The sequence below is a fragment of the Enterobacter cloacae complex sp. S1 genome, assembly GCF_014930525.1.
Taxonomy (GTDB): Bacteria; Pseudomonadota; Gammaproteobacteria; order Enterobacterales; family Enterobacteriaceae; genus Enterobacter; species Enterobacter hormaechei_C.
Window position 1 is genome coordinate 1 of sequence record NZ_JADBRE010000006.1, and the last position, 57,671, is coordinate 57,671.

The 57,671-nt window shown below is 55.1% G+C and carries 46 protein-coding genes, 1 tRNA gene and 1 pseudogene (1 of these 48 running past the window's edge); 24 read left to right on the forward strand and 24 right to left on the reverse strand.

Features of this window, described 5'->3' with window-relative positions; translation table 11 throughout:
* Positions 1 to 180: 180 nt before the first annotated feature.
* The 7 genes from dptH to rraB form a co-directional block, all read right to left on the reverse strand.
* Positions 181 to 5,280 (reverse strand): DNA phosphorothioation-dependent restriction protein DptH, encoded by a 5,100-nt coding sequence (dptH, locus tag IM290_RS06590; protein ID WP_193042688.1) that lies wholly within the window; start codon positions 5,278 to 5,280, stop codon positions 181 to 183.
* On the reverse strand, positions 5,261 to 6,580 hold the full coding sequence (gene dptG / locus IM290_RS06595; protein WP_134691031.1) for a DNA phosphorothioation-dependent restriction protein DptG: 1,320 nt from the start codon (positions 6,578 to 6,580) through the stop codon (positions 5,261 to 5,263). The genes dptH and dptG overlap by 20 nt, the downstream gene beginning before the upstream one ends.
* A 4-nt stretch (positions 6,581 to 6,584) precedes the next feature.
* Entirely contained in the window at positions 6,585 to 8,234 is a 1,650-nt protein-coding gene (dptF, locus tag IM290_RS06600) for a DNA phosphorothioation-dependent restriction protein DptF (RefSeq protein WP_193354475.1), read from the reverse strand.
* 550 nt (positions 8,235 to 8,784) lie between these two features.
* Positions 8,785 to 8,869 (reverse strand) — tRNA-Leu (locus IM290_RS06605).
* Between the two features lie 105 nt (positions 8,870 to 8,974).
* A complete protein-coding gene (locus IM290_RS06610; protein WP_126543202.1) occupies positions 8,975 to 9,697 on the reverse strand; it encodes a topoisomerase II in 723 nt (240 codons plus the stop codon).
* Between the two features lie 30 nt (positions 9,698 to 9,727).
* Complete coding sequence (gene miaE / locus IM290_RS06615) at positions 9,728 to 10,486, reverse strand: tRNA isopentenyl-2-thiomethyl-A-37 hydroxylase MiaE (RefSeq protein WP_193042279.1); 759 nt, start codon at positions 10,484 to 10,486, stop codon at positions 9,728 to 9,730.
* Between the two features lie 47 nt (positions 10,487 to 10,533).
* Positions 10,534 to 10,959, reverse strand: coding sequence for a ribonuclease E inhibitor RraB (rraB, locus tag IM290_RS06620; RefSeq protein WP_119935749.1), 426 nt, complete (start codon positions 10,957 to 10,959; stop codon positions 10,534 to 10,536).
* 99 nt (positions 10,960 to 11,058) lie between these two features.
* On the opposite strand from rraB, the gene IM290_RS21585 reads away from it, so the two are divergent.
* The 5 genes from IM290_RS21585 (at position 11,059) to xynR (ending at position 14,146) form a co-directional block, all read left to right on the forward strand.
* Positions 11,059 to 11,154 (forward strand): hypothetical protein, encoded by a 96-nt coding sequence (locus IM290_RS21585; RefSeq protein WP_213083700.1) that lies wholly within the window; start codon positions 11,059 to 11,061, stop codon positions 11,152 to 11,154.
* Positions 11,124 to 12,128 carry an ornithine carbamoyltransferase gene (gene argF / locus IM290_RS06625; protein WP_193042278.1) on the forward strand — a complete coding sequence of 335 codons (1,005 nt, stop codon included), beginning with the start codon at positions 11,124 to 11,126 and terminating at the stop codon, positions 12,126 to 12,128. Before IM290_RS21585 ends, argF (IM290_RS06625) begins: the two co-directional genes overlap by 31 nt.
* A gap of 277 nt (positions 12,129 to 12,405) precedes the next feature.
* On the forward strand, positions 12,406 to 12,768 hold the full coding sequence (locus IM290_RS06630) for a hypothetical protein (protein ID WP_017383896.1): 363 nt from the start codon (positions 12,406 to 12,408) through the stop codon (positions 12,766 to 12,768).
* 1 nt (position 12,769) lies between these two features.
* Positions 12,770 to 13,204, forward strand: a complete 435-nt coding sequence (locus IM290_RS06635; RefSeq protein WP_023334327.1) for a DUF3828 domain-containing protein — start codon at positions 12,770 to 12,772, stop codon at positions 13,202 to 13,204.
* Positions 13,205 to 13,387: 183 nt separating this feature from the next.
* Entirely contained in the window at positions 13,388 to 14,146 is a 759-nt protein-coding gene (xynR, locus tag IM290_RS06640; RefSeq protein WP_032670692.1) for a DNA-binding transcriptional repressor XynR, read from the forward strand.
* Between the two features lie 4 nt (positions 14,147 to 14,150).
* Here xynR and IM290_RS06645 read toward each other — a convergent pair whose 3' ends face one another.
* From IM290_RS06645 to IM290_RS06665, 5 genes are all read right to left on the reverse strand, one after another.
* Positions 14,151 to 15,761, reverse strand: a complete 1,611-nt coding sequence (locus IM290_RS06645; protein ID WP_193042277.1) for a glycoside hydrolase family 43 protein — start codon at positions 15,759 to 15,761, stop codon at positions 14,151 to 14,153.
* An 11-nt stretch (positions 15,762 to 15,772) separates the two neighbouring features.
* On the reverse strand, positions 15,773 to 17,155 hold the full coding sequence (locus IM290_RS06650; protein WP_193042276.1) for an MFS transporter: 1,383 nt from the start codon (positions 17,153 to 17,155) through the stop codon (positions 15,773 to 15,775).
* A gap of 227 nt (positions 17,156 to 17,382) precedes the next feature.
* Positions 17,383 to 19,350: a xylonate dehydratase YagF gene (gene yagF, locus IM290_RS06655; protein WP_193042275.1), complete on the reverse strand. Its 1,968-nt coding sequence runs from the start codon at positions 19,348 to 19,350 to the stop codon at positions 17,383 to 17,385.
* Between the two features lie 14 nt (positions 19,351 to 19,364).
* On the reverse strand, positions 19,365 to 20,273 hold the full coding sequence (gene yagE, locus IM290_RS06660) for a 2-keto-3-deoxygluconate aldolase (protein ID WP_017694631.1): 909 nt from the start codon (positions 20,271 to 20,273) through the stop codon (positions 19,365 to 19,367).
* Between the two features lie 236 nt (positions 20,274 to 20,509).
* The gene (locus tag IM290_RS06665; RefSeq protein WP_077580394.1) at positions 20,510 to 20,962 is read right to left on the reverse strand and encodes a YhcH/YjgK/YiaL family protein; all 453 of its coding nucleotides are present in this window, start codon (positions 20,960 to 20,962) and stop codon (positions 20,510 to 20,512) included.
* A gap of 675 nt (positions 20,963 to 21,637) precedes the next feature.
* On the opposite strand from IM290_RS06665, the gene arcA reads away from it, so the two are divergent.
* From arcA to IM290_RS06690, 5 genes are all read left to right on the forward strand, one after another.
* A complete protein-coding gene (gene arcA, locus IM290_RS06670) occupies positions 21,638 to 22,858 on the forward strand; it encodes an arginine deiminase (RefSeq protein ID WP_193042274.1) in 1,221 nt (406 codons plus the stop codon).
* Between the two features lie 10 nt (positions 22,859 to 22,868).
* The gene (gene arcC / locus IM290_RS06675; protein WP_045348354.1) at positions 22,869 to 23,780 is read left to right on the forward strand and encodes a carbamate kinase; all 912 of its coding nucleotides are present in this window, start codon (positions 22,869 to 22,871) and stop codon (positions 23,778 to 23,780) included.
* A gap of 119 nt (positions 23,781 to 23,899) precedes the next feature.
* A complete protein-coding gene (gene argF / locus IM290_RS06680) occupies positions 23,900 to 24,904 on the forward strand; it encodes an ornithine carbamoyltransferase (RefSeq protein ID WP_003863360.1) in 1,005 nt (334 codons plus the stop codon).
* Positions 24,905 to 24,950: 46 nt separating this feature from the next.
* Positions 24,951 to 26,354 (forward strand): YfcC family protein, encoded by a 1,404-nt coding sequence (locus tag IM290_RS06685; RefSeq protein WP_062938329.1) that lies wholly within the window; start codon positions 24,951 to 24,953, stop codon positions 26,352 to 26,354.
* A gap of 80 nt (positions 26,355 to 26,434) precedes the next feature.
* Positions 26,435 to 26,914, forward strand: coding sequence for an arginine repressor (locus IM290_RS06690; RefSeq protein WP_003863366.1), 480 nt, complete (start codon positions 26,435 to 26,437; stop codon positions 26,912 to 26,914).
* Positions 26,915 to 26,917: 3 nt separating this feature from the next.
* Here the strand turns inward: IM290_RS06690 and IM290_RS06695 are convergent.
* A pseudogene (locus tag IM290_RS06695) lies at positions 26,918 to 27,035 on the reverse strand (hypothetical protein).
* Between IM290_RS06695 and IM290_RS06700 the strand changes: the two are divergent.
* From IM290_RS06700 to gbpA, 5 genes are all read left to right on the forward strand, one after another.
* Positions 27,015 to 27,119: a pyrBI operon leader peptide gene (locus tag IM290_RS06700; protein ID WP_071524139.1), complete on the forward strand. Its 105-nt coding sequence runs from the start codon at positions 27,015 to 27,017 to the stop codon at positions 27,117 to 27,119. The pseudogene IM290_RS06695 and the gene IM290_RS06700 sit on opposite strands and share 21 nt — an antisense overlap.
* A gap of 34 nt (positions 27,120 to 27,153) precedes the next feature.
* Positions 27,154 to 28,086 carry an aspartate carbamoyltransferase gene (pyrB, locus tag IM290_RS06705; RefSeq protein ID WP_033487898.1) on the forward strand — a complete coding sequence of 311 codons (933 nt, stop codon included), beginning with the start codon at positions 27,154 to 27,156 and terminating at the stop codon, positions 28,084 to 28,086.
* 12 nt (positions 28,087 to 28,098) lie between these two features.
* On the forward strand, positions 28,099 to 28,560 hold the full coding sequence (gene pyrI, locus IM290_RS06710) for an aspartate carbamoyltransferase regulatory subunit (RefSeq protein ID WP_003863370.1): 462 nt from the start codon (positions 28,099 to 28,101) through the stop codon (positions 28,558 to 28,560).
* A 73-nt stretch (positions 28,561 to 28,633) separates the two neighbouring features.
* The gene (gene ridA, locus IM290_RS06715) at positions 28,634 to 29,020 is read left to right on the forward strand and encodes a 2-iminobutanoate/2-iminopropanoate deaminase (RefSeq protein WP_003863373.1); all 387 of its coding nucleotides are present in this window, start codon (positions 28,634 to 28,636) and stop codon (positions 29,018 to 29,020) included.
* A gap of 137 nt (positions 29,021 to 29,157) precedes the next feature.
* A complete protein-coding gene (gene gbpA / locus IM290_RS06720; RefSeq protein WP_193042273.1) occupies positions 29,158 to 30,606 on the forward strand; it encodes an N-acetylglucosamine-binding protein GbpA in 1,449 nt (482 codons plus the stop codon).
* 109 nt (positions 30,607 to 30,715) lie between these two features.
* Here the strand turns inward: gbpA and IM290_RS06725 are convergent, their stop codons facing one another.
* Together IM290_RS06725 and mgtA are read right to left on the reverse strand one after the other, a co-directional pair.
* The gene (locus IM290_RS06725) at positions 30,716 to 33,100 is read right to left on the reverse strand and encodes a beta-N-acetylhexosaminidase (RefSeq protein WP_193042272.1); all 2,385 of its coding nucleotides are present in this window, start codon (positions 33,098 to 33,100) and stop codon (positions 30,716 to 30,718) included.
* Between the two features lie 200 nt (positions 33,101 to 33,300).
* The gene (gene mgtA / locus IM290_RS06730) at positions 33,301 to 36,009 is read right to left on the reverse strand and encodes a magnesium-translocating P-type ATPase (RefSeq protein WP_193042271.1); all 2,709 of its coding nucleotides are present in this window, start codon (positions 36,007 to 36,009) and stop codon (positions 33,301 to 33,303) included.
* 386 nt (positions 36,010 to 36,395) lie between these two features.
* On the opposite strand from mgtA, the gene treR reads away from it, so the two are divergent.
* The 4 genes from treR to IM290_RS06750 all read left to right on the forward strand — a co-directional run bounded on the left by treR (position 36,396) and on the right by IM290_RS06750 (position 41,477).
* A complete protein-coding gene (gene treR / locus IM290_RS06735) occupies positions 36,396 to 37,343 on the forward strand; it encodes a trehalose operon repressor TreR (RefSeq protein WP_017383908.1) in 948 nt (315 codons plus the stop codon).
* A 127-nt stretch (positions 37,344 to 37,470) separates the two neighbouring features.
* Positions 37,471 to 38,889 (forward strand): PTS trehalose transporter subunit IIBC, encoded by a 1,419-nt coding sequence (gene treB, locus IM290_RS06740; protein ID WP_020480548.1) that lies wholly within the window; start codon positions 37,471 to 37,473, stop codon positions 38,887 to 38,889.
* Between the two features lie 51 nt (positions 38,890 to 38,940).
* A complete protein-coding gene (treC, locus tag IM290_RS06745) occupies positions 38,941 to 40,596 on the forward strand; it encodes an alpha,alpha-phosphotrehalase (protein WP_033487893.1) in 1,656 nt (551 codons plus the stop codon).
* A 134-nt stretch (positions 40,597 to 40,730) separates the two neighbouring features.
* Positions 40,731 to 41,477 carry an oligogalacturonate-specific porin KdgM family protein gene (locus tag IM290_RS06750; RefSeq protein WP_017694639.1) on the forward strand — a complete coding sequence of 249 codons (747 nt, stop codon included), beginning with the start codon at positions 40,731 to 40,733 and terminating at the stop codon, positions 41,475 to 41,477.
* An 8-nt stretch (positions 41,478 to 41,485) separates the two neighbouring features.
* Here IM290_RS06750 and IM290_RS06755 read toward each other — a convergent pair whose 3' ends face one another.
* A complete protein-coding gene (locus IM290_RS06755; protein WP_015572516.1) occupies positions 41,486 to 42,145 on the reverse strand; it encodes a MurR/RpiR family transcriptional regulator in 660 nt (219 codons plus the stop codon).
* A 179-nt stretch (positions 42,146 to 42,324) separates the two neighbouring features.
* On the opposite strand from IM290_RS06755, the gene IM290_RS06760 reads away from it, so the two are divergent.
* From IM290_RS06760 to nrdG, 5 genes are all read left to right on the forward strand, one after another.
* Positions 42,325 to 43,722 carry a PTS fructose transporter subunit IIC gene (locus tag IM290_RS06760; RefSeq protein ID WP_071842881.1) on the forward strand — a complete coding sequence of 466 codons (1,398 nt, stop codon included), beginning with the start codon at positions 42,325 to 42,327 and terminating at the stop codon, positions 43,720 to 43,722.
* A gap of 10 nt (positions 43,723 to 43,732) precedes the next feature.
* Positions 43,733 to 46,330 carry a glycoside hydrolase family 38 C-terminal domain-containing protein gene (locus IM290_RS06765; protein WP_193042270.1) on the forward strand — a complete coding sequence of 866 codons (2,598 nt, stop codon included), beginning with the start codon at positions 43,733 to 43,735 and terminating at the stop codon, positions 46,328 to 46,330.
* Between the two features lies 1 nt (position 46,331).
* A complete protein-coding gene (locus tag IM290_RS06770) occupies positions 46,332 to 46,904 on the forward strand; it encodes a PTS sugar transporter subunit IIA (protein WP_063931661.1) in 573 nt (190 codons plus the stop codon).
* A gap of 368 nt (positions 46,905 to 47,272) precedes the next feature.
* Entirely contained in the window at positions 47,273 to 49,411 is a 2,139-nt protein-coding gene (gene nrdD / locus IM290_RS06775; RefSeq protein ID WP_015572514.1) for an anaerobic ribonucleoside-triphosphate reductase, read from the forward strand.
* A 105-nt stretch (positions 49,412 to 49,516) separates the two neighbouring features.
* The gene (gene nrdG / locus IM290_RS06780) at positions 49,517 to 49,981 is read left to right on the forward strand and encodes an anaerobic ribonucleoside-triphosphate reductase-activating protein (RefSeq protein WP_045344392.1); all 465 of its coding nucleotides are present in this window, start codon (positions 49,517 to 49,519) and stop codon (positions 49,979 to 49,981) included.
* A 32-nt stretch (positions 49,982 to 50,013) separates the two neighbouring features.
* Here the strand turns inward: nrdG and IM290_RS06785 are convergent, their stop codons facing one another.
* From IM290_RS06785 to IM290_RS06820, 8 genes are all read right to left on the reverse strand, one after another.
* On the reverse strand, positions 50,014 to 51,924 hold the full coding sequence (locus IM290_RS06785) for a transcription antiterminator (protein ID WP_017383912.1): 1,911 nt from the start codon (positions 51,922 to 51,924) through the stop codon (positions 50,014 to 50,016).
* 19 nt (positions 51,925 to 51,943) lie between these two features.
* Positions 51,944 to 53,080, reverse strand: coding sequence for a lactonase family protein (locus IM290_RS06790; RefSeq protein ID WP_193042269.1), 1,137 nt, complete (start codon positions 53,078 to 53,080; stop codon positions 51,944 to 51,946).
* Positions 53,081 to 53,195: 115 nt separating this feature from the next.
* Complete coding sequence (locus tag IM290_RS06795; RefSeq protein ID WP_040117131.1) at positions 53,196 to 53,936, reverse strand: KDGP aldolase family protein; 741 nt, start codon at positions 53,934 to 53,936, stop codon at positions 53,196 to 53,198.
* On the reverse strand, positions 53,933 to 55,051 hold the full coding sequence (locus IM290_RS06800) for a DgaE family pyridoxal phosphate-dependent ammonia lyase (protein ID WP_047052598.1): 1,119 nt from the start codon (positions 55,049 to 55,051) through the stop codon (positions 53,933 to 53,935). The genes IM290_RS06795 and IM290_RS06800 overlap by 4 nt, the downstream gene beginning before the upstream one ends.
* A complete protein-coding gene (locus IM290_RS06805; protein ID WP_193042268.1) occupies positions 55,035 to 56,168 on the reverse strand; it encodes an amidohydrolase/deacetylase family metallohydrolase in 1,134 nt (377 codons plus the stop codon). Before IM290_RS06805 ends, IM290_RS06800 begins: the two co-directional genes overlap by 17 nt.
* A gap of 42 nt (positions 56,169 to 56,210) precedes the next feature.
* The gene (locus IM290_RS06810) at positions 56,211 to 56,852 is read right to left on the reverse strand and encodes a DUF4310 family protein (RefSeq protein WP_015572508.1); all 642 of its coding nucleotides are present in this window, start codon (positions 56,850 to 56,852) and stop codon (positions 56,211 to 56,213) included.
* A gap of 13 nt (positions 56,853 to 56,865) precedes the next feature.
* Complete coding sequence (locus IM290_RS06815; RefSeq protein ID WP_006810337.1) at positions 56,866 to 57,642, reverse strand: DUF4311 domain-containing protein; 777 nt, start codon at positions 57,640 to 57,642, stop codon at positions 56,866 to 56,868.
* Positions 57,643 to 57,664: 22 nt separating this feature from the next.
* Positions 57,665 to 57,671, reverse strand: the final stretch of a protein-coding gene (locus IM290_RS06820) for a DUF4312 family protein (RefSeq protein WP_006810338.1). Its footprint extends 293 nt past the window's final position; 7 of the gene's 300 nt are visible here — the last part of the coding sequence; its start codon lies off the right edge, out of view — the gene reads right to left on this strand; its stop codon occupies positions 57,665 to 57,667.

The window sequence follows — 57,671 nt, forward strand, 5'->3', positions numbered from 1 at the left end:
CGTAATCACCATCAATATCACAGACATTTTCTAAGATATAGAAATAGAAACCAAATCTTTTCTTATCCAATTCTGTAAGCGAACAGGAACTATCGAACCCCGTAATATCACAAAGCAATTTAAAATGCTTTTCAAGTTTCTTGTTTAAAATAATAAAGTCTGTAACAGTAGCCATCTTAATTATTCCTTAACGATTGTAGTCTGTAATTCCCAAAACGCCCGATCACGCATCTTTGCTACCTGCTTTTTACCATCGACATACAGGCTGTAGTGCTTCTCAAGCTGACGAATCTGCCCCATCAAAGACTCTTGTTCATTCTTATCATCGATGTTAAAAACTGCTTTAATATCAGCATTTTTTATCTCAGATACGCGGTGTATCACCCATGTGAGAATATATGAAGCGTAATTATTCTCACCAGTTTTGAAGTGAGTTATTTCTTGGGTGGACAAGATTGCGCCAACCCCATACTCACGTCCTTCTTTCAGAATCTTACGTAAGCTTGAAAAATCCTGACGCATAAAGTTATCGGCTTCGTCCACGAGAATCATCTTGGTGAGCTGACGATAGTCGCCTCTTACAACCGGTTTACCACGCTTTTGCATCTGAGCATAAAATAGGTCCAATGTCAGCGCGACTACCAGGTTTTGAACTTCCGGCGGATAGCCAGCCAATTCAATTACAGTGACTCCATCAATCAATTCGTAGAGACTTGTCATATGTTCAGGAACAGTTTCGAATATCTTGTAACGAGCCAGTTTGGACAATGCTGCGTATAATGAATCCTCTTCAACTTTCTCCTGATCGAGGAACCGTTGCCACACATCTTCAATCGTTGGCGCGGTTCTTGACCATGTAGAAGGATCTTCTGGTGAAATACCCGCTGCGTCATAACATTCAAGAATGAGATTTTCTAACTTAAGCTGCTGTTTATGGCCCAAACCATAAGCTTTAGCCATCGTTTCGGACAACCCGCCTGCAGTATGGATCGGCAACATTGGAGTGTCACCAAACAATGACAAGGGATTGTAGGGAAGCTTGAACAACTTGTATTTTCTAGCATTTGTTGCATGGAGGAAAGCTTCATCCACGTAGTCTGATTTATAATCGAAAATAAGTAAGCCAATGGGTTTACCATCAACGTTACAAGTCTGATTACGCATAAGCTGAGTAACTAATGACTTAGTAAACTGGGTTTTACCAGTTCCCATTGTGCCAATAATCCCCGTATTGGTATTCATAAACTTCGCTGTATTAGTTGGCTCCCAGTATAGTGGATATTGATGTACGGCATCATGGCCGAATAATACCTGTAATGGTTTATCATTCCTTACATAAGTTATCGATGTCTCTTCAGGCTTGGATGTTTCTTCTAATTCATTTGTTATTTCATGAACCACTGATGCTGTATGTGTAATTATCTTATCTGAATTTTCCACAATGCTATCACATGCCGGTTTAAGAATATATTTCTCAGGCACACGATAGCGTTCCGCTAATGATTCTTGACCGCCTTGCGAAGTAATCAATGATGACAACAGCGAATAAGGAATTTCAATCTGTAAAATATTATCTGCCGTCTCTTTATAAGATAGATCAAAGCAGGTTCCACTATCTACATGTGCGACAATAAAGCCTTCCGCATAGTTATTCAGTTCACCTAAATGATAATCACCCGTTAGCCACCATTCGCGTCGATTAAGTAATGGCGAGAGTTTAGAGTTATCTAAAACACCATAGAGACGCAATTTTTCTACCTGCATAAGTACCTGGCGAATGAAAAGCGCTCGATATAGCTGTGAAGCCAAGGTTTTAGGCTCCAGGATATCTTGCTCCAGGTAACGTTTTAGTTCGCGTGCCTGCTGACCTGCGTAATTGTAGTCAGGGCGTGCACCCGTTTTAACTTCAAGTGGTAATAAATAAAGATTATCCTCTTTAAAACCAACAAAAAGGACATCGTCTGAGATAGCTCCTTTGCGATATCCCTGAAGATTTCGTGATAAATCGCTTTCTTTCATTTTCAGCCCGACATTACCTGACACTCGAATCATTTCTGCAACCGAAAGAGGAATCCAGCAAATATCGGATTTGCTCAACATTGATTGCACAAATTTATACGCACCAATGATGCCGTGCTTCTCCTTACGTTCTTTATCGCTAGAGCGCAACATTTTCAATAACCACTCGCCGTTAAAGGCATTGAACTCCGCAAGCAAATGTTGACTGTCCACTGCACGCTGATCAGATTGATTCTCTGTCTTAAGCAGACGAAGAAATAAGTCAACTTGTTTAGTCACTGTAACGGCATCATAACCTGCACAACTAGTGTATTGATCAGAATAGTGAATGAGCACGACATCTTTCTGATTTGTGAAAAAATCAAGCGTTACTTTAGGATCTATAATAGTCGTCCAAAGTGCACTATTATAAGAATAGTTAAGAAGTTGTTTAAAACTACCGCTGACAGCCAAGCCAATTCCCTGTCCGTGATACTGACTATTACTCTGTCGTGCAGGCTGCCACAGGCAACCAATTAAATGAGCCAATCGTAAAGCGATATAAGGTGCAGTATCAACGCCACGTAAGCCAAATGCAGTAAAGTAAGCATCTCCTTGCGTTTCCGCGCCTTCTCCCGCAATTAGTCCATGGCAAAGAACCCCGCTCGAAGCATCTTCAATGCGAATTTGCCGGCAATCCACCGGGGCCGTATTGGTGAAAAAAGCTAAATGGGCATACGCAAGATTTTCACTTTCAGACGGCAACACGAATTTGCTAAATGTTAACCGGCTGCGCAAAAGATCAATCAGCATATCAGCTTCAGCACGCCATGATCCGCTATTAAGATCCAGGTCATTTTTAAGCTGATCATAGCTACCACTTTCAGCAAAGTGGTCGAACATGTTAGGTAATAAATGTACGTCATAGCAGTTAACATGTATTGCAATAGCGTCTTCTTTTTCCTGTTTAAAATATTCTACTAATCCTAAAAAAAGCTCTTTTGCATTACCTTGGTTAATAGCATTAACAATTAATGCGTTGTTCCCTGCACTTTGAAATAGTCGAGCATAAGCATCCGTGAACTCATTGAGTTTATCTTTTACCAAACGCTTAACGTAGTCATGACTCACCTGACGCTGAGGCACAACTTCAATCCAGAAGCGGTTTTCCTCCATCGGTTGCAATTGCGCATATTCATGTTCACTATGGTAAACAAAAGGCATTAATCCGGATACAACAAGACGATCAAGTGTTATGGATGGTAAAGTTGCGAATGATCCCGAAGCTTGCTTTTCAAACTCTGATACAATAGCTTCTGCCAGCTGTAAATGATAAGCAAGTACCAAGGGATGCAGCGGAGATAACCGCTCACAAGAATCGATGCGACATACACCAAGCTCTAAAAGGCGTTTTTCTTGTGAGGTCAATGCTCTGCTCAAACTAATTTGCTGTAATTGCGCTTCAAAAGTATGGATAATGTAACTAATCAAAGTACGATATTCAGATGACCACGACACCAGGCTAGGCAATGTATTTCGGCTTTCATAATAAGCAAATAGCTGCTTGTAGGCATTATGAAGTTCAGGGTAAATAATCAGAAGTTCATCCAGTTCAAAAAATCTATCGTCGCTTTCAATACCAAGTAAACGGTGATCAATTAGTGAGGCTTCAAGTATCAATAGCTGTTGGCGTACACCAACAACTTTATGCTCGGTATTTTCAAGTATAATGCGACCCTTTGATCTGTTATAGGTTGCATTTCCCTCTTCTTTGAAAAGTTTGCTAAAACGGCTCTGGTCGAAAAGTAACGGCAACGTTAACCCTTCTTCAGCTCCCGGTCCCTCGATATTAAACAACAGACGTGAATCACCCGAAGTGAGCGTAAACTGAACCAAATCACTTTGATTCGCTAAAGTATCAAAATTAACTAAAGCATATTGATGGCAATCAATATCCTCACTTTCCCCATCCAGCATGTAGGATAAACTTCCTGACTCTGCAATGCGAAGCTCATTATCTTCAAGTTGTAATGTTATTTGTCCTTTGCCGGGTTCTATACGGTAGCAATGTTGAATTTCTCTTAACCAGAACTGGCCTTGTTCAACGAGCAAAAGTCGGAATTTATATTCTTCCGCGGAATTATTGCGATTAGTGATTTCTAGGCTAAAGAAGCTCGGCTTACCATCAAATGGTACCGATGCCATAATCCGAGACGTTTTCCCGCCTGCCCGGCTAGTTCGCCAAAAATGTTCTTTTTTTAGTTGCCTGTGATGGGCTATTTTTATCTGGTCATCCTGAAGATCATTCCCTTGAAAACTAAACTCCAGCTCTACAATCGACTGCCCAGGTACAACCTGAACCAGCAAACTTATATCGCGCTTTCCCGCCTTACTCGCACTCTTAGCTCGTTGCCAAATCTCACCGTTTTCTACCGTAACGGTTTCAAGTACAAGCTTTTGCTCACTATTCAGCTCTTTCTCTTTTCTGTACGCAGAGAAATCAAGCTCGCGCCAATCATCTTTATCAACGAAGTGCTCCTGAATGAATTTAGTACTAAATTCTGTAAGAACGTTTTCCAGTTGCCCACTGTAACGCTCTACACAGTCTTCAATCTGACGATATAATTTCCTGTTTTCATTAAGCCTAGTACGCAATTGTTTTTGACTAAAGTTAAGCAGTTCATCATCTTTGAAGAGATGGAGCTCTGAGAAATCTAAATTACCATCCTCCAACAGACGGTATAAAGATGAAAAACCAAATACAGTAGCACCTTCGTCAAGTACTGTTGCGAGTTGATCATCTAACAAACAACGGGACAACTCTGAGCGATTACTGTCAGTGGTAATTAGTTTTTCCAACTGATGGCAAAATGTTTGCGGGTACCAGATGGCATCAGGATCCGCCACGTCTTTTGTACTGTTGATTAGAGTATCAAGCATGCTGTTGTGAATGATTAACAACGCCGTTTGGGCAAAAGCTCCGCTTCGTCCCGCTACCTTATCGCGAAGATGAGAAATGTAGTTTTCAGTAAATGCGGGAGTTTCACCACCATGCAAAACAGGAATAAGCTGCACATCATTACAGGACAGGATTGGTACAAATTGGCCAGGAGCAATCTCAAGTTTTTTTTCATCGGACAGTTCTACAAACGCCTGCCAGAGTTTTAAAGCATTATCAGGATCTGGAGATTTGAACTGGTAGCGTTCACCTGGCTGAATGATATCGCTAACCCATTCAATGAAAGTTTCTGCTAAATAAATTTCATACTGTTTTACGGACATACACTGCATCTCCACTGTCACTCATTCGCTCCACATTCCCCATGCGCTCATAAAACGCTACCAACGTCTGAGCCGATTGGTTATCGAGATAAAAACCGCGCTGTTCAAAGCCGCTTAGTAACTCATGCAATCTGAGTTTATCATTTTTACCAACAGTAAGATTGGTCAGTAACAATAGACGATCCTGATTCAATACAAGTACTTTTCCCGCACGACCACGAACCTGAATAAAGTCTGTACAAATCTCGCTTTCCAGTTCATTCGTATATTTACGATTCACAGTTGCGCGATCTTTTTTACCCTGGAATTGTTCAAGGGATACCGAGATTAACTGTTTGAATGCACCTTCCAGGTTTGTAACACGTTCACGTGAAGCAAGACCGCGATCTTCTATGAATGCTTGTAAATAATTATTAAGATCCTCTATTATCTTTGGAGATGAGCCAAGATCATTCAAAGTGTCCTGGTAAATTTGCCATAGGGGACGTTTTTTCTCACCTTTTCCCCATTGCAAAATTTCTAATGCAGAGAGTATAGGGAAAAGTTTTTCACTTTGACTTGCGAATAATTTATATCCATAACGTTTAACTTTTTCCCGTTCAGAGCTGGCTTTTTCGCTATCAAGTATAAAAAATAAAGATTTGCTTTGTGGTTCGCCTTCCTGCCAGTTATCCACATTAAGAGCTAACTGTGCGCACCAACTAAAAGCGTATAAGCGCAAAGTATTGGTCAATTCCTGTAAAAGGTATTGCGGATGTTGGGATAAAAACTCCAGATCTGATTGAAAACAGGTAACCATGTATGGGAGGTATGGTTGTTCATCCGGAAATGGGCCTTTGCCCAGCACTTTTACTTTTTCATTAAGCTTATTCAACATTTCTTGCTCAATGAAGTTGATTTTATCTTGAATCGGATACTTAAGGCTTAAGTCACCCATCAAATTAGCAAAAAGTGTTCCTAAACGCTTATCTGCTGCCGAGCCTTCACTTATTTTATCGCCTGTAAATTGAGCATGAAAAAGTAAAAATAGTGGAGAGACACGAAAAATATCTTTATTGGAGAAGTACATTCGCTCAAGCACATTCCAAAAAGAGGGTTCATCAAGCAATTCCTGTAGATGCATTTTGCAGTCTTCACGGAATTGCTCAGGATTATAAGCCTCAACTTTACGCTTAAGAGCATAACTAAGCACTAATCCAGTGACAAATTGCCAGTTGATGTCGTTATTTTTATTACGTATCGGCAAGTAACTATCTAACTGATTATTACCAACTTTTAATACCGCGCTAATAGGATACATTCCTTTACCCCTCCATTCCACTGATGGTTATCATATCTTCATCTGCTTTCGCGCGATAAACGCGAGAATTACCATCATAAAATTTTATATCACTACTCGATTTGGCCTGGTCAGTAATCAGCTCAATAAGTTCGTCCAAAAGCACTATGGCATTCTTATCATATTTATTAGGACGATAGCCATTGTTCAGTTTGTGTAAAAGTTCAAAGAGATTCAGCCCGACATGAACAGGGGGAAGTGAGTTTTGTCCTACCTTTAAGTAGATGTCAAAACCCGTTGGATGAGCGGTATGTTTATTATGAATAGCTTCCCAATCAGGTTTCACTTCTACCGGTGCAGTTAATTTAACTCCTCCAAATTCTCCCAAGAAGAACTCTTCTTTTTGCATACTTAATTCCGGCGCTTTACGGTTTGCATAGCGCTGTAATCCTGCTATGAGTTCAAAAGCATAAAATCGATTGAGCAATTTTTTTTGTTCTGGATTGGCAGTGTAATTCTTGTGCATGTGCCAAATTTCTGAATAACGCTCGAAAAGTGCTTCACTAAAGAATTCTGAAAATTTTTGGTGGTAGTCATTGCCTAAAGATTCATATTGCAATAACCAGAAGAGCCTAATCAATGAGGCTGCTTCTCCAGATTGAGCACTTTGGCGGTCAAATTTAATATGTAACATCTCGAGTGCGCCCAGGAAACTATCGAGCTCTGAGTCAGTCAATCCTAACTCATAACGTAAAATAAACTGATCAAGTTCATATGTATGTAGTCTTGCTGGATCAAAATCAGCGATTTTTTTAATCAAATCATTCTCAGCAATTGAGAAGAGATTATCGAATAGATAACCAGGCCCCATAATAAGATGATATATAAAGTCCAGTAATGTTCTTGTTGTAACAAATTGGTCCTTGATTAATCTTGCTTTAAAGAGCTGAGTGATAATAACGTCCTGTACCCCAGGCAAACTTAATAATTTAAAGTTAGCTACCTCTTTTAAATGCGGATTTCTAGCTTCTTCATTCCTAAAAATAAAATAGAATAAATTATCGTCTTCTTCCTTCGTCAAGTTATTTAGTAATGACTTAATGAAAGTTGAGTACTGTTTATTTTCATCAAAGTGAAATTTTGGGTAGTGCTCAAAATCAAAGAAAGAATAGTGGGCTTGTTGATATGGACGTTTCCCATCCGGTTTTACAGATAAAAATCTGTCGATGGTGGAACGAATTATCTTATGGCGTTCAGCTCCTTCTCTGGCAAAATTAGCTAGCATGCCAGTATTAATGCCTATCAGAAGAGGTTGCGAATAGTGATGATTTCTGTCAAACAAATCATTTAATGCATCGATGGCTGACTGGCGAGGGGCGAAACTATGTGTTGCATCAAGGTGGAAGCTAAACTTATGCTGGTAACGAGGATCTGACTTACAACGAGTTAAAATCTCGGATTTCCCGTCGCCGCTACTCCCGCACAAAAAGATTATTTCACCTGGCTTCGCAGTATCCAAGTATTGTTGCAAATCACTCTCAATGTCTTGTTTAACAAAGAGTTGTGATTTCAGCTGATCGAATTCATCCTTTTGACGATCTGTCACTGTAGTAACGGAAAATGAAGATGACTTCGCAAGTACATTCAGCGCTTGACGTAATGTGATCGCACTCATAACCGCAGGATCCCTAGGGAAAAATAAAAACCATTCTATATAAATGAATCTGTTATCTCTACTGAACATTCCGCAACATCAGTGATCTAACACATCTCATAGATGATAACTCTCTAAGGTCATCATCTTTGTGTTAGCTAGCCACTACTTTCTCAAAGTCATTTTGCCGTATTCTCTCCACAAATTTACACCATTCGCGCAGCGTCTAGTGCGTATTTGAATAGTGGGGCTTCAGGTACTTTCATAACCCAAAAATACTCGTGTTCTATATGGTACATCACATGCTTCGCATGTGGCCTTCTACCAAATTCAGATTCAGCGAGAAAGCTCTTAGCCAAAATCATGGATGTTCGGTAGGAGGCTTTAACATATATGCACAGCCACTTAAATCAAATTAATTATCCATTATATACAACCCAGCGTAATGCTAAGGCCGTTAGTGCGCGGAAATTCGTTGAATTTGAAAAAGTTACTATAGCGGAAAAGATACACAATAATCGAATTTTTGACACAAAAAAAGCCGCCTTTAAGCGACTTCTTTCACATCTTTTGGTGCCGAAGGCCGGACTCGAACCGGCACGTATTTCTACGGTTGATTTTGAATCAACTGCGTCTACCGATTTCGCCACTTCGGCACTGAAGGGGATGCGGAAACGTTGTGGATTATACCTGTCGCGCGCCGCCATGCAAGCGACGACGCGCGAAACCCGCGCTAAGTGCCCAAAAAACCAGCGCCCTGGTTACTCCAGCTCAGACACTGCAAGACGAATCACCCCTGCCGCCTTCTGCTCCGGCAGCGCCAGCACCTTCGCCCACATCTCCTGCACCATATCGCAGGAGAGCTTCTCCTTGCCCACCGCCTTCTCCGGCATCTGCAACAGCTGGATGTCCTCGCCGTACTTATCGGCAAGCGCCTTCATAACCGGCCGGACATCCTCGACAGCCGCCTCACGTTCGGCCTGCGTCACGGTGTGGCGGTTTTTGCCGTAGGCCGCACGCATCATGTCGGCGTCGGCCTGCATGCGCCGCGTCATCAGGTCTTTATCCAGCATGCGCATCGGATTCACGCCGCCCTTCACCGTCGGGTAGAGGAAGCGGAAGCAGGCGTCGTCGCTCACCTTCTGGATGGCGGCGGTCTGCTCCATATTGATGGTCATGTAGTTCACCACGTTGGCGTCCGGGGCGTTTTGCAGACGCGACATCTGCAAATGCAGGATCTGCGGCTGGATGGTGTCGATAATCTGCTGCTCCGGCTCGCCGGCCTTTTGCAGGGCGGCCATCTGGTCGAGGATGCGCTGATGCAGCGCGGGCTCCTGCTCCTTAATCACCTGCCAGGCAGGCATCGCGTTGAGGGTGGTATCAATCTGCGCTTCCGGAGCGCGTTGCCTGTCAAAGAACACCCAGAACGCCACGGCGGCGGCCGCGACAATAACAACGACCGTACTGATCCACGTTTTTTTCATCTCGCATCCTTATCCTTGAGTTGTGCCGGTTTACACCGGCACGCCGCTGTGGAAGCGAAACTCGTGGTCCGGTGTCGAGATAAGTGTGGCTTCAATTTCGCCAAAAAGCTGTATGCGCGGTGAGATATCGTCGTCGCTCACCTGCTGGGCCAGCGTCAGGTAGTCCTGATAATGGCGCGCTTCCGAGCGCAGCAGCGAGAGATAGAACTTCTGTAAGTCATCGTCGAGGAACAGGGCCAGCGCGGCGAAGCGTTCGCAGGAGCGGGCTTCGATGTAGGCGCCGCAGATGAGCTTGTCGATCAGCGTCAGGGGTTCGTGAGTGCGCACTTCCTTCAGCATCCCTTTGGCGTAGCGGCTGGCGGTGATTTTGACGTACGGAATATCGCGGGCCAGCATCGCCTCACGCACCTGCCAGAAATGGTGCAGCTCCTCTTTAATCAGCAGCACCATGCTGTCGATGAGCGCCTGGCCCCACGGGTCGTCGGTTTTGGGCATCACGGTTTTGCCAATCTGCCTGTGCAGGGCGATGAAGTCCGGCTCCGGGCCGTCGCGGAAGGTGAACTGTTCGTAGGGCTTGAGCCAGTCGAGCAGCGCATCGGCACCGCTTTCGTCGGCGACGTATTTACGCACCAGCAGCAGCGCGGTCTGGGCGGCCTTGAGCTCGCACACCATGTGGTCGGTGAGCAGCAGCGGCAGGTTCGCCGGGTCGCGGGCTTTATCAATCCATGCTTGCGGGGTCGGGCACTGGAGGAAGTTGAGTACGGGGGCGAGTATCTGCGGGTAATCCATGGTTCTGCCTTGAAAAAAGCGGTGGCGCGCGCCACCGCCTGAAACGCTTAGTGACGCACGCCGTCGTCGTCTTCGTCGATGAAATCTTCGTCGTCGCCTTCTTCGCCGTCTTCACCGTTCGGATCTTCGAAGTAGGTCCCCCAGCCGTCGTATTCCACTTCAAACTTCTCGGCCAGGTTCATCAGCTGTTCGACCTGCGCGTCGATCAGCTCCGCCTTCAGCGCGCCTTCGCTCAGGATGTCGCAGCAGATGACGGTGTCGCCCTCTTCCACTTCCAGCTCTTCCGGCTCGGTCACTTCGTAGCCGAGCTTGAAGGCCTCTACCGCCATTTTTTCCAGCGCGTCGAAATCATCCGCAGAGAAATGGTGCTCGATGGTGTACAGCGCGTCCGGATCGCTACCGTCTTCCAGCAGTTCTTCAATAATCAGACGCGTCTCTTCGCGTTGCTCTTCCAGGTGTTCCGGGTTTGCCATGGCTCAATCCTCTTTAAAGTGCGGCAGATACTTCTATTTTCACACACGGACGGGTTTGCCTCCACCTTTGTTGGAAAGATTTGTGAAACGGGGTTGCAAATGAATAATTACACATATAAAGTGAATTTTAATTCAATAAGTGGCGTTCGCCATGCGAGGATAAAATGTCTGATCTGTACAAGAAACACTTTCTGAAATTGCTCGACTTTACCCCTGCACAGTTCACTTCTCTGCTGACCCTTGCCGCACAGCTCAAAGCCGATAAAAAAAATGGCAAGGAAGTACAAAAGCTTACTGGCAAAAACATCGCGCTCATCTTCGAAAAAGACTCGACCCGTACACGTTGCTCTTTCGAAGTTGCCGCATTTGACCAGGGCGCGCGCGTTACCTATTTAGGGCCGAGCGGCAGCCAGATTGGGCATAAAGAGTCAATTAAGGATACCGCACGGGTGCTCGGGCGGATGTACGACGGCATTCAGTACCGCGGCCACGGCCAGGAAGTCGTCGAGACGCTGGCGCAGTATGCTGGCGTGCCGGTGTGGAACGGGCTGACCAACGAGTTCCACCCGACGCAGCTGCTGGCGGATCTGCTGACCATGCAGGAGCACCTGCCGGGCAAGGCGTTTAACGAGATGACGCTGGTCTACGCGGGCGACGCGCGCAACAACATGGGCAACTCGATGCTGGAAGCGGCGGCGCTGACCGGGCTGGATCTACGCCTGGTGGCCCCGAAGGCCTGTTGGCCGGAAGAGAGCCTGGTGGCAGAGTGCAGCGCGCTGGCGGAAAAGCACGGCGGGAAAATCACCCTGACGGAAGACGTGGCGGCGGGCGTGAAGGGCGCGGACTTTATCTATACCGACGTGTGGGTGTCGATGGGCGAAGCCAAAGAGAAGTGGGCGGAGCGTATCGCGCTGCTGCGCGGGTATCAGGTGAACGCGCAGATGATGGCGCTCACCGGCAACCCGGACGTGAAGTTCCTGCACTGTCTGCCGGCGTTCCATGACGACCAGACCACGCTCGGCAAGCAGATGGCGAAAGAGTTCGATCTGCACGGCGGGATGGAAGTGTCGGACGAGGTGTTTGAGTCACCGGCGAGCATCGTGTTCGACCAGGCGGAAAACCGGATGCATACGATTAAGGCGGTGATGGTGGCGACGCTTGGGGAGTGATTGGGTCCTCTGAGCGCTGGTGCCCTCACCCCGGCCCTCTCCCACGGGGAGAGGGAGAAAAACCTAAAAACGACAACAGCGTTATCGTCAGGCAGAAAAATTCATTTTACTGACGCTTTCTCAACTAGACATTAACCATAATAAGAATTTATGTTTTTATTAACCATTATTTATTGAGTAGATAATGGTTAATATCAGGTCATTATCAATTACAAAACACCGTATATTATCGGCGTAATATTTCCTTATTGCTGCATTTCATTAATAAGGATTTTTTATGTCATGGAATAAACATGAAGCTGTGTCATACGCCCGTAGCCACGCACTAACCCATACTGGACACTATTGCGCTCGAGCAATCGCCGCCGCCATTCGAGCCGGAGGGCTTAAAATCGAAGGGGCAAACGCTAAGGATTTCTGGCGTTCTCTTGAAAAAGCAGGATTCTCAAAAGTCTATGGCACTCCCATAGAGGGGGATATCGCGGTGATTGATGCCTTGCCCGGCCCGAATCAGTACGGGCATGTCTGTATTTACGATGGCGCTGGAACCTGGTATTCAGATTTTAAACAGAGAACACTGTACCCGGGGCCAACCTATCGCCAACTTCAGCCAGCAATAACCTTATACAGGCATTATTAATATGAATAAGCTCATCTTAATTGTGTTATTCAGCACAGCAGCATTGGGGGCCGAAGATTTTCAGATACCGATGCAGCGCGCCCTTGAATTCAATCGCTGGTACGTCAAACAAGTGAACAACGATCGTTATCCCATCCAACAGGGAAATGAAATCGATAAGTTCGTTACGGCCAGCACCATGAAAAAATTACGTCATGCAGACGATCCCCGTTATGCCGACGCTGAATTTTACGAGGCGGATTTTTTTATGAAATCGCAGTATATCGGCGAGGACTGGGCTGAGAATGTGGCTATTGATTCGTATGATTCAGACCCGGTCTGTGTAAACGTGAATATCACGTTTGGCAAAAAGACCCAGCACACCGTCATTGATTGCATGGTGAAAGAAGATGGGATCTGGAAAATCCAGTCTGTCGCCGCTCGGGATAATAATTGATGTCCCCCGCTAACAATAATGTAGCCGCCTTTGTTGCCGGGTGGCGCTGCGCTTACCCGGCCTACAAGTCCCGTAGGCCCGTGCAAGCGAAGCGCCGCCGGGCAAACCGGCTCCATTTCATTGATTTTTCACCCCGAAAAAGGTACGTTTTCGCCTTAATTCCAGCGTGGACATACCAGCATTATGCCGATTATTCAGTCTGTTGAACGTGCGTTGCAGATCCTCGACCTGTTCAACGAGCAGGCCACCGAGCTTAAGATCACCGACATCAGCAAACTGATGGGGCTGAGCAAGAGTACCCTCCACTCGCTGCTGAAAACCCTCCAGCTTCACGGCTATATCGATCAGAACCCGGAGAACGGTAAGTATCGCCTCGGCATGAAGCTGGTCGAGCGCGGGCATTTTGTCGTGGGCTCGATGGATATTCGGCAGAAGGCGAAAGGCTGGCTGACGGAGCTGTCCCGGCGAACCGGGCAGACTACCCATCTGGGGATCCTGGACGGGCGTGAAGGGGTCTATATCGAGAAGATTGAAGGCAAGCTCGCTGCCATCGCCTATTCGCGCATCGGCCGCCGCCTGCCGGTTCACGCCACCGCCATCGGCAAGGTGTTGATTGCCTGGCTGGGCGAGGCCGAGCTGAACGCCCTGCTGGAGGGCTATCAGTACACCACCTATACCCCTTCTACCCTTGCCTCTCGCGAAGCCTTAATGAGTGCCCTGGCGCAGACCCGCGAGCAGGGCTATGCCCTGGATAGCGAAGAGAACGAGCAGGGCGTGCGCTGCGTGGCGGTGCCGGTGTGGAACCACGAGTCCCGCGTCATTGCTGCCCTGAGCCTGTCGACGCTGACCTCCCGCGTGGACGACGCAGAGCTGGCTGATTTCCGCGAGCAGCTTCAGCAGGCCGGGCTCCAGCTCTCACGCGCGCTGGGCTACCCGGCCTGAGCCGTCAGACCGGCTCGTAGGTGAAGTAGTCGAAGTCAGCGTGGCAGCCGTCGCCGCTGATGTCCTCGCAGTGCAGTCCCACAAACGCGCCGGTGAAGAAGCCGCGCCCGCCGATATAGTCATCCGACAGCTTCCACGCCTCATACGTCACCGGCACGGTGTGCCATGTCTCGCCGTCGAACGAGTAGATGTAGCGGTAGACCAGCGCATCCACATCCACCCTTAGCCAGACGCTCTCCGCACTCTCCGGCACGGGAATGGGCTGCTCGTGCAGCGGCCACGACGGCACGTTGTGGTCGAGCTGAATAACCTTAATCGTTCTGCCCTGCCCCTCCTCGTAGTCCACAAAGCAGTAGCTCCAGTTTTTGCTGTTGTAGTAGCAGGTCAGCCCCGCGCTCTGCTGGAAGTGAACCGGCGAGAACTGCATCCGCGTCTCGGCCCGGAAGATGAAGTGCTGCCAGCGGCGCGCCACGGTCGACTGGGTAAAGGTCGAGTTGAGCGAGTCGTTGCCGTACAACCGTAAATAGCCGGGGCGCGCGGTGAGCGAGCCGAGGGTGTCGTCGAACGGAATGCGCAGGGTCTGCAGTTCCGAGTCAAGCGTGCTGACATCGAAATCATCCCGCCAGCTACCCTGAACCGCGCCAGGCTGCTCCGCCACCTGCGGGCCTTTCACGGTCAGCTGCGCGTGCTTACCGCCCTCCACGTACGGCCAGCCATCGCGCCATTCAATGCGGGCGATGCCGGTCTCGCGCCCCAGCGGACAGTAACCGCGTCCGCCTGAGGCCAGCAGCGGCACGCCGGGCAGGCGCAGCGGGCGGCTGGTAAGGTAGGCCATATACCACTCCCCGGTGTGGGTTTGCAGCAGCGAGCCGTGGCCGCTCTTTTGCAGCGGGTTCTCCGGCAGGTGCCAGCTGGTCATCATCGTCACATCCGGGTGAAGCTCGTACGGCCCGTCGATGGTTTTTGCACGCAGCACCACGACGGCGTGCTCGTAGCTGGTGCCGCCTTCGGCAACCATCAGGTAGTACCATCCCGCGTGGCGATAAAGATGCGCCCCTTCGGTGTAGCAGAGCGGCGTGCCGGTAAACAGCGTTTTGCGCTCGGGCGAGAGGGTGCCGGTCTGCGGGTCAAACGCCTGCATCACGATGGTGTTGTGCGGGTTGCTGTGATGGCGCGGCCCCCACGGGCGGTAGAGGTAGTATTTGCGGCCATCGTCGTCGTGGAACAGGGACGGATCGAACCCGCCGTTGCCCATCGGGACCGGCTCGCTCCATGGCCCCTCAATGGACGGCGCGGTGACGAGGAAGTTGCGGCCATTTTTCCACGGCGAATCGACAATCTTCACGTCGGTATAGAGCAGCCAGAATTTGCCGTCGGCGTAGCTCAGGCACGGCGCCCAGATACCGCCGGAGTCCGGGTTGCCCTTCATGTCCAGCATCGACACACGGTCCAGCGGCGTGCTGACCAGCGACCAGTTTTTCAGGTCGCGGGAGTGATAGATGCGCACGCCCGGGAACCACTCGAAGGTCGAGGTGGCGATGTAGTAGTCCTCGCCCTGGCGGCACAGGGACGGGTCCGGGTTGAAGCCGGTGAGTATCGGGTTAGTGATTTCCATGTTGCCTCCGGTTAATGGGATGCGGCTGTCGCGGCGTCGGGAATGGCCTCGCCCTGCGCCGCGCGGTGCTTGATCAGCTGCTGGCTGATGGCCTCCACGCGGGCGTCGGTGAGCTTATAAAACGACAGCATGATGAACATGCCCGCATAGAGCACCACGGGCACCACGCAGAACAGAATTTTGATGGTGGTGAGCACCTCGACCGGCTGCACGCTGCTGCTGGCGGAGTAGTTCACGTACGCCAGGATCCAGCCCACCACTGCCCCGCCAATCGCCAGGCCAATCTTCAGGCTGAACAGGTAGGTGGAGAACACCAGCCCGTCCAGGCGTCGCCCGCTGCGGCTCTCCTCGTAATCCACCACGTCAGAGGCCATCAGCCATTGCAGCGGCGTGGTGGTGTTAAACACAAACAGGAACAGGATGTTGAGGGCGAAAATCAGCGCAATATGCTCCGCCGGGGTGACGAAAATCAGCAGGCTAATCAGCGAGTAGGCGACGATGATCCACTTAAAGGCGGTAACGCGGTCGAAGCGGCCCAGCAGACGAGACGAGCAGAGCGAGCCGAACATGGTGGCGAGGCTGCCGTAGAGTAAAAACTGGGTCGCCATCTCCGGGTGATCCATCACGTATTTCACGAAGTAGAGCGTCGCCCCGCCGCGCACCACGTTGGAGCAGGTCGCCATCATCTTGAAGGCGCACATGATCCGCCACTGGCCGTTGCCCAGCAGCAGCTTAAGATCTTTCGCCACCGACGAGCCAGGCTGCACTTCAAAGGTGTAGCGCTCTTTGGTGGTGAAGAAGCAGACATAAAGCAGGACCACGCCGCTCAGACCCAGCACGCACATGGCGCCGAAATAGCCCACCTGCTCGTTCCCTTTGCCGATGATGCTGACCAGCGGCAGCGCGATGCCGCTGATGGCGAGCGACCCCGCGGCGGCGAGGAAGAAACGCCAGGACTGAAGGGCATGACGCTCTTTCGGGTCGGCGGTGATCACCCCCGGCATGGCACAGTACGGGACGTTAACGAAGGTGTAGACCAGAGTCAGCAGAATGTAGGTCACGCAGGCGTAGATGATTTTGCCCTGCGCGGAGAAGTCCGGCGTGTAGAAGGTCAGCATGCAGACGATGCCAAACGGGATGGCGCCCCACAGCAGGAACGGGCGGAACTGGCCGTGGCGCGTGCGGGTGCGATCTACCAGCAGCCCCATCAGCGGATCGGTCACGGCGTCGAGCACGCGGGAAACTAAAAACAGCGTCCCCATTATGCCCGCGGAGAGACCGAACACGTCGGTGTAGAAATAGGCCAGCAGGAACATCGTGGCCTGCCAGACGAAGCCGCAGGCGGTATCACCCAGCCCGTAGCCAATTTTGTCTTTCATGGTTAATTGCGTCATCAGAATTACACCCTTATGTAGTGTGCTGAATTACAACATCGTGTTAATGGAGTGTAATGAGCTGTTCAATTAACCAGCAATGATCATATCTTATTTCTGAATTACGTTATTTTGCTTTTGTGACGCCAACGATATATCGCAACTTATTGTTTAAATTAGAAAATTAAAGACAAGCAAAAACCGCCCGCAGAATATTTCCCGCAGACGGTTTTCTCTCAAAAAAATAATTAAAGGCCGAGCGCTTTTTTACCGGCGTTAATTACCTCAATGATTTTATCGGTGTCATAAATACAGCCTTTCCAGGTGCCGCCGCTCACGGACTGTAATGCCGCCCACAGCCGGGTATCGTCAGGCAAAAAGTCGTGAGCGTGCAGGTCCGGGTGCGTCTGCCGCCGCGCCAGCTCGCGCGCGCCCTCTTCCGGCGTCAGCGGGTTGTCCGCGGTACCGATGAAGTTCACGCTACCGGTCAGAGTCAGGCGGTCCACGGCAATCTCAATGATGTCGTTATCGCGCAGCTTACCAATCGGCCCTCCCGCCAGCGCCTCCGGCGATACGTGGCCGAAGCAGGCGCCCGTCGACACGCCCGAGAAGCGCGCATCGGTGATGAGCGACACCGTCTTGCCCCACGAGATGTGTTTGAGCGCGGAGGTGAGCTGGTAGGTCTCTTCCATGCCAGTGCCGGACGGTCCACCGCCGATCACCACCATGATATCGCCCTGCTTAATCTCTTCCCGCTTGATGGCCTTAATCGCCTGCGCCTCCGAGACAAACACCCGCACCCGGCCGGTGTGGCGGTAAACGCCATCTTCACCCACCACCGACGGGTCGATCGCCGTGGCCTTGATCACCGATCCTTCCGGCGCGATGTTGCCCGTCGGGAAGCAGACCGTCGAGGTCAGCCCTTTCGCTTTTGCCTTCTCCGGCGGCAGGATCACGTCATCCGGCTCCACGCCGTCCTGCTCGCGCAGGCACTGGCGGAAGCGCTTACGGCGCTCGGACGTCTGCCACCAGTCGAGGTTGTCGCCTACCGTCTGGCCGGTGACGGTCATGGCGTCCAGATGCAGCAGGCCGAGATCGCGCAGGTGGAGCATCACCTCCGGCACGCCGCCCGCGAGGAAGGCGCGCACGGTCGGGTGATAGTCCGGGCCGTTGGGCAGCACGCTTACCAGGCGCGGCACCCTGTGGTTGACGCGCGTCCAGTGTTCAACGTCCGGGATCGTGCAGCCCGCCGCGTGAGCGATGGCCGGAATATGCAGCAGTAAATTGGTGGAGCCGCCGAACGCCGCGTGGATCACCATCGCGTTTTCGATGGCTTTGTCAGTCAGGATATCCCGCGTGGTGATGCCGCGGTTATCCAGCTCGCTGACCGCCCGCGCCGACTGGCGGGCGATCTCCAGCCACACCGCCTGTCCGGACGGCGCCAGCGCGGAGTGCGGCAACGCCAGACCCAGCGCTTCTGCGACCACCTGCGAGGTGCCCGCCGTGCCGAGGAACTGACACCCGCCGCCCGGCGAGGCGCAGGCGCGACAGCCCAGCTCGGCGGCCTCCTGCAAGGAGAGTTCGTGGTTGGCGAAGCGCGCGCCGATGGTCTGCACTTTGCCCGCGTCTTCCCCTACGGTGGGCGGCAGCGTCGCCCCGCCCGGCACCAGAATGGTCGGCAGATCGTGCATGGAAGCCAGCGCAATCATGGTGGCGGGCAGCCCTTTATCACAGGTTGCCACGCCGATCACCGCCCGCCGCGTCGGGAGAGAGCGGATCAGACGGCGAAACACGATCGCCGCGTCGTTGCGGTACGGCAGGGAGTCGAACATACCGTGCGTGCCCTGCGAGCGACCGTCGCACGGATCGCTGACGAAAGCGGCGAACGGGATCCCGCCGTTGCGGGTGATCTCCTTCGCCGCCGCCTGCATCTGCATGCCGATTTCCCAGTGCCCGGTGTGGTAGCCCAGCGCGACCGGACGCCCGTCTCCGGCGCGGATCCCGCCCTGGGTGCCGATGATCAGCACCTCTTTGCCAGTCAGCTTGTTGGCGTCCCAGCCCATTCCGGCGTTCTGCGTCATGCCGAACAGGTTGCCGCTGGGGGATTCCATCAGCATCTGCGGGGTCAGCGGCAGCGCGCCCTGCGGCCCCGCCGCGTGGGTGATCACCGCATAAAACGCGTCGTCCTGTGGGGTGAAAATTTTCTCAATGGTCATCGTTATCGTCCGGCTCAGCAGAGTTTGAGCTGTTGTAACAGGGTTTTCAGCTGCGCCTTGCGCGGCTCGTCCAGCGGCGAGGCTGGCGGCAGGACGTGCGTAGAAATCGGACGACCGCAGAGCACGATCGCCTCTTTAATGACGTTCACAAACGGCGTATCCAGCTGATACATCTGCGGGATTTGCAGCAGGGTCTGATGATACTCAGCCGCTTTCGCCACGTCGTTATCCCGCCAGGCTTTCAGAAGATTTACCGACACCTGTGGGGCAAAGTTGCCGCTGGCCGAGATCGCCCCGTCGCCGCCTAGCAGCAGGGTATTAAACAGATGATCGTCGTAGCCGCACAGCACCGTGAAATGAGGATGGGCGCCTTTAACGGTGTGGATCATGCTGCGCAGGTGAGCGACGGAGTCGATGGTGTCTTTGATGCCGACGATGTTACTGCGCGAGTCGGCGAGGGTTTTCACCAGCGCCGGGGTCAGATCCTGCCCGGTCAGCGCCGGGAAGTTATAGAGTATCACCGGCAGCGTGACGCTGTCGGCCACCTGCTCGAAATAGCGGATCAGGTTCGCTTCCGATACTTTCCAGTAGTAAGGGTTGATCACCACGATGCCGTCCGCGCCCGCCTGCTGCGCGTGCTGGCTCAGCTCAATGGTTTCCCGGGCGTTGGTGCCGCCGGTGCCGATCAGGACCGGCACACGACGATCGACATGATCGATCGCAAACCGGGCAATGGTTTTACGCTCTTCGGCGCTGAGCTGGGAGAACTCGCCGCCGCTGCCCAGGAAGAACAGGCCGTCGACGCCCGCAGCAATCAGATCGTCGATCAGCGCGGCGGTACCCGGTTTATCGAGCTGGCCATCGGCGGTAAAAATGGTGGAGACAGGGGGAATGATACCCGTGAACAACGCGGACTGCGGCATGAGATCTCCTTGCTGAATCATTTTGTTCTACATTATAGAACAGCGTTCATTAATTTAACGATCATACTATGACGCAGAAAAAGCGCAGGTAAATGGGAGATGAGGAGGGAGTGCGGGAAGTTTAAGCTGGATCACATTATGCGTGGGTGCGGTCTGGTGCCCTCACCCTAACCCTCTCCCAAGGGGAGAGGGAACTTTTACACCCTCTCCCAAGGGGAGAGGGCCGGGGTGAGGGGTTACTCTACCAGCATCTTCACCACAACCTTACGCACCTGCGCCGGCGCTCCCGCCGCGCACAGCGGCTTATGCACTTCGCCCGGCCAGAACACCACAAAATCCCCTTCGCTCAGCACCACGGTTTTCTCCCGCTCGCCTTCCGGCAGGAACGCGATGTCTTTGTCCGCCAGCCAGTCGGTGTCCGGCGTACCGTGCGGCAGGGTACTGAAGGTCATCCCTTCCTGACCTTTTAGCACAATCTGAATATCCAGATAGCGTGCATGGTATTCAGCGCGACGCTCGGCGAACGGCTGGGTCATGTCCTCCGAAACCAGATAAAACAGGCTGTTGCCATTGATGTCGTGCTTACCGGTCGGCGTTGCGTCGGTGACGTGGGCCTTAACGTGCTCAATGGCCTGGCGCAGCTCTTCTGGCAACCAGGACTGGAGATGATGAATATTGCCAATAATCATGATACAACCCTCAGATTAAAACATTGTTTCATTTTTATGTTTTATACGAGAATTGCCTCTTCCATACCAGCCCTTTTTTGACAAGATTTGCGTCAGCGCATGTTTATCGGGAAATGTGTTAATCCACTGTTAATTGCACACAGGCATTTATGCAGTGGTTATGCATAACCTCATTTCATGCACGTTGCACATAGGATCTAACTCACTGAATTTAAAACATAACTCACAAAACCTGTTGGTGTATCACACTTTACCACTTTGGTTATTTCCTTTAAAAATCCATAATTATTTATTGATTTCTCTTAAGTGAAAAATAGTTAACTGTCATTATTGCATAGCTATTCCCGTGACAACATTTTATCCATTAAAATCAACAACATAACTAAATATTTCAAAGCGTGTGATTCTACAAAATAATAACAACTTCAAATATTGCCACCCGTTCCTGCTTAGCTATTCATCCCTTAATAATATGAAATTAATCATTATCTGATACGAATCATGCAATTGAAAATAAACTGCTCAATATCGGTTTTCGCGTGAGCAATGTCACAATAACCATTATTTAAGCGCCTACTATAAATCACGAAATCAATTGAGCTTAGCCGCCATGAAATTAAACACATCACATGGCGCATGCCCTTTTTATTCTGAAAAAAAGTTAAAGGAATAATTATGGAAAAGCATTACGTCGGTTCTGAAATTGGTCAATTGCGTAGCGTTATGCTGCACCGTCCTAATTTAAGTCTGAAACGGTTAACCCCCTCAAACTGTCAGGAGCTGCTATTTGATGACGTGCTCTCGGTTGAACGGGCGGGTGAAGAGCATGACATCTTCGCAAACACGCTGCGCGAGCAGGGTGTGGAAGTCCTGCTGTTGACCGACCTTCTTACGCAAACGCTTGATATTGCTGAAGCAAAAGCCTGGCTTCTTGAAACACAAATCTCCGACTATCGCCTGGGGCCAACCTTTGCCGCCGACGTGCGTGGCTGGCTGGCGGATATGCCGCACCGCGAACTGGCGCGCAGATTAAGCGGCGGATTAACCTACGGTGAAATTCCGGCGGCCATTAAAAATATGGTGGTCGATACCCACACGGCGAATGATTTTATTATGAAGCCGCTGCCGAACCACTTATTTACCCGCGATACCTCCTGCTGGATATATAACGGCGTCTCCATTAATCCGATGGCGAAACCCGCCCGCCAGCGTGAAACCAATAACCTGCGGGCAATATATCGCTGGCACCCCGCATTTGCCGACGGCGAGTTTATTAAGTATTTCGGCGACGAGAATATTAATTACGACCACGCCACTCTGGAAGGCGGCGACGTATTAGTGATTGGTCGCGGGGCGGTACTGATCGGCATGTCCGAGCGCACGACGCCGCAGGGCGTGGAGTTCCTCGCCAACAGCCTGTTTAAACATCGCCAGGCCGAGCGCGTGATTGCCGTTGAGCTGCCGAAACACCGCTCCTGCATGCACCTCGACACCGTGATGACCCACATCGACGTGGATACCTTCTCCGTTTACCCGGAAGTGGTGCGCAAGGACGCCCAGTGCTGGACGCTCACCCCGGACGGACGCGGCGGCCTGCTGCGCACCCAGGAAACCGACCTGCTGCACGCCATCGAGAAAGCCCTCGGCATTAACCACGTCCGCCTGATCACCACCGGCGGCGACGCCTTTGAAGCCGAACGCGAGCAGTGGAACGACGCTAACAACGTCCTGACCCTCCGCCCGGGCGTGGTGATCGGCTACGAGCGCAACGTCTGGACCAACGAGAAGTACGACAAAGCAGGCATCACCGTGCTGTCGATCCCGGGCGACGAGCTGGGACGCGGTCGCGGCGGCGCGCGCTGCATGAGCTGCCCACTGGAACGCGACGGAATTTAAAGGAGCCATCATGGAACGAAAACCCACTCTGGTTGTAGCCCTTGGCGGCAACGCGCTGCTCAAGCGCGGCGAGCCGCTTGAAGCGGACATCCAGCGCCAGAACATTGAGCAGGCCGCCCGCACCATCGCCGGCTTAACGGAACAGTGGCGCGTGGTGCTGGTGCACGGCAACGGCCCGCAGGTCGGACTGCTGGCGCTGCAAAACAGCGCCTACGACAAAGTCACTCCCTACCCGCTGGACGTTCTTGGCGCCGAAAGCCAGGGAATGATCGGCTACATGCTCCAGCAGGCGCTGAAAAACAATCTGCCCCAGCGCGAGGTCAGCGTCCTGCTCACGCAGGTGGAAGTGGACGCCGCCGACCCGGCGTTCAGCAACCCGACCAAGTACATCGGCCCGGTCTACAGCGAAGCCCAGGCTAAAGCGCTGGCCGCGGAAAAAGGCTGGGTGTTTAAGGCCGACGGCAGCTACTTCCGCCGCGTGGTGCCGTCGCCGCAGCCGAAGCGCATCGTCGAGAGTGACGCCATCACGGCGCTGATTCAGCGCGACCACCTGGTGATCTGCAACGGCGGCGGCGGCGTGCCGGTGGTGGAAAACGCCAACGGCTATCGCGGCATTGAGGCGGTGATCGACAAAGACCTCTCCGCCGCCCTGCTAGCGCGCCAGATCGAGGCCGATGCCCTGCTGATCCTCACCGATGCCGACGCGGTGTACCTCGACTGGGGCAAGCCAACCCAACGTCCGCTGGCGCAGGTGACGCCGGAGCTGCTCAGAGGCATGCAGTTCGACGCCGGCTCGATGGGGCCGAAAGTGGCCGCCTGCCGCGAGTTTGTTGAGGCCTGCAACGGCATTGCCGGGATCGGCGCACTGGCCGACGGCGCGGAGATCCTGGCGGGCGAGAAAGGCACGTTGATTCGTAACTGAGTCGTTTTCCCCTCACCCTAACCCTCTCCCACAGGGAGGGGGAATGTACGCCCCCTCTCCCTGTGGGAGAGGGCCGGGGTGAGGGCATCAGACAGCTAAATTTTAAAAAGGATTTCCCCATGACCATTAACCTGAAAAACCGCAACTTCCTCAAACTGCTGGACTACACCCCGGCAGAGATCCAGTACCTGATCGATCTCGCCATCGAGCTGAAGGCCGCCAAAAAAGCCGGACGCGAAAAACAAACCCTGGTCGGGAAAAACATCGCCCTGATCTTTGAAAAAACCTCCACCCGCACCCGCTGCGCCTTCGAAGTGGGCGCGTTTGACCAGGGCGCGCAGGTCACCTATCTCGGCCCAAGCGGATCGCAGATTGGCCATAAAGAGTCGATGAAAGACACCGCCCGCGTATTAGGCCGTATGTATGACGGCATCGAATACCGCGGCTACGGCCAGGCCATCGTTGAAGAGCTGGGCGAGTACGCGGGCGTGCCGGTGTGGAACGGCCTGACCGACGAGTTCCACCCGACCCAAATTCTCGCCGACCTGATGACCATGCTGGAGCACTCTCCGGGCAAAACCCTGCCGGAGCTGAGCTTTGCTTACCTGGGCGATGCGCGGAACAACATGGGCAACTCCCTGATGGTCGGCGCGGCCAAAATGGGGATGGATATCCGCCTGGTTGCACCGAAATCCTTCTGGCCGGAGGCGGGCCTGGTTGAGCAGTGCCGCGCCATCGCCAAAGAGACCGGCGCGCGCATCACCCTCACCGACGACGTGGAGGAAGGCGTGCAGGGCACCGATTTCCTCTACACCGACGTGTGGGTTTCCATGGGTGAGCCGAAGGAAGCCTGGGCCGAGCGCGTTAGCCTGATGAAGCCGTATCAGATCAACGCGGACGTGATGAAGGCCACCGGTAACCCGAACGTCAAATTCATGCACTGCCTGCCGGCATTCCACAACGAGCACACCAAAGTGGGCCGCGAAATCGAAATGGCGTACGGCCTGAAGGGGCTGGAAGTGACGGAAGAGGTCTTCGAATCACCGAACTCCATCGTCTTCGACGAAGCAGAGAACCGCATGCACACCATTAAAGCGGTCATGGTGGCGACACTCGGCGACTAATCACCGCCCGGCGCGCCGCGGGGTGCGCCGGGTTCAGGAGAACATCATGGGCAAGTTCAAGTTTCCCTCCGCTTACACCATTCTCTTTTTTCTGATTGCCGTGGTTGCCGTGCTGACGTGGATTGTTCCGGCCGGGCAGTACCATATGGCATTGAACGAGGCGCTCGGTAAAGAAGTGCCGGTTGCTGGCACCTACGCGCACGTGGCAGCGCACCCGCAGGGGCTGGTTTCGGTGCTGATGGCGCCGATTGCCGGGCTGTACGATCCAGAATCCGGCCAGGCCGGGGCCATCGACGTGGCGCTGTTTATCCTTATCATCGGGGGATTCCTCGGGATCGTCACTAAAACCGGGGCGATAGACGCCGGGATCGAGCGCGTCACTACCCGACTACGCGGCCGCGAAGAGTGGATGATCCCGATCCTGATGGCGCTGTTTGCCGCAGGCGGCACGATTTACGGCATGGCAGAAGAGTCGCTGCCCTTCTATACCTTACTGGTGCCGGTGATGCTGGCGGCGCGGTTCGATCCGGTGGTTGCTGCGTCCACCGTGCTGCTCGGCGCGGGGATCGGCACCCTCGGCTCCACCATCAACCCGTTCGCCACGGTGATCGCCGCCAACGCCGCCGGGATCCCCTTCACCAACGGCATCATGTTGCGCATCGCGCTGCTGGTGATCGGCTGGATCATCTGCGTGGCGTGGGTAATGCGCTATGCCCGCAAGGTGCGCAAGGATCCGTCGCTGTCGATCGTGGCGGATAAGCAGGAAGAGAACCGCGCCCACTTCCTCGGCAACAAGGGCGAGCAGTCGCTGGAGTTTACCCCGGTGCGCAAACTCATCCTGGTGATCTTCGCCCTCGCCTTCGCGGTGATGATCTACGGCGTGGCGGTGCTGGGCTGGTGGATGGCGGAGATCTCGGCGGTGTTCCTCGCCAGCGCGATTATCGTCGGGCTGATCGCCCGCATGAGCGAAGAGGAGCTGACCTCAACCTTTATCAACGGCGCGCGAGATTTGCTGGGCGTCGCGCTGATTATCGGCATCGCGCGCGGTATCGTAGTGATCATGGATAAGGGCATGATTACCCACACCATTTTGCACAGCGCCGAGGGAATGGTCACCGGATTGTCGACGGTGGCGTTCATCAACGTGATGTACTGGCTGGAAGTGGTGCTGTCGTTTCTTGTGCCTTCTTCGTCCGGCCTGGCCGTTCTGACGATGCCGATCATGGCGCCCCTTGCCGATTTCGCTAACGTCAACCGCGACCTGGTGGTTACGGCTTACCAGTCGGCGTCCGGCATCGTTAACCTGATCACTCCCACCTCTGCCGTCGTGATGGGCGGGCTGGCTATTGCCCGCGTGCCCTACGTGCGCTATCTGAAATGGGTCGCGCCGCTGCTGGGGATTTTAACGGTGGTGATTATGGTGGCGTTAAGCCTGGGCGCCCTGTTGTAATTTGCCGGATGGCGCTGCGCTTATCCGGCCTACGGATCGGTGCGATGCCACCGGTTATTTCGGGAACTGATATGGGAACTATGATGGATTACGAAGAGTACTCTCCCAAAGAGCAACTACAGCTAACGGTCTGCCAGCGTCTGATCGCGGAAAAGAGCTATCTCTCCCAGGAGGAGATCCGCCGCGACTTACAGGAGCGGGGTTTTGAGACCATCAGCCAGTCCACCGTTTCACGTCTGCTCAAGTTGCTCGGTGTCATAAAAATTCGCAATGCCAAAGGGCTAAAGATTTATTCGCTGAATCCCCAGCTGCGCCCGGCCCCCGACGCGGCGCGTACCGTCTCTGAAATGGTGGTGAGCGTGGAGCACAACAGCGAATTTATCCTTATCCATACCGTCGCCGGATATGGCCGCGCGGTGGCGCGTATTCTGGATTATCACCAGTTACCGGAAATTTTAGGCGTGGTGGCCGGAAGCAGTATTGTCTGGGTCGCGCCCCGCGTGGTGAAGCGCACCGCGCTGGTGCATAAGCAAATTAATTATTTACTCAGAACGCATTAATATTCATAAAGAACCGTTTGCATTGAGTAAAGCGTGCATTAAATCGCTTGATCCCAAAAGCGAGCTGCGTATAATGCCCGACAATTTGCCGGGAGGAAGCATGGTCAAGCGTGTACGACATATCGTCTTACCGCGTCTGAAATCAGACGCTGGCCTGCCGTTTTTCTTCCCGTTGCTAAACCTATTCCCAGAGCCCCTCATTTGAGGGGCTTTTTTTTGCCCGGCGTCAGGAGATAAACATGAATCCGCTTTATCAAAAACACATCATTTCCATAAACGACCTCAGCCGCGAAGAGCTGGAACTGGTTCTGGAAACCGCGGCAAAACTGAAGGCCAATCCGCAACCGGAGCTGCTGAAGCACAAGGTGATTGCGAGCTGCTTCTTCGAAGCCTCCACCCGCACCCGCCTCTCCTTTGAAACCTCCATGCACCGCCTCGGGGCGAGCGTGGTGGGCTTCTCGGACAGCAGCAACACGTCGCTGGGCAAAAAAGGCGAGACCCTGGCGGATACCATTTCGGTTATCAGTACCTACGTGGACGCGATTGTGATGCGCCACCCGCAGGAGGGCGCGGCGCGTCTGGCGACCGAGTTTTCCGGCGGCATTCCGGTGCTGAACGCCGGTGACGGTGCCAACCAGCACCCGACGCAGACCCTGCTGGATCTGTTCACCATTCGGGAGACGCAGGGCACGCTTGAGAACCTGAACATCGCCATGGTCGGCGACCTGAAATATGGCCGCACCGTCCACTCCCTGACCCAGGCGCTGGCGAAATTTAACGGCAACCGCTTCTTCTTCATCGCGCCGGACGCGCTGGCGATGCCGCAGTACATTCTCGATATGCTGGACGAAAAAGGCATCGCGTGGAGCCTGCACGCCAGCATCGAAGAGGTGATGGGCAACGTGGATATTCTCTACATGACCCGCGTGCAGAAAGAGCGTCTTGACCCATCCGAGTACGCCAACGTGAAGGCGCAGTTCGTACTGCGCGCCAGCGACCTCGAGGGCGCGCGCGACAACATGAAGGTGCTGCACCCGCTGCCGCGCATCGATGAGATCACCACAGACGTGGATAAAACGCCGCACGCCTGGTATTTCCAGCAGGCCGGAAACGGCATCTTCGCCCGCCAGGCGTTACTGGCACTGGTTCTGAATCGCGAATTAGCTCTGTAAGGGGAGACGACCATGACACACGATAACAAACTCCAGGTTGAAGCCATCAAGCGTGGCACCGTGATTGACCACATCCCTGCGCAGGTGGGCTTTAAGCTGCTGACGCTGTTCAAACTGACTGAAACCGACCAGCGCATCACCATCGGCCTGAACCTGCCGTCGGGCGAAATGGGCCGTAAAGACCTGATCAAGATCGAGAACACTTTCCTGACCGACGAGCAGGTCAACCAGCTGTCTCTGTACGCGCCGGACGCCACGGTTAACCGCATCGACGATTACGACGTGGTGGGCAAATCCCGCCCAAGCCTGCCGGATCGCATCGAAAGCGTGCTGGTCTGCCCGAACAGCAACTGCATCAGTCATGCTGAGCCGGTTTCCTCCAGTTTCGCAGTGAAAAAACGCGCCAATGACATTGCACTCAAATGCAAATACTGCGAAAAAGAGTTTTCTCATTATGTGGTGCTGGCCAACTAATTGAGGTTGGTAATGAAATCCCGGCTGTTATAATGGCCGGGAACATTCTTAACGCTGTAATTCTGGAGAAAAAATGAGCAAAGTACTCGCGACGGAAAATGCACCAGCGGCTATCGGCCCATACGTTCAGGGCGTTGATCTGGGCAGCATGATCATCACTTCTGGTCAGATCCCGGTGAACCCAAAAACCGGTGAAGTGCCAGCCGACGTAGCGGCGCAGGCGCGTCAGTCGCTGGAAAACGTGCAGGCGATCGTCGAATCTGCCGGCCTGAAAGTGGGCGATATCGTCAAAACCACCGTGTTCGTGAAAGATCTGAACGATTTCGCCACCGTTAACGCCACTTATGAAGCGTTCTTCACCGAGCACAACGCCACCTTCCCGGCGCGCTCCTGTGTGGAAGTGGCGCGTCTGCCAAAAGACGTAAAAATTGAAATTGAAGCGATTGCCGTACGTCGCTAATTTATTTCAATAAAGAGAAGGCAGCTCAGGCTGCCTTTTTTATTGCGACCATTTTTACTCTCTCCAGGCAATGACGCATCCCCCACTCCATTAATAGACTGACGCTGCCTTGTTATATTCTAATTAATGGATGAAGAATGAAACTCTCTAAGATCGCGCTGGCCGTTGCCACATTAGCGGTTGCGTCTTCCGCACTTGCACACGGATATATAGAATCCCCCGCCAGCCGCGCTTATATGTGTAAGCTCGGCCAGAATATTGACTGTGGCTCTGTACAATATGAACCGCAGAGCGTAGAAAAGACCTCCGGCTTCCCGACGGGCGCAATGCCGCCTGACGGCCAGCTTGCCAGCGCCGGTATTGCCAGCTACTCCCAGCTTGATAAGCAGAGCCTGAACGCCTGGACCAAAAGCCCCATGACGGCAGGCCCGCATGAATTTGTCTGGCACCATACCGCGCCGCATAAAACCACCAACTGGCGTTATTACATTACCAAACAAAACTGGGACCCCAATAAACCGCTGACCCGTGACCAGTTCGAATTAACGCCGTTCTGTACTATTAACGGGAATGGTCAGGCACCGTCCATGACAAAATCCATGACCTGTAATGTCCCGGAACGTACGGGCTACCAGGTTATTTATGGCGTGTGGGAAATTGCGGATACCGCAAACAGTTTCTATCAGGCCATTGACGTTGATTTCGGTAACGGCGGCAACGTCACGCCGGACGATACCCCAGCGGTAATATCCCAGTGGAGTAAAACCCTGAGCGGACAGATTGCCGGGAATAACCTGAACGTGGGCGATAAAGTGATTGCACGCTTCTTCGACGCCAACGGGGAAGTTGCCGCCCTGCGTACTGAAATGACCATCGGCTCTTCAGAACAAGGCGACGCTAACCAGTGGTCCTACGATCTGGCGCAGAAGATCAACACCACTCATAGCGATGTCCGCGTCGGTGTGAAAGATGAAGCCGGTGAAATCAGCCCGATTCACGGCGCCAACAGCGTATTCGTGAAAGACGGCAGCACGCTGAATTCCGTTGCCATCTCTTATGAAGAGCAAAAAGCGCAGGTGAGCGAGACCATCGCCGTTTCCGATCTGCAATACAGCAAAATCGAACATGGCAATGCGATTGTGACCTTCCATGTGAACACGCAGGGTGACGTTAATTTTGAAGCGCACGTGATGAACCACCACGGTGCCGAAAAAGGTTATCTGAAGCAGGATATGAATAACGTCAATCAAAACGTGACCATGACGCTGACTGACGTCACGGCGGGCCACCATATGCTGAAATACTACGCCACCAACAAAGACGGCACCCTGTTCGCGCAGGACGTGCTAAACCTGATGCTGGAAAGCGACGCGGCGGACAGCAGCGGCCCGCATGACTTTATCTTCCCGGACAGCATTGCCTCCTACAAACCGGGCACCGTGGTGTTACAGCCTAAAAACGGTAAGACCTACGAGTGTAAACCGTTCCCGTATAGCGGCTACTGCGTGCAGTACAGCCCAACCGCAAACCAGTTTGAGCCGGGCGTGGGCGCGCACTGGAAAGAGGCGTGGGTGCTGAAGAACTGAGTTGCCTTCACGCCCGGTGGCTGATTCCCTCACCCCAGCCCTCTCCCAAAGGGAGAGGGTGTATAAATTCCCTCTCCCTTTGGGAGAGGGTTAGGGTGAGGGTTCTTTACTACTGATTCCGCGTCGCCCTAAGCAGCGTCTCCAGCGGGTACACCGCCGCAATCACCACCTCGTCCTGGATCGTCGCCGCGTTATCCAGTTCGCTCTGGATCGACGCGATCTCATTGTCGTCCAGCGTGCCCTGACGCGCCACCAGATCCGTCAGCCTCAGGCCAATCGAGGCCAGTTTATCCACCTCCTGGATCACCGGCTTAATGGCCTTCAGCTGATAGCTGTTTTCACTCAAGGCCAGCGCATCGCTGGTGTTGTTCTGCCAGCGGTTAAAGACGTGGCGCAGCGCGTCGGCGCTTTCCGTGTCTTCCGCGTCGCTCACCAGACGGTCCGCCCATTTATTCATCTGACGCACGGTCGCACTTTCCGCGTTTAGCGCGTCAGCGAGCCGGTTGAGCGGCTCAAACTGATGATAGTTTCCGGCCTGGAACTTAAGATGCTGGCGGGTGTAATACTGCGCCGGTTCAAGCGCCTGGGCGAGAATTTGCAGCGGCAGGGTATCCGCATTGTTGGCGAGGCGCGTGAACTGCACCTGCTGCTGGGTATGCTGCTGTAGTCCAGCCGACACCGTGGACCAACTGTCAATCGCCTGGAGCCGGGTATACATGTTGTCGATGTCGTTGACGTCCTTTGCCGACCATAGCCGCTCCGCCACCGCAAAGGCGCGCGGCCACAGACGGATATCCAGCACCGGCGCGACCACGTTTTCCGCCCACAGCGCGGCTTCACCGCCGAGCAGATTGGCCTCGTTCGCCGGGTCCGGCACCACCGGCGGTATGCCTTTTGGCACCGCGTCCAGACGCGTGCCGTCGATCGGGTAGCGGGCGTTACCCACCAGGAAATAGCCGCTGAGCTTATCGTTCTCAACAGAAACGACCGGACGCGTTTCACCCATCCAGGTATCAACGGTAAACGTTACCTGGTTGTCGTCCCGCCACTGAATGTTATCCACCGCCCGACGCGATTTCCCGGCAAAATCAATAAATCCACGCCACCCGGCATCGCCTTTCACCAGCGTAAAGCTGCCTTCCACCGGCTTGCCTTTCAGACGCGGCATGGAGAAAGCCCAGCTCTGGACGCTGTCGGTGTCCGCTATCACATCCACGCCGTTCAGCCCCTGCGGCACAATTTCATTGCGGTAGTGGTAGGCGGTGGATTGCGGCTGATCGAGGTAGAAACCGGTTGATAGAATGCCCTTATAACCGTTCTGCGCCACCTGCCCCAGCGCGTCCTGTCCCTGCCAGGACTGGATCAGAATGCTTTTCGGCAGATCGGGATGGTAGATCTCATCCCAGCCAACCATCTGCCGGTGGTGCTTCTCAAGGATCGTCTCCAGCTTGCGGTTGAAATACGCCTGCAACGCGTGGCTGTCCGCCAGTTTGTTGTCGCGCATAAACGTCTGGATCGCAGCGTTCGCTTTCCACTGGCTATCGTCAACCTCATCGCCGCCAATATGCAGATACGGATCCGGGAAGATCGCCGCCAGTTCGCTGACCATCGCGTCGGCAAAGGTATAAGTTGCCTCTTTGGTTGGATCCAGCACCGGCTTCAGCACGCCCCAGTGGCGCTCCATGGCGTAAGGCCCCGGCGCGCTCATCAGCTCCGGGTAGGCGACGGCAATCGCCGAGGCGTGGCCCGGCATATCAATTTCCGGCACCACGCGTATGCCGCGCTCGGCAGCGTAACGCACAATCTCGCGCATCTGCTCCGGGGTGTAGAACAGCCCATCGCTGGCAAGCTGGGTTAATTTTGGATAACGCTTCGAGGTAAAGCGCCAGCCCTGGTCGTCCGTCAAATGCCAGTGCAGGACGTTGAGCTTTGCCGCGGCCATGCCGTCGATCTGGCGTTTAATATCCTGAATCGGGAGGAAGTGGCGCGCCGAATCGAGCAGCAGCCCGCGCCACGGGAAGCGCGGAGAATCTTCAATGGTCACCCACGGGATCGAGGTGTTTTCGGCGCCGTTCTGCATCAGCTGAAGCAAGGTTTCCATGGAGCGCAGCGCGCCGAAGCGGGTGTTGGCAGAGATATTTACGCCGTTGGCGTCCACCGTGAGTTTATAGCTCTCATCGCTGTCCGGCAGCGGCTGCGGCTTCACCTTTTTGGCGATGGCGATGCGGATGGTCGGCTTGTCAGGTTTTTCGGCCTGCGGCTGTAGCGTCCAGCCGGTTTGCAGCGCAATGCGCTGGCGCAGGCGGTTGACCGCATCCCCCAGATCGTCGCCGCTGACGCTCACAGAGAGTTGATTGTTAAGCACCAGCGCGCCCTGAGTGGTCGGGCGTTCAACCTTCGCAGGCCAGGGCATTAAGGGAAGGTCACCTGCCGGGGCGGCAAAGGCGGAGGCGCCGAGCATGAGCCCGGCGGTTAAGAGGCTGTACCGTAACATGAATGTTCCTTATCTGACGGGCCAAATACAGGCAAAACATTCTGTTAACATGCGCTCAAATTGTCGTCAAGCGAATGCGCCGACGGAGATCACAGGTTGTTGAATTTGGGAGGAAAGCCAGCTGCCGGGTGGCGGCTTCGCCTTACCCGGCCTACGTTCGGATCGTAGGCCCGGTAAGCGCAGCGCCACCGGGCTTGCCGTTACTGCCATCCATACCGGCGCGCATAGAACCCTTTCACCATCTGCGTCAGCACCATGTAGCCCGCGAGGATCGCCACCAGCCACGGGAAGTAGCTCAGCGGCAGCGCCTGAAGTTGCAGGTAGCTTGCCAGCGGCGAGAACGGCAGCGCGATCCCGAGCGCCATCACAATCCCCGTCATCACAATCAGCGGCCACGCGGCACGGCTCTGGATGAACGGAATACGACGGGTGCGGATCATGTGCACAATCAGCGTCTGAGACAGCAGTCCCACCACGAACCAGCCGGACTGGAACAGCGTCTGGTGTTCTGGCGTATTCGCATGGAACACAAACCACATCAGGCAGAAGGTCAGAATGTCGAAGATAGAGCTGATCGGCCCAAAGAACAGCATAAAGCGCCCCAGATCGGTGGGGTTCCAGCGCTGCGGCTTCTGGATCTGCTCGTCGTCCACGTTATCAAACGGGATCGCCACCTGAGAGACATCGTACATCAGGTTCTGGATCAGCAGGTGCAGCGGCAGCATCGGCAGAAACGGCAGAAACGCGCTCGCCACCAGCACGCTGAAGACGTTGCCGAAGTTGGAGCTGGCGGTCATTTTGATGTATTTGAGCATATTGGCGAAGGTGCGACGCCCTTCGATGACGCCCTCTTCCAGCACCATCAGGCTCTTTTCCAGCAGAATGATATCCGCCGCTTCGCGGGCAATATCCACCGCGCCGTCCACGGAGATACCGATATCCGCCGCACGCAGGGCTGGCGCATCGTTGATGCCGTCGCCCATAAAGCCCACTACGTGCCCTTCGCGACGCAGCAGAGTGACGATGCGCTCTTTATGCATCGGCGTCAGGCGGGCAAACAGCGTGGTGCGTTGGGCAAGCTCGGCCAGCTCATCGTCGGACAGGTGCTCAATGTCGCTCCCCACGACGACGTCGCCCGCGTCCAGGCCGACTTCGTGGCACACTTTGACCGCCACCAGCTCGCTGTCGCCGGTGAGGATTTTGACGGTGATACCGCTCGCTTTCAGCGCTTTTAGCGCCGGCGCGGTGGTCTCTTTCGGCGGATCGAGGAATGCGATGTAACCTTCGAGGATCAAATCGGATTCATCGATACGCTGGTAGTCCCCTTCCCGCGCAGGCAGGAACTTGCTGGCTACTGCCACCACGCGCAGCCCCTGACGGTTCAGGTTATCGGTGACGCGTTTGATGCGGCGCAGCATGGTCTCATCCAACGGCACGATCTCGCCGTTATGGCGCACCTGCGTGGAAACATTCAGGATCTCCTGCAATGCCCCTTTGCAGATCAGCTGATGTACGTCCGCCTGCTCGCTGACCACCACCGACATGCGGCGGCGCTCGAAGTCGAACGGGATTTCATCCACCTTCTGCCAGCGACCGGAGAGCGTGCGGGCAGACTCCTCGTCCACCCCTTCCAGCACCGCCACGTCGAGCAGGTTTTTCAGCCCGGTCTGATAGTGGCTGTTCAGCCAGGCGCTGTGGAGCACGCGCTCGCTGGTTTTTCCGGCGATGTCGGTGTGGTTCTCCAGCACGATTTTGTCCTGCGTCAGGGTACCGGTTTTATCGGTGCAAAGGATGTCCATCGCGCCAAAGTTCTGGATGGCGTCGAGGTGTTTAACGATCACCTTTTGTTTAGAGAGTTTGACCGCCCCGCGCGCCAGCGTGGACGTGACAATCATCGGCAGCATTTCCGGCGTTAAGCCAACGGCCACGGAGAGCGCGAACAGCGCCGCTTCCCACCAGTCGCCTTTGGTGTAGCCGTTGATCAGCAGGACAATCGGCGTCATGACCATCATAAAGCGGATCAGCAGCATGCTGACGCGGCCAATGCCTTTCTGGAACGCATTCGGCTCGCTCTCCTGCTCGCTGACGCGTCCGGCAAGCTGTCCAAACCAGGTATTGCCGCCGGTGGCGGTGACAATCGCCTGCGCGGTGCCGCTGACCACCGTGGTGCCCATAAAGCACAGGGTGTCGCACTCCAGCGGGTTCATCTGCTGCGGATCGCGGGTCCGCGCTACCTTCTCTACGGGCAGGGATTCACCGGTGAGTGACGCCTGCGCGACGAACAGATCCCGCGCCTGGATGACGCGTAAATCCGCCGGGATCATGTCCCCCGCCGCCAGCTTCACCAGATCGCCCGGCACCAGCTGGTCAATGGGAAGCTCAATCCAGGCGTTCTCGCCGAGGTCGTTAATCACGCGCGACACGGTGGCGGTGTTGCTGACCATCGCTTTCAGGGCATCCGCCGCTTTGGTGGAGCGCGCTTCCTGAATAAAGTTCAGCAGCGTGGAGATCCCCACCATCAGGGCAATCACGCCTGCGGCAAACAGATCTTCAGTGGCGTAAGAGATAATCCCGAGCACCGTCAACAGCAGGTTGAACGGATTGCGGTAGCAGAGCCACAGGTGGACCCACCAGGGAGAGGGTTTCTGCGCCGGGATCTGGTTATCGCCATGTTCCGCGCGGATTTTTAACACTTCTTGCGCGTTCAGCCCTTCCGGGTGGCCGCCAAAGGCGCGCCAGACTTCGTTTTCATCCATCGCCGCCACGTTCAGGCAGCGCTCGGTCAGGGAAGCGGGGATTGCCGCTCCCGCCATGGTGTTGACATTTGGCAGCGGATCGCGCGCAATCAGGCGATGTGGCAGGTGACGGCTCAGCAGCGCTTGCAGCTGCCGGGTGATATTCTTCAGCATAGTCATTCCCCCGCATCCGCAAAGGCGGACGCAGTTTTCCCGCAGGCGTGGCAAAGCCGTACCTGTCAGGCACTTAATTTATCAAGCAGGAACGTATGAACGTTGCTGCCTCACGCCGGTGAGACAGCAAAAGGCTGGCTTACCGGAAAGAAGGTTTTCTCCTGGTCAGGAGAGGTGTGGGATCGGGATCCATGTGGCCTCCGGTAAGTAAAAAGTTGGGTATCGGCACGCAGTATAGTGATTTATCCATACCGTTTGTGACTAATCGGGCGGTATTATAACGCCCTGCAAATAAACCGAACGTAAACCAGACTTTGCCCATAGCGAATTCGCAGGATAGCATTAGGCTCAATTGATTATTTTATCGTTGTTACAGGGAATACAGCATGCAGAACCGCCTTACGATTAAAGATATCGCGCGTTTAAGCGGCGTGGGGAAATCGACTGTCTCACGCGTGCTGAACAACGAAAGCGGTGTCAGCGAGCGCACACGCGAGCGCGTCGAGGCGGTGATGAATCAGCATGGTTTTTCCCCTTCCCGCTCCGCGCGCGCCATGCGCGGGCAGAGCGATAAAGTGGTCGCCATTATTGTCTCGCGTCTGGATTCCCTCTCCGAAAACCTCGCCGTACAGACGATGCTGCCCGCGTTCTACGAGCAGGGCTACGATCCGATCATGATGGAGAGCAAGTTCTCCGCGCAAATGGTGGAGGAGCATCTCGGCATGCTTCAGCGCCGTAATATTGATGGGGTGGTGCTGTTCGGATTTACCGGCCTAAAAGAGGACGTGCTTAAACCCTGGCAGCCGTCACTGGTGCTGCTGGCGCGCGACGCCAGCGGGTTTGCCTCTGTCTGTTACGATGACGAAGGGGCGATCGTGATCCTGATGCAGCGCCTGTATGAACAGGGCCATCGGCATATTAGCTATCTCGGCGTGCCGCATGCCGACATCACCACCGGCAAGCGTCGCCACGAAGCGTACCTGGCGTTTTGTAAAAAACACAATCTCCCCGCCGTGGCCGCGCTGCCCGGTCTGGGTATGAAACAGGGATATGAACAGGTCGCCAGCGTGCTGACGTCACAAACCACCGCCCTGGTATGCGCCACCGATACCCTTGCATTGGGTGCGAGCAAATATTTGCAGGAGCAGCGCATCGGGGAACTGCAATTAGCGAGCGTGGGAAGCACGCCGCTGATGAAGTTCTTACACCCGGAGATTATCAGCGTTGATCCGGGTTACGCCGAGTCTGGCCGGCAGGCTGCCGCGCAGCTGATCGAGCAGATTACCGGGCGAACCGAGCCCCGTCAGATCGTTATCCCAGCCCATCTCTCATAATTCTTTTGAATAGATTATTGTGATCTTCGCCCGATTTCGGGAACGTTCCCATTTTCGCCGTCACGTTGAAGGAGTAGGCTTGCGCACAGGTCATAACCCCTATCACCATCTGTCATGAGGTTTCATGATGAGTAAAGTCAAACAAACAGATATCGATCAGTTGATCGTCCTGGTCGGCGGACGCGATAACATCGCCACCGTCAGCCATTGCATTACCCGCCTGCGCTTCGTGCTTAACGATCCGGCCAAAGCCAACCCGAAGGCCATTGAAGAGCTTTCTATGGTTAAAGGCTGCTTCACCAACGCCGGGCAGTTTCAGGTGGTGATTGGTACCGAAGTGGGCGATTACTATCAGGCTCTGCTGGCGACTACCGGGCACTCTTCCGCCGATAAAGAGCAGGCGAAGAAGGCCGCGCGCCAGAATATGAAATGGCATGAGCAGCTGATTTCCCATTTTGCGGAGATCTTCTTCCCGCTGCTGCCAGCGCTGATCAGCGGGGGCTTAATTCTGGGCTTCCGTAACGTCATCGGCGATGTGCCAATGAGCGACGGCAAAACCCTGGCGCAGATGTACCCGGCGCTGCAAAGCATCTATGACTTCCTGTGGCTGATTGGCGAAGCGATCTTCTTCTATCTGCCGGTCGGGATCTGCTGGTCCGCGGTGCGCAAAATGGGCGGAACGCCAATTCTCGGTATCGTGCTCGGCGTGACGCTGGTCTCTCCGCAGTTAATGAACGCTTACTTACTTGGTCAGCAAACGCCAGAGGTGTGGAACTTTGGCCTGTTTACCATCGCCAAAGTGGGCTATCAGGCGCAGGTGATCCCGGCATTGCTGGCGGGCCTGGCGCTGGGCTTTATTGAGACGCGCCTGAAGCGCATCGTGCCGGATTACCTCTATCTGGTTGTGGTCCCGGTCTGCTCGCTGATCCTGGCGGTGTTCCTGGCGCACGCCTTTATCGGTCCGTTTGGCCGCATGATTGGCGACGGCGTGGCCTTCGCGGTCCGTCACCTGATGACCGGCAGCTTCGCGCCAATCGGTGCCGCGCTGTTTGGCTTCCTCTACGCTCCGCTGGTGATCACCGGCGTGCACCAGACCACGCTGGCGATTGATATGCAGATGATCCAGAGCCTCGGCGGTACGCCTGTCTGGCCGATCATCGCCCTGTCTAACATTGCGCAGGCCTCGGCGGTAACCGGCATCATCATCGTCAGCCGTAAGCACAACGAGCGAGAGATCTCCGTTCCGGCTGCCATCTCCGCTTACCTCGGCGTCACTGAACCGGCGATGTACGGTATCAACCTGAAATACCGCTTCCCGATGCTCTGCGCGATGATCGGCTCCGGCCTGGCGGGCTTGCTGTGCGGCCTGAACAGCGTGATGGCGAACGGGATTGGCGTCGGCGGCCTGCCGGGTATCCTCTCCATTCAGCCCGCGTTCTGGCAGGTATTTGCGCTGGCGATGGCGGTGGCGATTATCATCCCAATGGCGCTGACTACTGTGGTTTACCAGCGTAAGTTCCGTCAGGGCACGTTGCAGATTGTTTAATTCTCTCTTTCGGGGCGCAGTTGCGCCCCTTCGCATTTGCAGGAACGTACTATGAATACCCTTCCTCACTGGTGGCAGAACGGCGTCATCTATCAGATTTACCCAAAGAGTTTCCAGGACACCACCGGCAGCGGCACGGGCGATCTGCGCGGCGTAACGCAGCGCCTGGACTACCTGAAAACCCTCGGCATTGACGCCATCTGGCTGACGCCGTTTTATATCTCCCCGCAGGTGGATAACGGTTACGACGTGGCGAACTACACTGCCATCGATCCGACCTACGGCACGCTGGACGACTTTGACGAGCTGGTTGCCCGGGCGCATGAACGCGGCATCCGCATCGTGCTGGATATGGTCTTTAACCACACGTCCACGCAGCACGCCTGGTTCCGTGAGTCGCTGGATAAAGCGAGTCCGTACCGCCAGTTCTATATCTGGCGCGACGGTACGCCGGATACGCTTCCCAACAACTGGCGCTCCAAATTTGGCGGCAACGCCTGGCGCTGGCACGCCGAAAGCGAGCAGTATTATCTGCACCTGTTCGCACCGGAGCAGGCGGATCTCAACTGGGAAAACCCGGCGGTGCGCGCCGAGCTGAAAAAAGTGTGCGAGTTCTGGGCCGATCGCGGCGTGGACGGCTTGCGTCTGGACGTGATTAACCTGATTTCAAAAGATCAGGATTTCCCGGACGATACCCTCGGCGACGGTCGCCGCTTCTACACTGACGGGCCGCGCATCCACGAATATCTCCAGGAGATGAGCCGCGACGTCTTTACGCCGCGTAATCTGATGACGGTGGGCGAGATGTCCTCCACCTCGCTGGAGAACTGCCAACAGTACGCGTCTCTTGACGGCCGCGAGCTGTCGATGACCTTTAACTTCCACCACCTCAAGGTAGACTACCCCGGCGGCGAAAAATGGACGAAGGCGAAGCCGGACTTTGTGGCGCTAAAAACCCTTTTCCGCCACTGGCAGCAGGGGATGCACAACAAAGCCTGGAACGCGCTGTTCTGGTGTAACCATGACCAGCCGCGCATCGTGTCGCGCTTTGGTGACGAAGGGGAACACCGCGTGGCGGCAGCGAAAATGCTCGGCATGGTGCTGCACGGGATGCAGGGCACGCCGTATATCTACCAGGGTGAAGAACTGGGTATGACCAACCCGCATTTCAGCCGTATCACCGACTACCGCGACGTGGAAAGCCTGAACATGTTCGCCGAACAACGGGCTAACGGTCGCGATACGGATGAACTACTGGTGATTCTGGCGAGTAAGTCACGCGATAATGGCCGCACGCCGATGCAGTGGGACGCCTCGCATAATGCGGGCTTTACCGAGGCCGAGCCGTGGATTGGCGTCTGCGACAACTACGAAACCGTGAACGCCCGCGCGGCGCTGGACGACCCCGATTCGGTGTTTTACACCTATCAGTCGCTGATTCGCCTGCGCAAAACCTTGTCGGTACTGACGTGGGGAGACTATGAAGATTTGCTTCCGGATCACCCTTCCCTGTGGTGCTACCGCCGCCAGTGGCAGGGACAAACGCTGATGGTGGTGGCGAACCTGAGCCACGCGCGCCAGCAGTGGCAGCCCGCCCCCGTAGAGGGAGCATGGCGGGTGGCACTCAGCAACTATGAAGAGGTTCCCTTCCGACCCGATACGTTGCTATTGCGCCCGTTTGAAGCTATCTGGTGGGTGCAGGAATAAACCTCAGGAGATACAGCATGCTGTATCTCTTTTTTTATGTTTAGCGATACGCTAAATGTACGACGATAACTTTTACAATATGGCGCACTCAAAATAAAAATAGCCTGCCAATTAAATAACCTCGGCAGGATATTATGAAAAAGATAATTATTAAAGCAACGTGTATTAGCGCATTATTATTGAGCACACAGGGATGGTGCGGGAATACGTCCGTCGACCTTCGCTTTGGTCATAATACGCGCTCAGACGTAAATGATTCACGCATTAAGGTCATGCATCAGGCGAATAACGGTTTTTACTTCTCCGTTGAAGCCGCACAAAACCATAATGATACGTTTTTTGGTGATACCGACAGATATAATCCCGACGACAAGGGGTTAACGGAAGCGGCACAGGAAATCGAAACGCGCTGGCGTTTTGATCTGGGAAATGGTTTCGCCGTTGCGCCTGGCATGGTGACGGTTTTCACCGCCAGCAATACGCATTACCGCCCCTTCATTCAGGGCTGGAAAGCCTTCGATAACGGTCTGAATCTCTCCGCCCGTTACCGCTATAACACCGTCAATGACGCGCACAGCGATAAAGAACTCGACGGCAGCGGTTATACTCGCCGCCAGTCACACCAGTTCGACATTTGGTTCGCGTATAACATCGGCAAATTCGGTATGTCCTATAACCCGCGCTTCCGCTGGCAGGATAACGTCGATCAGGGAACCGGGGATGACACCTACTGGGAGCATACCGTCGCGTTCAACTACAAGCTCGACGATGGCTGGACGCCATACGTCGAACTGGTTTCACTGGATAAAACATACATCAATAATGACGGCAACCATGAAAATGATTATGCCGTACGTCTGGGAATAGTGAAGCAGCTCTGACGGCCTGACTACACCGTATCGTGCTGTAGCAGCCTACAGCCGATACGGTCCACGGCGCTTAACAGTTCAAGCTGCCCTTCCCGCTGATACAGCGAAACCGCATTAATGTCGATTGGTAACGGCCAGCATAGCGTTGAGATCGACGCCAGTGTCGACCCCTGACGGGTAATCGCAATAATCTTCAACCCTTTGCGCAGCGCGTTACGCGCCATTTCAATCAGCGACTGCGTCTCCCCGGATTTACTGATCAACACCAGCGTCCCCTTCGATACGCGTGTCAACTGGTGCATGTCATTCAAAATAAGGTGCGGCAGGCTCGCCAGCGACAAAAAGCGCGACAGGTAGTTGAGGCTGGTGAGCGAGGCTCCCCGTGCGTAAAGATAGATATGGCTGGAATGCGTAAGCAACCTGGACACGTCTGTCACAATATCATCCGGCTGCGGCCCCACGTCGGGTGTAGCAGGTGCAGGTGTAAAATGGTCGCGTAAAAAACGGTACCGAAGCTCGGTATAGCTTTTATAGCCCATTTTTTTACATACACGATTAACGGATGTTGTCGTGGTAAAGGTATCACGGGCAATCTCTTTTGCCGATATATTAGAAATATTACACGCATGATGCTGAATGTATTCAAATATCAAACGTTCACTTCCCTGGAATGAATTCATCTATTACGCCCCGTTTAATCCCGAGATGATATTAACACAACAGAGAAATAGTCTCTGGAAGGCGCTTCACACATTGCATTTACGCGTATCACGATACGTAATTAGTATTAGCAAACATTAAAAACTGTTTTAGGTTCTCTTTATACTTCCCCTGTTTTCACATCCAGGGAATTATGACAATGACGAAACAAAAAGTTGTCGCGGTAACGGCCTGCCCGACAGGTATCGCACACACCTTTATGGCGGCGAATAAAATTATTGCATGGGCTAACGAGCACAATATCGAGGTAAAGGTCGAAACGCAGGGCAGCGACGGCGTTAAAAACCGCTTAACAAAACAGGATATCGCCTCCGCCACGGCCATTATTCTGGCAACCGACGTTCCCATTCAGGATGCCGAGCGTTTTGAAAACATTCCTCACCTTCAAACCCGCACACAAGAGCTGATCAAACATACCGATCGCTATCTGCGTCAGGCGCTGGCAAAGGAAAAAAACGTCACCACTGTCGCACAAGAAGACGATCTTCAGCGTTCGGCTTACCAGATTTTTATTGGCCATATTATGGCGGCCATCAGCTATATGCTGCCGGTGGTGGTGATGGGCGGGCTGATGATGGCGACGGCCAAAATAACCGGGCAGTTTATTAACATCGAACATTCGCCGTTCAGCGTGCTGGATAAAGTGGGCTTTATGACCATTAAGTTCATGTATCCCGTTTTTGCGATGTATCTGGCGTTTTCCATTGCCGGTAAACCGGCACTCATCCCCGGTCTTATTGGCGGCATCATGTCAGACGAAGTCTATAAGCGCTTCTTTGATATCGAAGGCTTTATGCCATCCGGCTTTTTCGGCGCCATTGGTATCGGCTTTTTTGTGGGCTATCTGGTGCGCTGGCTCAATGATTCGATTCACGTCCGCCAGCAGCTCACCACCATTAAAACCATGCTGCTCGTCCCGCTGATCACCGGCATTACGCTGGTGATGGTCATGGAATATTTGATTAACCCGATTTTTGGCTCGCTTAACCAGCTGATGGTGGTCTTTTTTACCTCGGCAGGTGACACCGGGCGCGGGTTCTATTCCGCGATGATTGCCGCGGGCACCGCGTTCGACCTGGGCGGTCCGGTCAACAAGGCGGCAGGCTCGGTCGCGCTCGGCCTGAATGGCATGAGCGAGACGTTTGATTTAACCGCCCGCGAACTCTCCATCGTGATCCCCTCCATTGGCGTCGGCTTTGCTGCGTTCCTCAACGGCCGCTTTGGATTACCGGATGTCTTTAGCCAGGAAGAGAAAACCGTCGGTAGCACCTCGTTGTTGCTGGGCGTGATTGGGATCTCCGAAGGCGCGATCCCGTTCATCCTGAAAAACCCACGTCTGATCCCGGTGTTCATGACCGGTGCCGTCGCCGGCGCGCTGGTCGCCATTACCCTTGGCGTGAAGCAGACGCTGCCTCTGCCAGCCGTCTGGGGCTGGCCGCTGGCAACCAACGTGGCGGGCTACCTGGCGAGCGTCTTTATTGGCGCACTGATTTGCGCCCTGGGCGTGCTCTATGTCAGCCCAAAGAACGCCAGATAAGGGGAACGTCATGAATCAGATCCACGTCATTGCCCATACGCACTGGGATCAGGAGTGGTATTTCACCCGTCAGGACAGCATGGTGCTGGCGTCATATAATTTTGCGGACGTCATCAACACGCTGGAGCAGGACTCCGCTTACACCTGCTATCACCTTGACGGACAGATGGCGGTAGTGGAGGACTTTCTCGCCATCAATCCTGAGTATCGCGCCAGGCTGGAAAAGCTGGTCAGAGAAAAAAGGATCTTCGTAGGGCCATGGTATACCCAGACGGACACCTACAACGTGCATGGCGAATCGATTATCCGCAACCTGAAGTACGGCATTTTTTCTGCCCGGACGCTGGGGCATGCGATGCAGGTTGGGTATCTTCCGGATACCTTTGGCCACAATGCGCAAATGCCCACGATCTTGCAGGGCTGCAATATCGACAATATCGTCTTCTGGCGCGGTATCGATCACGACAGGCACGCCAAAAGCAGCCAGTTCCTCTGGCGCGCACCCTCAGGTGCGACCGTCATCGCCTGTGCAATGGCGCTCGGTTATGGCGCGGCTAAAAACATGCGTTCGGAAGCCTCCCATCTCCGGGGAAAAATCTACCCGATGACCACACTTTTGCGTTCACGGGCCGGTCTAAACGACCTGCTCCTGCCCTGCGGCGGCGATCAGGTCAGCATCGACCCGGCGCTGCCGAAAATCCTGGAGGTCGCCAGCGCACAGTCCCCGGATCAGGACCGTTACTTCATCAGCTCTCTGGAGCGTTATGTAGAAACCCTTCGCGCGCAGCGTGAACAGTTTGAGCTCCTGGAAGGAGAGCTGAAATCGCCGCGCTACACCCGCATCCATAAAACGATCGGCTCCGTGCGCTACGACATCAAAAAGAAAAACGATGAGGTTGAACAGTTCATCCTGCGACAGCTGGAGCCGACAATCGCAATGGCGCGTCACCAGGGGATTCCGGTCAACCTCGCGGTAGTCGACACCCTCTGGAAAAAGCTGTTGCGAAACCATGCCCACGATTCCATTGGCGGCTGTAATAGCGATGCCACCAACCGCGACATTCTGCATCGACTGGAACAAACCGAACAGCTGTGCCATAGCCTGTGGAATCTGGTGGTGAAAACCCTGGCCGCCGCCTGTGCTCAGGATGGCGACCTGCTGATCTTTAACCCGCTGGCTACCCCAACGCAGCGCGTGGTGATAACCACCCTGTATAGCCGGGCGGATAATATCGCCCTGACGTATCAGGGGCAGCCCATCCCTTTCGACGTCCTGGAAAGAGACATTCTGCCCGGAGGAACGGCGATCTCGCTTACCGCCAAGGGCGAGTGCGAGACGACCCTTTTCCCTTATTACCGCTGGCACGTTGCGGTAAAGACACCGGTTCTGCCGCCGATCGGCTATCTCACCGTTAACGTTGAAGAAGACCCTGCGCCTTTCCGGGCGTCTGAAAAGATAAAGGGCAGCGAGATTGAGAATGCGCATTATCGACTGTCGCTGGATGCCGGAACGCTTTCTCTGGAAGACAAACGCAGCGGCAGACGCATCCCCTCTTTCTTTACTCTCGAAGACTGCGCTGACGCGGGCGACAGCTACGATTTCTCACCGCTTGCGGGCGACGCGCCGACGCGCTGTTCGCATTTTACGCTCGTCGACGGCGTAAAAACGCCGCTTGTCGAAAAGCTGACCGTCGAGGCCACAATGCGTCTTCCGCAGGATCTCGCCAGCCGTCAGGATACGGCCCGAACGCCGTTATCCATTCGTCTGGTCTGCGAATTACGCCACGACGATCCGAATCTGTATGTCGAGGCTTCGCTGGAAAACAGCCACTGCGATCACCGGCTACGTTTACTGATCAGCAGCGATGTTCACACCCGTCACGCTATCGCCTCACAGCCCTTCGCAATCATCCAGCGCGAAACGGGATATGACGGTGAACACTGGCAAGAACGCTATCGCGAGAAGCCCGTGGATATCGAAACCAGCGAGGGCATTATCGCTGTCACGGAACCGGGTAAAGCGCTGGTTGTGACTAGCCGTGGCATGAAAGAATTTCAGATTATCGGCAGCGAACCCGCTGCTATTGCCCTGACGATGTTTAAATCGACGGGCGTGCTCGGACGCAGCGATCTCGAATGGCGACCGGGTCGGGCCTCCGGCATCAATAATACGGTGGTTGAGACTCCTGATGCCCAGTTGCTGAAACCGTTGCGCTTTTCATTCACCGTCGCGCTGGCCGACAACGCCGACCACCTCACGCTGCGCCAGCTGGAAAATCAGGCGGCTGGACAGCCCTTCACCTACCAACGGCAAACGCTACACACGCTCGATCACCGTCTTGAGCGCTTTTCGTTGCGTCTGCCCGAGCGCAGGCTTCCGGCACAATTCTCGCTACTGACCCTGCCGGAGCCGCTCATCCTTTCCGCTCTGCCCCATGCGCAGCTGCTGCATGGCACCGTCTTACGCGTATTTAACGCCGGGACACAACCGGCTCCCGTCCCGGAAAGTCTGGCAGTGTTACGGCAGATCAACTATCTGGAAGAGCCGATGCAACCGGTAACGGCGATCCTCCCCTCCGCAACCTGCGATTTTTTGATTGAGGCTTAATATGAACTTGCTGGCATTGACGCATCCCGATCTGGTGTTTATCAACCCGCCCCAACGTACGCCGGAAGCAGTGATCCGTTGGCTCACCGAGCCGCTCGCCAGGCGGAATGTCATCAACGATCGAGAGGCATTTATCGAAAGCGTTTTACAACGCGAAAGTGAAGGCCCTACCGCGCTGGGTGAAGCGCTCGCCGTCCCGCACGGTAAAACCGAGGCAGTGCAACAGGCGGCATTTTGTCTGGCGCTCTTTGACGATCCGATATGCTGGCCGGGGCTGGAGGGTGATGAAGAGGTGAGGATGGTTTTCCTGCTCGCCATTCCGCCAGCGGAAGCAGGCAGTACGCATATGCACCTGCTGACGACGCTGACCAGCAGACTCACGGATGAGCGGGTGCGTGAGCAATTGCTGGCGGCGCGTACGCGGGAAGAGGCGATGTCTGCGCTGAGTAATGAAGGTTCTCAAAAACAGGACGATGCCCCCGAAAGCTCTCCTCTCATCCCGTTGGTACTGGGCTGCATCGTTACCGTAGCCTTTTTGCAGGCAGGGTTGAGCTGGGCCTGCGGGGTGAGTTAATCGAGCAGCGCTCAGCACAGGCTCTGCTGAGCGCTTGTTTTTGTTGAATAATTAATCAGATTTTTCCTTCGAGTCTTTACAATTGCCCCAGCGCCCGCCGTTTGTACTCTCGTCTTTTTACTTTGTTCTGCATCAAAAAAATCGCAAACTTGTTTGATGCAAATCACTATATGTAGCACTTAAAATGCACGCCGACCCAACATCTTGTATTTATCGTCTACTATTCCAACAACAAGACGGCGCGAACGCTGGCCGGAATTGTGGATAACACGAGCTGGGCACGCGGGAAGTCTTTGCCGCGGCGAGGAATACGTCCGGTGAATACTTCTCCACCTTTGTGGATAACCTGTTTTTAAAATGGAGTGATCATGACACCGCATGTGATGAAACGTGATGGCTGTAAAGTGCCGTTTAAATCAGAGCGCATCAAAGAAGCCATTCTGCGTGCAGCTAAAGCAGCGGGAGTCGATGACGCAGATTACTGCGCCACCGTCGCAGAAGTCGTTAGCAGCCAGATGCATGAACGCAGCCAGGTGGATATCAACGAGATCCAGACCGCGGTTGAAAACCAGCTGATGTCTGGTCCGTACAAGCAGCTGGCGCGCGCCTACATTGAGTATCGTCACGACCGTGACGTCCAGCGTGAGAAACGCGGTCGCCTGAACCAGGAGATCCGCGGCCTGGTAGAGCAAACCAACTCGTCGCTGCTCAATGAAAATGCCAACAAAGACAGCAAAGTGATCCCAACCCAGCGCGACCTGCTGGCCGGTATCGTCGCCAAGCACTATGCCCGCCAGCACCTGCTGCCGCGCGACGTGGTGTCTGCGCACGAGCGCGGTGAGATCCACTATCACGATCTCGACTACTCGCCGTTCTTCCCGATGTTTAACTGCATGCTGATCGACCTGAAAGGCATGCTGACCCACGGTTTTAAAATGGGTAACGCCGAGATTGAGCCGCCGAAATCCATCTCCACTGCGACGGCGGTCACGGCGCAGATCATCGCCCAGGTGGCAAGCCACATCTATGGCGGCACCACCATTAACCGCATCGATGAAGTGCTGGCCCCGTTCGTGGCCGAGAGCTTCAACAAACACCGTAAAACGGCGGAAGAGTGGCAGATCCCGGATGCCGACGGTTACGCCCGTTCCCGCACCGAGAAAGAGTGCTACGACGCGTTCCAGTCGCTGGAATATGAGGTAAACACGCTGCACACCGCCAACGGCCAGACGCCGTTTGTGACCTTCGGGTTTGGCCTCGGCACCAGCTGGGAATCACGCCTGATCCAGCAGTCTATTCTGCGCAACCGCATCTCCGGCCTCGGTAAAAACCGTAAAACGGCGGTGTTCCCGAAACTGGTGTTCGCCATTCGCGACGGCCTGAACCATAAGTTTGGCGATCCGAACTATGACATCAAGCAGCTGGCGCTGGAGTGCGCGAGCAAGCGTATGTACCCGGACATCCTCAACTACGACCAGGTGGTGAAAGTCACCGGTTCGTTTAAAACGCCAATGGGCTGCCGCAGCTTCCTCGGCGTGTACGAAGATGAGAACGGCGAGCAGATCCACGACGGGCGCAACAACCTGGGCGTCATCAGCCTGAACCTGCCGCGCATCGCGCTGGAAGCTAAAGGGAATGAAGCGGCCTTCTGGACGCTGCTGGATGAACGTTTACAGCTGGCACGTAAGGCGCTGATGACCCGCATCGCCCGTCTTGAAGGGGTGAAAGCCCGCGTCGCGCCAATTCTCTATATGGAAGGAGCCTGCGGCGTGCGCCTGAAGGCGGACGATGATGTGTCGGAGATCTTCAAAAACGGTCGCGCGTCGATCTCTCTTGGCTATATCGGCATTCACGAAACGATTAACGCGCTGTTTGGCGACAAGCACATCTATGACAACGACGCCCTGCGTGAGAAAGGTATCGCGATTGTGCAGCGCCTGCGCGATGCGGTAGACCAGTGGAAAGAGGAAACTGGCTACGGTTTCAGCCTGTACAGCACGCCGAGCGAAAACCTCTGCGATCGCTTCTGCCGTCTGGACACCGCCGAGTTCGGCATCGTGGAAGGCGTGACCGACAAAGGTTACTACACCAACAGCTTCCACCTCGATGTGGAGAAGAAGGTGAACCCGTACGACAAGATCGACTTTGAAGCGGCCTATCCGCCCATCGCGAACGGCGGTTTTATCTGCTACGGCGAGTACCCGAACATTCAGCACAACCTGAAGGCGCTGGAAGACGTGTGGGATTACAGCTATCAGCACGTGCCGTACTACGGAACCAACACGCCAATTGACGAGTGCTACGAGTGCGGCTTTACCGGTGAGTTCGAGTGCACCAGCAAAGGCTTCACCTGCCCGAAATGCGGTAACCACGATGCAGCCCGCGTCTCCGTGACCCGCCGCGTGTGCGGCTACCTCGGCAGCCCGGATGCCCGTCCGTTTAACGCCGGGAAGCAGGAAGAGGTGAAGCGCAGGGTGAAACATCTGGGGAATGGGCAGATCGGGTAATCCGCTGCCACGTTAATGCCCGGTGGCGCTGCGCTTACCGGGCCTACGGACCGCTCTCTTTTGTAGGCCGGGTAAGCGCAGCGCCACCCGGCGTGGTTATTCGCGATGAACTATCACCAGTACTACCCCGTCGACATCGTCAACGGCCCCGGCACCCGCTGTACCCTGTTTGTATCAGGCTGCGTTCACGAGTGCCCCGGCTGCTACAACAAAAGCACCTGGCGCCTGAACTCGGGTATGCCGTTTACCGCTGAGATGGAAGACCGCATCATCAACGACCTGAACGACACGCGCATCAAACGCCAGGGGATCTCGCTCTCCGGCGGCGACCCGCTCCATCCGCAAAACGTGCCGGAGATCCTGAAGCTGGTAAAACGCATCCGCCGCGAGTGCGCAGGAAAAGACATCTGGGTCTGGACGGGCTATAAGCTGGATGAACTGAATGCGCAGCAGATGGAAGTGGTGGATCTGATTAACGTCCTGGTCGACGGCAAGTTCGTGCAGGATCTAAAAGATCCTATGCTTATCTGGCGCGGCAGCAGCAACCAGGTTGTGCATCATCTGCGTTGAATGAAGGCGGATATCCTCTGTCCGCCTGAACGTCAAAACCGACTCAAACTCTCCATCGCCTCAGCCTTAAACGCCGCAAAATTCTCGCACTGGCACAGGCGCGCCATCGCGCGTTCACGCAGGAAGGTGACAAAGATGTCGTAAATCGCCATTGCCTCTTCGTACTCGCTTTTGCTGATGGCGAGCAGGAAGATGACATGGGCGGTTTCATCTCCCCACTGAATGCCCTGCGGCGCCAGCACGGTGTAGACCACCGTTTTTTGCGCCAGCAGCCCGAGGGAGTGCGGCAGCGCGATGCCGTCGCCGAGCATGGTGCTGACAATGGCTTCACGCTCGATAACCGATTCCAGAAACTCCGCGCCGACAAAACCTTCCCCTTCAAGCTGCCCGCACAGTTCGCGGAACAGCGTTTGCTGGTCGACAGGCTTGTCGAGAATGCGGAAATGGGCCGCGTCGAAGTATTTTTCCAGCATCCACGGGCGGGTGCGATCCACCAGCACCAGCTTGCCGATCTGCTCCAACTGATAATCGGTCGGGAACGGGGCGATCATCACCACCGGTTTGGATTTTTCGCTCACGCGGGCGGTGGAGATCACGAAGTCTTCGCCAATGGCATCGGCAAGCTCGTACTCACGAAGGGTGAGCGTGCGCGTCACCTCAATCTGCGGATATTTACGCTGAAGTACCGCCTCGATCATGCGCACCATCGCGTTACCGGCGTCGCACACCAGCAGCACCCGCGGCTGGCGCTGGTAGCCGATATTGTAATGGCGCTCCAGCCCGACGCCGATATGCAGCACCAGAAAACCAATTTCGTTTTCGCTGATCACATACGGGGTGTATTTGCCCCAGCTCGACACCGCCGCGAGGGTCATATCCCACGCCATCGGGTAGTGCTGCTTGATGTTATCCAGCAGCGGATTGGGGATCATGATTTGATACCGCACGCGGGTAATCATGGTTTTGATGTGCGTGAGCAGATCTGCATGCAGTTGCTCATCGCTCAGCAGGTTGTAGTTATAGTGGGTGTTGATGTAGCGCAGAATGTAGTTAACCAGCGCTTCATCGTCGTCGGCGTTAATCGCGCTGGGGGCGATCTCCTGGATCTGCCGCGCCGCAATGTGCACGCACAGCCAGCTCTCTTCTGACGGCGAAAGCGCTTTGCCCGCCAGCTCCTGGATAGCCACCGCGATATCTTTCGCCGCCTCACGCACGTTCTCTTCCACGTCCTCCGCGTGGAATTCCGGCAGCGGATACCCCTCGCTGATACGCCGCACCGACACCGCGCAGTACAGGCGCAGGAACAGCTCGCCTTCATCGGTCAGGCGAATGTGATGGCGCGTCAGCGCATCGTGCAGCACCGGCACCATCTTTTCCGCCACCCCCGCATTCAGCGCCACGTCGGTCACCAGCGGGTTCAGGCTGTCCTGCTGCGCCAGCTCCCACAGAAGGTCGGTCAGGCAGGCGCGGATCGCCATCTCGCTGCCAAACAGCTTCATCCCGTGGCGCGGGCGGGTTTCCAGCGTCAGGTTGTAACGGTGAAACCACTCACGCACTTCCACCATGTCGCTCTGCAACGTGGCCCGGCTGACGAACCACTCATCGGCCAGATCCTCCAGCTTGAGGGAAAAGGCTGACGTCAGAAAACGCACCACCAGATAGTGCACGCGCTCCGGTCCGGTTCGCGGAATACGCAGCGCGCGCGGGTGGGACGCCTGCAATTGTTGATAGCGCACCACATCATTAATTTTGAGCTGATAGCCGTTGCCCCGGCTCAAAATGAACTGCGCGCCGTGGCTGGCCAGCAGCGCGTTCAGGGCGGTGATATCCGCCCGGACGGTTCGCGTGGAGACCGACAGCCGCTGCGCCAGCTCATCCTGTGGCAGCGTCTCGTTTTGCAACAGATCGAAAAGTTGCGCTAAACGTTGGTTCGGAAATCGCACGTCGTTGTCCTCTTACTGCTCAGGGTGAAATGACCATCTGGGATGGGCTGCCGACCGGGGTATAGTCTGGCTCGGCGCTCAGCTTGCCGTCCGGCGCCACGCGGAAACGGGTAATATTGTCGCTGCGCTGGTTCATGACGTACAGCCAGCGACCCTGCTTATCGAGCGTCAGGGTGCGCGGATAGTCGCCGCGCGTCCAGACATCATCCTGATGCGTCAGCGTACCCTCTGCCGTTACGGTAAAGTGCCCGATGCTGTTATGCAAACGGTTAGCGACATACAGCTGTTTCCCGTCGGCGCTTAGCGCCAGCCCGGCAGCAAAACTGGTGCCTTTATAACCGTCCGGCAGAGCTGAAACCGTTTTACCCTCTTTCAGCCTGCCATTACTGTCCAGCGCATAATGGGTGAGCGTAGACGCCTCTTCGTTAATCAGCCACAGGGCATCGCCTTTCGGCGTAAAGACGAAGTGGCGCGGCCCGGCCCCTTTTGAGGAGGCGCTGATAAACGGCGGATCGTTCGGAGTCAGCTTCCCGGTTTGATCGTCAAAACGGTACTGATAGATGCGATCCAGCCCCAGATCGGTGGAAAAAACGTATTTCCCGCTCGGATCGGCGGCGATCATGTGCGCATGCGGGCCGTTATGATCGCTGATGGCGAAACTGCCCTCGACGGCAACTTCCGGCTTCGCCGCGCCCGGTTCGCCTTTGTCCTGATGGGTGTCCGTTGCATCGCCCAGGCTGCCGTCTGCGTTAACGGGCAGCACCGCGACAGTTCCGCTGACGTAGTTTGCCACCAGCAGATGTTTGCCGTTCGGCGTCAGGGAAAGATACACCGGCCCCGCGCCGCCGGAGGACACCTGATTCAGCTCGCTCAGCGCACCGTTATTGCCGATGCGCAGCGCCTGCACCACGCCCTGCTCCACTTCGCTTGCCAGATACAGCGTTTTGCCGTCGTGTGAGACGGTTAACTGCGCGGCGTTCGGCAGTTTGCTCACCAGTGTTTTATCGTTCAGCGCACCGGTTTGCGGATCGACGGTAAAGCGGTACAGCCCTTCACCGTTGGGGTTGTAGGTGCCCACCCAGGCGTATTGCGTCTGGGCGACTGCGGCGGTAGCAAGTAAAGAGAGTGAAGCGACGAGCAGGGTACGGGTGTGCATGGTGGCTCCTTCGGGTGTGTGCGGTTTGTTTCCCCTCACCCCAGCCCTCTCCCAAAGGGAGAGGGGGTAAAGGTTCCCTCTCCCGGTGGGAGAGGGTTAGGGTGAGGGGCAGGTTCTACTTAACCAGCTTCTTCGTCATCGCCAGCAGCGTGCGCACATCTTCCGGACGCGTATCACCGCTGGCTTTATCGATAATCGAGCTGTAGATATGCGGGATGATTTTGCTCACGCCCGCATCCAGGGCGATCTGCAAGATCGCCTCGAAGTTCTCCAGATCGATTCCCCCGGTCGGCTCCAGCCAGAAGTCGTGACGGGCGCAGGCTTCCGCCACCGCCTGGTATTCGTCACGGCATTTCAGGCCGCCCATCGGGAAGTACTTGATGGAGCTGCCGCCGAAATCTTTCAGCAGGGCGATAGCGGTTTCAACCGGTACGATGCCGTCAGGCGCGTTGCTGCTCAGCGGGCCGGTGGAGATTTTCACCATCCCGACGGTGCCGGTCGGGGAGACCAGACCGTTGACCACGGACTCATTCTGCCCCAGCAGCGCGCGGCTGGTGGCCACGCCGGTAAAGACCTGGTTAACGTGCTGCGGCTGCACCTGGCGGGAGATTTCACTCACCATCGCTGACTGGTTCGGGTCGCCCGCGCCCAGCCCCACGGAGAGCGCATTATCAATCAGGGCTGCGTATTCGCGCATGTCCGCAACCGCGCTCGCCACGTCCGGGTAATTTTTGGAGAGCACGCCCACCAGCACATGACCTTCCGCCGCCTCGTAAATGGCGCTGGCGTTGGCCTTTGAGCCTGCCAGCACGTTCAGGCAGACGCGGTCACGGTAAAAGTTGGGGGTCAGTTTCATGCGTTTTTCTCCTGTCCTAATACTTCGCTAATGCGGCGGTACACGATGTTCAGCTGGTCAGCATTCACGCTGCGCACGTCCGCCTCGATAATCCCTTCGTTGGCCTTATAGCCACGGAAGTAAATGGCGTATTCGCCCTGTTTCAGCGCGTTCACCAGTTCACCGGTGCCGACGCCGGTGGTGGCTTCGTCAAACTTAATCTCGGTGCGGGCGATGTCACGCCCGGCGCTGTCCCAGACCACGCGCGCGGTCACGCCGTTCAGGGTGTTCAACGCGTCGATAAACGGCGTCATCTTCGCCACCATCTCGGCCCCGCTCTCTTTGGTCGCCGTCAGGTAGTGTTCGATGGCGCAGGTCAGGCCAAGAATGCCCTCTTTGCCCACCTTCATCGCGCGGCCAATGCCCGCCGTCTGGCGCTTCACCCACTCAACGTACTGGGTCTTGCCGATCACCAGGCCGCTGGTTGGCCCTTCAATCGCCTTCGCGCCGCTGTAGATCACCAGATCGGCGCCGGATCGGTAATAGGTATGCAGATCTTCTTCCGCCGCGGCGTCAACGATCAGTGGTAAGTCGTGTTTACGCGCCACGACCGCCGCCTGCTCGACGCTGAGCATGCTTTTCTGCACGCAGTGGTGCGATTTAATGTAGAGGATAGCCGCCGTGCGCGGAGTGATCGCCGCCGCCAGCTGATCGGCAGAGCATTCGTTGGCGTAGCCCGCTTCCACTAGCCTGCCGCCGCCCAGCGCCACCATGGTGCCCACCGGCGCGCCAAAGTTGACGTTGTGGCCTTTCGGCAGGACGATTTCGTTGTTTTCAATCGGTGTGACGTGCAGGTTTTCCAGCAGCCAGTCGCTGTCTTTCACCAGCACCGCCGCCACGGACTGGGCAATGCCCGCCGACGCGCAGGAGACCACCGTCGCCCCTTCCACCTCCAGCAGCTTCGCGATGTATTCCCCGGTTTTATTGACCAGATCCTTCATCTCGAAATAGTGATTCATGCCGTCCATCGCCGCCTGCACCACTTCCGGGCGCGGCGTGGAGACACCCAGCGCCGTCATGCGGCCAGAGGTGTTGATAACCTGCTTTAAGTTGTACTTCTCATAAATCGAAGGCATGTTCCGTGCTCCCTTGTTCGGTCATGTAGCCCTTGCCCGCGCGGATCGCGGCAAGCGGCACCAGAATATATTCAGCCTGTAGGCTGTCGTTTTCGGCATCCGTCAGCACCGTCGGCTGGCGCTTGAGCGTAAACAGCGTCAGATCGGCGTCGAGGCCAGGCTGAATGCGGCCTTTGCGCGTCAGGCGCAGGCCGACGGCGGCGTTGGCCGTGACACAGTCAATCACCTGCGGCAATGACATGCCGATGGCGAGGAATTTCGACATCACGCTCGCCAGCGAGCCGACCGGGCCGTTGATGCGGTTGCGGCAGTAAATATCCGAGCTGATGGTATGCGGCAGAATGCCCATCGCAATGGCGCGCTTCGCCACTTCAAAGCTGAAGCTCGCCGTGCCGTGACCGACGTCCAGGCGCACGCCGCGCTTCAGCGCAGACGTAATGGAGGCGCGTAGCTCGCCGGAGGGCGTCAGAATGCGGTTAGGCTTGCCGTTGTAGCAGTGGGTGATGATGTCGCCGGAGCTCAGCAGTTCGGCAATCTCATCGAGGTTCGGCGGGTTGTTGCCGATGTGCACCATCAGCGGCAGGTCGCTGTTCTCTTTCTGAATCGCTTTCGCGCGCTCCAGCGGGGTGATGCCGTTTTCACCGACCACGCTGCTGCTCATGCGCGCCTTCAGGCCAACGATAAAATCCGGGTGGCGCGTCACCGCCTGCTTCACCGCATCGGCGTCAATGTTCGCCATGTTGGCCAGCTCGTTCTGGGCGATCAGCCCCACGCGGGAGATGTTCAGCAGGGCAAACACCTCGGTGGAGGCTTTGCGAGTGATGGCGTAAAAATCGTCCACGTCGTCGGCGCCGGTGCTGCCCGCGTCCACCACGGTGGTGACGCCGGTGGCAATGCCCACGCTGTCCGGCTCGTCGTGGTAAATCGGGGAGTTCGGGTAGCAGTGGACGTGGGAGTCAATCCAGCCCGCGCTGACGAACACGTCGCCGTTCAGCTCAACCGTTTTGCGGGCGGGAGCGTCAATGTCGCCTGTCGCGACAATCTTCCCGTCCTGGATGGCGATATCGGTCAGGGTATCGTCGGCGAGGCGCGCACGGCGCAGGAGTAAATCAAACATGAGGATCTCCTGATAAAGCGGGCACCGAAGCGCCCGCGGGTATTAAAGGGCGACCGGGAACAGCCAGCCCAAAATCATTGCGCCGAGGATGGCGCCACCGGTAATCGGCTTCTGCCAGATGTAGAACAGCAGTGCGCCTACCAGGGAACCGACGCCGATCGGGATGGAAGCGGTCATGGCGCTGAGGATAATCAACGGCCCGAGGAAGCGGCCGGAGGCGTTACCCGCGCCCATCATCACGTCTGCACCGTAGGTGGAGTTGCTCTGGTTGATGGTGAACTTACGCGCCAGGATGATGACGTAGCCAATCGCCAGGCCAATCACCAGGCCGGTAATCAGCGCGGCAATGAAGTTGGTCACCGGGAACATGATCCCCGCGCCCAGCAGCAGCGCCGGAACGCCGAGGCCCACGCCGGTCTGGATCGCCCCGCCGATATCGAGAATACCCACCAGCGAGCCTTCGATAATACGGGCGAACAGGAAGCTCGCGCCAAATGCCGCCACCGCGCCGTAGACGCCGGTATCGATTCCCGCTTTCAGCATCGCCACGAAGGCCACTTCGTTAAACGCGCCGATGCCGTAGAGGTAGTACATGTGCGTCCCGGCGAAGACGCCGGAGGAGAGCAGGCCAACGAAGATCGGGAACGACCAGTCGGCATACCAAAAACCTTTATTCTGTTCCATTTAGAGGCTCCTGTTATTTACCGCTGAGCGAGTTGTGGATCATGTCGAGCCAGTTCGGCACGGTCAGATGGAAGGATTCGATCATCTTCATGTCGAAGCCGCGGAAGAAGCCGCTCAGCACGAAGAGCAGAACGATCGCCGCCATCATCACTTTGGTGACGTGGTTCCAGCCACTCTCTTCAACACCTTTACCAATCAGAATACCCAGTACCAGACCCGGTACGGCGTTACCCATGATCAGCTGTGCCGCGCCGCCAAAGATGGTGGCCCAGAAGCCCGATTTTTTACCCGCGTCGATGGCCGCCAGCCAGAAGATCACCGGCATCACGGTGTTGACCAGCAGGTTCGCCGCCGGTACCAGCACCTTCACGGCGGTCACCTGAAGCGCTGCCGGAACGGAGGAGGCGGTCAGGTTAAGGAAGGTCACAACAATCATGCCGATGATGCCGCAGGCAATCGCCATTTTGCGCGGGTCATGCAGCGTTTCACCGACGTTACGGTTTTTAATCATCAGTGCAGCAGCACCCCAGTTCGGGATGATGCGGTGGTCAACGTCCTGTGTGAAGGCACCTGCGGCCACGGAAGAGGCCCAGGCGTTAAAGAAGAAACCTAACCCAAAGGAGAAGTGGGACGCAGGATCCCCTTCGCAGGAGTTCAGTTCCCCCAACGTACGAAACGCGCCCATACCCTGAGTGGTAGGCGCATGAAACATGCGTGCAGCCCCGGCGCCAACACCGACGCCAACCAGGCCGCCAATGATGAGCGATTTTATTAATATAATTAAGAACATCAGTCTGCCCTTTTATGAATAATCAGCGT

Excerpts from the sequence above, each read along its gene's own strand:
- dptH (WP_193042688.1), bottom strand. The coding sequence starts at position 5,280 with ATGTCCGTAAAACAGTATGAAATTTATTTAGCAGAAACTTTCATTGAA.
- dptG (WP_134691031.1), bottom strand. The coding sequence starts at position 6,580 with ATGTATCCTATTAGCGCGGTATTAAAAGTTGGTAATAATCAGTTAGAT.
- dptF (WP_193354475.1), bottom strand. The coding sequence starts at position 8,234 with ATGAGTGCGATCACATTACGTCAAGCGCTGAATGTACTTGCGAAGTCA.
- IM290_RS06610 (WP_126543202.1), bottom strand. The coding sequence starts at position 9,697 with ATGAAAAAAACGTGGATCAGTACGGTCGTTGTTATTGTCGCGGCCGCC.
- miaE (WP_193042279.1), bottom strand. The coding sequence starts at position 10,486 with ATGGATTACCCGCAGATACTCGCCCCCGTACTCAACTTCCTCCAGTGC.
- rraB (WP_119935749.1), bottom strand. The coding sequence starts at position 10,959 with ATGGCAAACCCGGAACACCTGGAAGAGCAACGCGAAGAGACGCGTCTG.
- IM290_RS21585 (WP_213083700.1), top strand. The coding sequence starts at position 11,059 with ATGAATAATTACACATATAAAGTGAATTTTAATTCAATAAGTGGCGTT.
- argF (WP_193042278.1), top strand. The coding sequence starts at position 11,124 with ATGTCTGATCTGTACAAGAAACACTTTCTGAAATTGCTCGACTTTACC.
- IM290_RS06630 (WP_017383896.1), top strand. The coding sequence starts at position 12,406 with ATGTCATGGAATAAACATGAAGCTGTGTCATACGCCCGTAGCCACGCA.
- IM290_RS06635 (WP_023334327.1), top strand. The coding sequence starts at position 12,770 with ATGAATAAGCTCATCTTAATTGTGTTATTCAGCACAGCAGCATTGGGG.
- xynR (WP_032670692.1), top strand. The coding sequence starts at position 13,388 with ATGCCGATTATTCAGTCTGTTGAACGTGCGTTGCAGATCCTCGACCTG.
- IM290_RS06645 (WP_193042277.1), bottom strand. The coding sequence starts at position 15,761 with ATGGAAATCACTAACCCGATACTCACCGGCTTCAACCCGGACCCGTCC.
- IM290_RS06650 (WP_193042276.1), bottom strand. The coding sequence starts at position 17,155 with ATGACGCAATTAACCATGAAAGACAAAATTGGCTACGGGCTGGGTGAT.
- yagF (WP_193042275.1), bottom strand. The coding sequence starts at position 19,350 with ATGACCATTGAGAAAATTTTCACCCCACAGGACGACGCGTTTTATGCG.
- yagE (WP_017694631.1), bottom strand. The coding sequence starts at position 20,273 with ATGCCGCAGTCCGCGTTGTTCACGGGTATCATTCCCCCTGTCTCCACC.
- IM290_RS06665 (WP_077580394.1), bottom strand. The coding sequence starts at position 20,962 with ATGATTATTGGCAATATTCATCATCTCCAGTCCTGGTTGCCAGAAGAG.
- arcA (WP_193042274.1), top strand. The coding sequence starts at position 21,638 with ATGGAAAAGCATTACGTCGGTTCTGAAATTGGTCAATTGCGTAGCGTT.
- arcC (WP_045348354.1), top strand. The coding sequence starts at position 22,869 with ATGGAACGAAAACCCACTCTGGTTGTAGCCCTTGGCGGCAACGCGCTG.
- argF (WP_003863360.1), top strand. The coding sequence starts at position 23,900 with ATGACCATTAACCTGAAAAACCGCAACTTCCTCAAACTGCTGGACTAC.
- IM290_RS06685 (WP_062938329.1), top strand. The coding sequence starts at position 24,951 with ATGGGCAAGTTCAAGTTTCCCTCCGCTTACACCATTCTCTTTTTTCTG.
- IM290_RS06690 (WP_003863366.1), top strand. The coding sequence starts at position 26,435 with ATGATGGATTACGAAGAGTACTCTCCCAAAGAGCAACTACAGCTAACG.
- IM290_RS06700 (WP_071524139.1), top strand. The coding sequence starts at position 27,015 with ATGGTCAAGCGTGTACGACATATCGTCTTACCGCGTCTGAAATCAGAC.
- pyrB (WP_033487898.1), top strand. The coding sequence starts at position 27,154 with ATGAATCCGCTTTATCAAAAACACATCATTTCCATAAACGACCTCAGC.
- pyrI (WP_003863370.1), top strand. The coding sequence starts at position 28,099 with ATGACACACGATAACAAACTCCAGGTTGAAGCCATCAAGCGTGGCACC.
- ridA (WP_003863373.1), top strand. The coding sequence starts at position 28,634 with ATGAGCAAAGTACTCGCGACGGAAAATGCACCAGCGGCTATCGGCCCA.
- gbpA (WP_193042273.1), top strand. The coding sequence starts at position 29,158 with ATGAAACTCTCTAAGATCGCGCTGGCCGTTGCCACATTAGCGGTTGCG.
- IM290_RS06725 (WP_193042272.1), bottom strand. The coding sequence starts at position 33,100 with ATGTTACGGTACAGCCTCTTAACCGCCGGGCTCATGCTCGGCGCCTCC.
- mgtA (WP_193042271.1), bottom strand. The coding sequence starts at position 36,009 with ATGCTGAAGAATATCACCCGGCAGCTGCAAGCGCTGCTGAGCCGTCAC.
- treR (WP_017383908.1), top strand. The coding sequence starts at position 36,396 with ATGCAGAACCGCCTTACGATTAAAGATATCGCGCGTTTAAGCGGCGTG.
- treB (WP_020480548.1), top strand. The coding sequence starts at position 37,471 with ATGAGTAAAGTCAAACAAACAGATATCGATCAGTTGATCGTCCTGGTC.
- treC (WP_033487893.1), top strand. The coding sequence starts at position 38,941 with ATGAATACCCTTCCTCACTGGTGGCAGAACGGCGTCATCTATCAGATT.
- IM290_RS06750 (WP_017694639.1), top strand. The coding sequence starts at position 40,731 with ATGAAAAAGATAATTATTAAAGCAACGTGTATTAGCGCATTATTATTG.
- IM290_RS06755 (WP_015572516.1), bottom strand. The coding sequence starts at position 42,145 with ATGAATTCATTCCAGGGAAGTGAACGTTTGATATTTGAATACATTCAG.
- IM290_RS06760 (WP_071842881.1), top strand. The coding sequence starts at position 42,325 with ATGACGAAACAAAAAGTTGTCGCGGTAACGGCCTGCCCGACAGGTATC.
- IM290_RS06765 (WP_193042270.1), top strand. The coding sequence starts at position 43,733 with ATGAATCAGATCCACGTCATTGCCCATACGCACTGGGATCAGGAGTGG.
- IM290_RS06770 (WP_063931661.1), top strand. The coding sequence starts at position 46,332 with ATGAACTTGCTGGCATTGACGCATCCCGATCTGGTGTTTATCAACCCG.
- nrdD (WP_015572514.1), top strand. The coding sequence starts at position 47,273 with ATGACACCGCATGTGATGAAACGTGATGGCTGTAAAGTGCCGTTTAAA.
- nrdG (WP_045344392.1), top strand. The coding sequence starts at position 49,517 with ATGAACTATCACCAGTACTACCCCGTCGACATCGTCAACGGCCCCGGC.
- IM290_RS06790 (WP_193042269.1), bottom strand. The coding sequence starts at position 53,080 with ATGCACACCCGTACCCTGCTCGTCGCTTCACTCTCTTTACTTGCTACC.
- IM290_RS06795 (WP_040117131.1), bottom strand. The coding sequence starts at position 53,936 with ATGAAACTGACCCCCAACTTTTACCGTGACCGCGTCTGCCTGAACGTG.
- IM290_RS06800 (WP_047052598.1), bottom strand. The coding sequence starts at position 55,051 with ATGCCTTCGATTTATGAGAAGTACAACTTAAAGCAGGTTATCAACACC.
- IM290_RS06805 (WP_193042268.1), bottom strand. The coding sequence starts at position 56,168 with ATGTTTGATTTACTCCTGCGCCGTGCGCGCCTCGCCGACGATACCCTG.
- IM290_RS06810 (WP_015572508.1), bottom strand. The coding sequence starts at position 56,852 with ATGGAACAGAATAAAGGTTTTTGGTATGCCGACTGGTCGTTCCCGATC.
- IM290_RS06815 (WP_006810337.1), bottom strand. The coding sequence starts at position 57,642 with ATGTTCTTAATTATATTAATAAAATCGCTCATCATTGGCGGCCTGGTT.